General features: G+C 72.0%; 52 protein-coding genes (1 of these 52 cut by a window edge). 24 read left to right on the top strand and 28 right to left on the bottom strand.

Annotated features, from left to right (window positions below):
• Positions 1-141: 141 nt before the first annotated feature.
• Complete coding sequence (locus ACY0PA_RS19565; protein ID WP_473085832.1) at positions 142-798, top strand: hypothetical protein; 657 nt, start codon at positions 142-144, stop codon at positions 796-798.
• A 6-nt stretch (positions 799-804) separates the two neighbouring features.
• Here ACY0PA_RS19565 and afsK read toward each other — a convergent pair whose 3' ends face one another.
• Together afsK and kbpA are read right to left on the bottom strand one after the other, a co-directional pair.
• Positions 805-3,204 (bottom strand): protein serine/threonine kinase AfsK, encoded by a 2,400-nt coding sequence (gene afsK, locus ACY0PA_RS19570; RefSeq protein ID WP_473085833.1) that lies wholly within the window; start codon positions 3,202-3,204, stop codon positions 805-807.
• A gap of 225 nt (positions 3,205-3,429) precedes the next feature.
• Positions 3,430-4,128 carry an AfsK-binding protein KbpA gene (gene kbpA, locus ACY0PA_RS19575; RefSeq protein WP_473085834.1) on the bottom strand — a complete coding sequence of 233 codons (699 nt, stop codon included), beginning with the start codon at positions 4,126-4,128 and terminating at the stop codon, positions 3,430-3,432.
• Between the two features lie 299 nt (positions 4,129-4,427).
• On the opposite strand from kbpA, the gene ACY0PA_RS19580 reads away from it, so the two are divergent.
• Positions 4,428-5,075 (top strand): TetR family transcriptional regulator, encoded by a 648-nt coding sequence (locus ACY0PA_RS19580; protein ID WP_473085835.1) that lies wholly within the window; start codon positions 4,428-4,430, stop codon positions 5,073-5,075.
• Positions 5,076-5,191: 116 nt separating this feature from the next.
• Here the strand turns inward: ACY0PA_RS19580 and ACY0PA_RS19585 are convergent, their stop codons facing one another.
• Together ACY0PA_RS19585 and ACY0PA_RS19590 are read right to left on the bottom strand one after the other, a co-directional pair.
• On the bottom strand, positions 5,192-5,668 hold the full coding sequence (locus ACY0PA_RS19585; RefSeq protein WP_473085836.1) for a nitroreductase family deazaflavin-dependent oxidoreductase: 477 nt from the start codon (positions 5,666-5,668) through the stop codon (positions 5,192-5,194).
• Positions 5,668-6,876 carry an acyl-CoA dehydrogenase family protein gene (locus tag ACY0PA_RS19590; protein WP_473085837.1) on the bottom strand — a complete coding sequence of 403 codons (1,209 nt, stop codon included), beginning with the start codon at positions 6,874-6,876 and terminating at the stop codon, positions 5,668-5,670. The genes ACY0PA_RS19585 and ACY0PA_RS19590 overlap by 1 nt, the downstream gene beginning before the upstream one ends.
• Positions 6,877-7,101: 225 nt before the next feature.
• Here ACY0PA_RS19590 and ACY0PA_RS19595 point away from each other — a divergent pair, with 225 nt between their 5' ends.
• The 4 genes from ACY0PA_RS19595 to ACY0PA_RS19610 all read left to right on the top strand — a co-directional run bounded on the left by ACY0PA_RS19595 (position 7,102) and on the right by ACY0PA_RS19610 (position 11,859).
• Positions 7,102-8,280, top strand: a complete 1,179-nt coding sequence (locus ACY0PA_RS19595; RefSeq protein WP_473085838.1) for a thiolase C-terminal domain-containing protein — start codon at positions 7,102-7,104, stop codon at positions 8,278-8,280.
• 251 nt (positions 8,281-8,531) lie between these two features.
• Complete coding sequence (locus tag ACY0PA_RS19600) at positions 8,532-9,488, top strand: hypothetical protein (protein WP_473085839.1); 957 nt, start codon at positions 8,532-8,534, stop codon at positions 9,486-9,488.
• Between the two features lie 153 nt (positions 9,489-9,641).
• Positions 9,642-11,093, top strand: a complete 1,452-nt coding sequence (locus tag ACY0PA_RS19605; RefSeq protein WP_473086367.1) for an amino acid permease — start codon at positions 9,642-9,644, stop codon at positions 11,091-11,093.
• A 112-nt stretch (positions 11,094-11,205) separates the two neighbouring features.
• Positions 11,206-11,859, top strand: a complete 654-nt coding sequence (locus tag ACY0PA_RS19610) for a pyridoxine/pyridoxamine 5'-phosphate oxidase (protein WP_473085840.1) — start codon at positions 11,206-11,208, stop codon at positions 11,857-11,859.
• Between the two features lie 10 nt (positions 11,860-11,869).
• Here the strand turns inward: ACY0PA_RS19610 and ACY0PA_RS19615 are convergent, their stop codons facing one another.
• The 4 genes from ACY0PA_RS19615 to ACY0PA_RS19630 form a co-directional block, all read right to left on the bottom strand.
• Positions 11,870-12,445 carry a GNAT family N-acetyltransferase gene (locus tag ACY0PA_RS19615; protein WP_473085841.1) on the bottom strand — a complete coding sequence of 192 codons (576 nt, stop codon included), beginning with the start codon at positions 12,443-12,445 and terminating at the stop codon, positions 11,870-11,872.
• A gap of 6 nt (positions 12,446-12,451) precedes the next feature.
• Positions 12,452-13,333: a GNAT family N-acetyltransferase gene (locus ACY0PA_RS19620; RefSeq protein ID WP_473085842.1), complete on the bottom strand. Its 882-nt coding sequence runs from the start codon at positions 13,331-13,333 to the stop codon at positions 12,452-12,454.
• Between the two features lie 24 nt (positions 13,334-13,357).
• Complete coding sequence (locus ACY0PA_RS19625; protein ID WP_473085843.1) at positions 13,358-13,762, bottom strand: Zn-ribbon domain-containing OB-fold protein; 405 nt, start codon at positions 13,760-13,762, stop codon at positions 13,358-13,360.
• Positions 13,763-13,844: 82 nt separating this feature from the next.
• On the bottom strand, positions 13,845-14,003 hold the full coding sequence (locus ACY0PA_RS19630) for a ribbon-helix-helix domain-containing protein (protein WP_473085844.1): 159 nt from the start codon (positions 14,001-14,003) through the stop codon (positions 13,845-13,847).
• A 50-nt stretch (positions 14,004-14,053) separates the two neighbouring features.
• Here ACY0PA_RS19630 and ACY0PA_RS19635 point away from each other — a divergent pair, with 50 nt between their 5' ends.
• Positions 14,054-15,280: an RNA-guided endonuclease InsQ/TnpB family protein gene (locus ACY0PA_RS19635; protein ID WP_473085845.1), complete on the top strand. Its 1,227-nt coding sequence runs from the start codon at positions 14,054-14,056 to the stop codon at positions 15,278-15,280.
• Positions 15,281-15,292: 12 nt separating this feature from the next.
• Here the strand turns inward: ACY0PA_RS19635 and ACY0PA_RS19640 are convergent, their stop codons facing one another.
• A complete protein-coding gene (locus ACY0PA_RS19640; protein WP_473085846.1) occupies positions 15,293-15,745 on the bottom strand; it encodes a DoxX family protein in 453 nt (150 codons plus the stop codon).
• A 149-nt stretch (positions 15,746-15,894) separates the two neighbouring features.
• On the opposite strand from ACY0PA_RS19640, the gene ACY0PA_RS19645 reads away from it, so the two are divergent.
• The 4 genes from ACY0PA_RS19645 to ACY0PA_RS19660 all read left to right on the top strand — a co-directional run bounded on the left by ACY0PA_RS19645 (position 15,895) and on the right by ACY0PA_RS19660 (position 21,296).
• Positions 15,895-17,046 carry a flavin-containing monooxygenase gene (locus tag ACY0PA_RS19645; RefSeq protein WP_473086368.1) on the top strand — a complete coding sequence of 384 codons (1,152 nt, stop codon included), beginning with the start codon at positions 15,895-15,897 and terminating at the stop codon, positions 17,044-17,046.
• 222 nt (positions 17,047-17,268) lie between these two features.
• Entirely contained in the window at positions 17,269-19,485 is a 2,217-nt protein-coding gene (locus ACY0PA_RS19650) for an acetate--CoA ligase family protein (RefSeq protein WP_473085847.1), read from the top strand.
• 77 nt (positions 19,486-19,562) lie between these two features.
• Complete coding sequence (locus ACY0PA_RS19655) at positions 19,563-20,351, top strand: enoyl-CoA hydratase/isomerase family protein (protein WP_473085848.1); 789 nt, start codon at positions 19,563-19,565, stop codon at positions 20,349-20,351.
• A gap of 327 nt (positions 20,352-20,678) precedes the next feature.
• Positions 20,679-21,296 carry a flavin reductase family protein gene (locus tag ACY0PA_RS19660; protein ID WP_473085849.1) on the top strand — a complete coding sequence of 206 codons (618 nt, stop codon included), beginning with the start codon at positions 20,679-20,681 and terminating at the stop codon, positions 21,294-21,296.
• Here ACY0PA_RS19660 and ACY0PA_RS19665 read toward each other — a convergent pair whose 3' ends face one another.
• On the bottom strand, positions 21,297-22,625 hold the full coding sequence (locus ACY0PA_RS19665; protein ID WP_473085850.1) for an MFS transporter: 1,329 nt from the start codon (positions 22,623-22,625) through the stop codon (positions 21,297-21,299).
• A gap of 104 nt (positions 22,626-22,729) precedes the next feature.
• Here ACY0PA_RS19665 and ACY0PA_RS19670 point away from each other — a divergent pair, with 104 nt between their 5' ends.
• A complete protein-coding gene (locus tag ACY0PA_RS19670) occupies positions 22,730-23,752 on the top strand; it encodes a GlxA family transcriptional regulator (RefSeq protein WP_473085851.1) in 1,023 nt (340 codons plus the stop codon).
• Positions 23,753-23,759: 7 nt separating this feature from the next.
• On the opposite strand, the gene ACY0PA_RS19675 is transcribed toward ACY0PA_RS19670, so the two are convergent.
• Genes ACY0PA_RS19675 through ACY0PA_RS19685 form a run of 3 tightly spaced genes read right to left on the bottom strand, consistent with a single transcriptional unit; the run spans position 23,760 to position 26,950 of the window.
• On the bottom strand, positions 23,760-24,809 hold the full coding sequence (locus ACY0PA_RS19675) for a Zn-dependent alcohol dehydrogenase (RefSeq protein ID WP_473085852.1): 1,050 nt from the start codon (positions 24,807-24,809) through the stop codon (positions 23,760-23,762).
• Positions 24,806-26,005: an acyl-CoA dehydrogenase family protein gene (locus tag ACY0PA_RS19680; RefSeq protein WP_473086369.1), complete on the bottom strand. Its 1,200-nt coding sequence runs from the start codon at positions 26,003-26,005 to the stop codon at positions 24,806-24,808. The genes ACY0PA_RS19675 and ACY0PA_RS19680 overlap by 4 nt, the downstream gene beginning before the upstream one ends.
• Before the next feature lie 33 nt (positions 26,006-26,038).
• Positions 26,039-26,950, bottom strand: a complete 912-nt coding sequence (locus ACY0PA_RS19685; RefSeq protein WP_473085853.1) for an SDR family NAD(P)-dependent oxidoreductase — start codon at positions 26,948-26,950, stop codon at positions 26,039-26,041.
• An 84-nt stretch (positions 26,951-27,034) separates the two neighbouring features.
• Here ACY0PA_RS19685 and ACY0PA_RS19690 point away from each other — a divergent pair, with 84 nt between their 5' ends.
• A complete protein-coding gene (locus ACY0PA_RS19690; RefSeq protein WP_473085854.1) occupies positions 27,035-27,961 on the top strand; it encodes a cyclase family protein in 927 nt (308 codons plus the stop codon).
• 381 nt (positions 27,962-28,342) lie between these two features.
• Here ACY0PA_RS19690 and ACY0PA_RS19695 read toward each other — a convergent pair whose 3' ends face one another.
• The 4 genes from ACY0PA_RS19695 to ACY0PA_RS19710 form a co-directional block, all read right to left on the bottom strand.
• Complete coding sequence (locus tag ACY0PA_RS19695) at positions 28,343-28,804, bottom strand: ATP-binding protein (RefSeq protein ID WP_473085855.1); 462 nt, start codon at positions 28,802-28,804, stop codon at positions 28,343-28,345.
• Between the two features lie 428 nt (positions 28,805-29,232).
• Positions 29,233-30,096, bottom strand: coding sequence for an acyl-CoA dehydrogenase family protein (locus tag ACY0PA_RS19700; protein ID WP_473085856.1), 864 nt, complete (start codon positions 30,094-30,096; stop codon positions 29,233-29,235).
• Between the two features lie 2 nt (positions 30,097-30,098).
• Positions 30,099-31,307, bottom strand: coding sequence for an acyl-CoA dehydrogenase (locus ACY0PA_RS19705; protein ID WP_473085857.1), 1,209 nt, complete (start codon positions 31,305-31,307; stop codon positions 30,099-30,101).
• An 11-nt stretch (positions 31,308-31,318) separates the two neighbouring features.
• Positions 31,319-32,518 carry an amidohydrolase family protein gene (locus ACY0PA_RS19710; RefSeq protein WP_473085858.1) on the bottom strand — a complete coding sequence of 400 codons (1,200 nt, stop codon included), beginning with the start codon at positions 32,516-32,518 and terminating at the stop codon, positions 31,319-31,321.
• 156 nt (positions 32,519-32,674) lie between these two features.
• Here ACY0PA_RS19710 and ACY0PA_RS19715 point away from each other — a divergent pair, with 156 nt between their 5' ends.
• Positions 32,675-34,255 carry a class I adenylate-forming enzyme family protein gene (locus tag ACY0PA_RS19715; RefSeq protein WP_473085859.1) on the top strand — a complete coding sequence of 527 codons (1,581 nt, stop codon included), beginning with the start codon at positions 32,675-32,677 and terminating at the stop codon, positions 34,253-34,255.
• On the opposite strand, the gene ACY0PA_RS19720 is transcribed toward ACY0PA_RS19715, so the two are convergent.
• Positions 34,239-34,766: an EF-hand domain-containing protein gene (locus ACY0PA_RS19720; protein ID WP_473085860.1), complete on the bottom strand. Its 528-nt coding sequence runs from the start codon at positions 34,764-34,766 to the stop codon at positions 34,239-34,241. The genes ACY0PA_RS19715 and ACY0PA_RS19720 overlap by 17 nt on opposite strands.
• 189 nt (positions 34,767-34,955) lie before the next feature.
• The gene (locus ACY0PA_RS19725) at positions 34,956-35,330 is read right to left on the bottom strand and encodes an STAS domain-containing protein (RefSeq protein ID WP_100596019.1); all 375 of its coding nucleotides are present in this window, start codon (positions 35,328-35,330) and stop codon (positions 34,956-34,958) included.
• 279 nt (positions 35,331-35,609) lie between these two features.
• Here ACY0PA_RS19725 and ACY0PA_RS19730 point away from each other — a divergent pair, with 279 nt between their 5' ends.
• Positions 35,610-36,197 (top strand): sigma-70 family RNA polymerase sigma factor, encoded by a 588-nt coding sequence (locus tag ACY0PA_RS19730; protein WP_473085861.1) that lies wholly within the window; start codon positions 35,610-35,612, stop codon positions 36,195-36,197.
• Positions 36,194-37,537: a maleylpyruvate isomerase mycothiol-dependent enzyme family protein gene (locus ACY0PA_RS19735; protein ID WP_473085862.1), complete on the top strand. Its 1,344-nt coding sequence runs from the start codon at positions 36,194-36,196 to the stop codon at positions 37,535-37,537. The genes ACY0PA_RS19730 and ACY0PA_RS19735 overlap by 4 nt, the downstream gene beginning before the upstream one ends.
• Before the next feature lie 42 nt (positions 37,538-37,579).
• On the opposite strand, the gene ACY0PA_RS19740 is transcribed toward ACY0PA_RS19735, so the two are convergent.
• The 3 genes from ACY0PA_RS19740 to ACY0PA_RS19750 all read right to left on the bottom strand — a co-directional run bounded on the left by ACY0PA_RS19740 (position 37,580) and on the right by ACY0PA_RS19750 (position 40,711).
• Positions 37,580-39,163, bottom strand: a complete 1,584-nt coding sequence (locus ACY0PA_RS19740; protein ID WP_473085863.1) for a transporter — start codon at positions 39,161-39,163, stop codon at positions 37,580-37,582.
• Complete coding sequence (locus ACY0PA_RS19745; RefSeq protein ID WP_473085864.1) at positions 39,160-39,951, bottom strand: ABC transporter ATP-binding protein; 792 nt, start codon at positions 39,949-39,951, stop codon at positions 39,160-39,162. Before ACY0PA_RS19745 ends, ACY0PA_RS19740 begins: the two co-directional genes overlap by 4 nt.
• Before the next feature lie 76 nt (positions 39,952-40,027).
• Entirely contained in the window at positions 40,028-40,711 is a 684-nt protein-coding gene (locus ACY0PA_RS19750; RefSeq protein WP_473085865.1) for a bifunctional DNA primase/polymerase, read from the bottom strand.
• A gap of 312 nt (positions 40,712-41,023) precedes the next feature.
• Between ACY0PA_RS19750 and ACY0PA_RS19755 the strand changes: the two genes are divergently transcribed.
• Positions 41,024-42,406 carry a transcriptional regulator gene (locus ACY0PA_RS19755; RefSeq protein ID WP_473085866.1) on the top strand — a complete coding sequence of 461 codons (1,383 nt, stop codon included), beginning with the start codon at positions 41,024-41,026 and terminating at the stop codon, positions 42,404-42,406.
• A gap of 214 nt (positions 42,407-42,620) precedes the next feature.
• Positions 42,621-44,153: a hypothetical protein gene (locus ACY0PA_RS19760; protein WP_473085867.1), complete on the top strand. Its 1,533-nt coding sequence runs from the start codon at positions 42,621-42,623 to the stop codon at positions 44,151-44,153.
• A gap of 45 nt (positions 44,154-44,198) precedes the next feature.
• Here the strand turns inward: ACY0PA_RS19760 and ACY0PA_RS19765 are convergent, their stop codons facing one another.
• The gene (locus ACY0PA_RS19765; RefSeq protein ID WP_473085868.1) at positions 44,199-45,494 is read right to left on the bottom strand and encodes an ABC transporter substrate-binding protein; all 1,296 of its coding nucleotides are present in this window, start codon (positions 45,492-45,494) and stop codon (positions 44,199-44,201) included.
• Between the two features lie 117 nt (positions 45,495-45,611).
• On the opposite strand from ACY0PA_RS19765, the gene ACY0PA_RS19770 reads away from it, so the two are divergent.
• From ACY0PA_RS19770 to ACY0PA_RS19780, 3 genes are all read left to right on the top strand, one after another.
• Positions 45,612-46,112 carry an SCO4402 family protein gene (locus ACY0PA_RS19770; RefSeq protein WP_473085869.1) on the top strand — a complete coding sequence of 167 codons (501 nt, stop codon included), beginning with the start codon at positions 45,612-45,614 and terminating at the stop codon, positions 46,110-46,112.
• A 70-nt stretch (positions 46,113-46,182) separates the two neighbouring features.
• Positions 46,183-47,067 carry a formyltetrahydrofolate deformylase gene (gene purU / locus ACY0PA_RS19775; protein WP_473085870.1) on the top strand — a complete coding sequence of 295 codons (885 nt, stop codon included), beginning with the start codon at positions 46,183-46,185 and terminating at the stop codon, positions 47,065-47,067.
• A 515-nt stretch (positions 47,068-47,582) separates the two neighbouring features.
• Positions 47,583-48,980, top strand: coding sequence for a PAS domain-containing protein (locus ACY0PA_RS19780; RefSeq protein ID WP_473085871.1), 1,398 nt, complete (start codon positions 47,583-47,585; stop codon positions 48,978-48,980).
• Positions 48,981-48,994: 14 nt separating this feature from the next.
• Here ACY0PA_RS19780 and ACY0PA_RS19785 read toward each other — a convergent pair whose 3' ends face one another.
• Entirely contained in the window at positions 48,995-49,747 is a 753-nt protein-coding gene (locus tag ACY0PA_RS19785) for an SIS domain-containing protein (RefSeq protein ID WP_473085872.1), read from the bottom strand.
• Positions 49,748-49,962: 215 nt separating this feature from the next.
• On the opposite strand from ACY0PA_RS19785, the gene ACY0PA_RS19790 reads away from it, so the two are divergent.
• Together ACY0PA_RS19790 and ACY0PA_RS19795 are read left to right on the top strand one after the other, a co-directional pair.
• Positions 49,963-50,655, top strand: a complete 693-nt coding sequence (locus tag ACY0PA_RS19790) for an iron-dependent transcriptional repressor DtxR (protein WP_473085873.1) — start codon at positions 49,963-49,965, stop codon at positions 50,653-50,655.
• A 601-nt stretch (positions 50,656-51,256) separates the two neighbouring features.
• Positions 51,257-52,117 (top strand): alpha/beta fold hydrolase, encoded by an 861-nt coding sequence (locus ACY0PA_RS19795; RefSeq protein WP_454401941.1) that lies wholly within the window; start codon positions 51,257-51,259, stop codon positions 52,115-52,117.
• Positions 52,118-52,179: 62 nt separating this feature from the next.
• Here ACY0PA_RS19795 and pdxH read toward each other — a convergent pair whose 3' ends face one another.
• On the bottom strand, positions 52,180-52,818 hold the full coding sequence (gene pdxH / locus ACY0PA_RS19800; protein WP_473086370.1) for a pyridoxamine 5'-phosphate oxidase: 639 nt from the start codon (positions 52,816-52,818) through the stop codon (positions 52,180-52,182).
• A gap of 358 nt (positions 52,819-53,176) precedes the next feature.
• On the opposite strand from pdxH, the gene ACY0PA_RS19805 reads away from it, so the two are divergent.
• Positions 53,177-54,307: a citrate synthase 2 gene (locus tag ACY0PA_RS19805; protein ID WP_473085874.1), complete on the top strand. Its 1,131-nt coding sequence runs from the start codon at positions 53,177-53,179 to the stop codon at positions 54,305-54,307.
• A 76-nt stretch (positions 54,308-54,383) separates the two neighbouring features.
• On the opposite strand, the gene ACY0PA_RS19810 is transcribed toward ACY0PA_RS19805, so the two are convergent.
• The 3 genes from ACY0PA_RS19810 to ACY0PA_RS19820 form a co-directional block, all read right to left on the bottom strand.
• Positions 54,384-54,986 (bottom strand): TetR/AcrR family transcriptional regulator, encoded by a 603-nt coding sequence (locus ACY0PA_RS19810; protein WP_473085875.1) that lies wholly within the window; start codon positions 54,984-54,986, stop codon positions 54,384-54,386.
• On the bottom strand, positions 54,974-55,675 hold the full coding sequence (locus ACY0PA_RS19815) for an enoyl-CoA hydratase family protein (RefSeq protein ID WP_473086371.1): 702 nt from the start codon (positions 55,673-55,675) through the stop codon (positions 54,974-54,976). Before ACY0PA_RS19815 ends, ACY0PA_RS19810 begins: the two co-directional genes overlap by 13 nt.
• 101 nt (positions 55,676-55,776) lie before the next feature.
• Positions 55,777-56,269, bottom strand: partial view of an acyl-CoA dehydrogenase family protein gene (locus ACY0PA_RS19820; protein ID WP_473085876.1) — the final stretch only. The gene runs 677 nt beyond the window's last position; 493 of the gene's 1,170 nt are visible here — the last part of the coding sequence; its start codon lies beyond the right edge, outside the window; its stop codon occupies positions 55,777-55,779.

Genomic DNA, 56,269 nt, shown 5'->3' on the forward strand with positions numbered 1-56,269 from the left:
CTTCTGCTCCCCCGAAAATATGGTGATCCGTGCGTTCCTTTTGGCGACCCGACACCGTAGCAGCGCCGCGTGGCGACGGGTGTGCCAGCGGCGTAGCGTCAGGACCGAGAGCCGAACCAGGCCGGATTCAGGAGGCGGCGCATGGTCCGCAACGTCCTTGGGTCGATCTTCGCTCTCCTCGGAGCGGCGGCCGCCGTTTCCAGCCCCTTCCGTGCGTGGTACGGCGGCCGTCACGGGCGCTATTACCGCCTCGGTGACCTGTTCACGGGTGCCGGAGTGACTGACGCGCGCGCGGGGCTGTTCGGTTCCCTCTTCCTGCCGTTCGTGGTGGCCGCCGCGGCGACGCTGATCGGGGTCGTGCTGCGGTCGCGGCTGCTCGTCGCGTTCGCGGGCGTGGTGGTGCTCGCGTTCACTGTGCTGTGGATGGTGCGGGTGGGGCAGGCCGAGGGGCGGATGGTGGTGGCCGGTGACGGTTCCGGGCTCGGTCTGGGGGTGGCCGGCGCCGTCGTCGGAGGCGTACTGCTGCTGCTCGGTGCGGCCGTGATGAGCGGGCGGCACAAGCGGCAGCCGCGGCTCCCCGAGTACGCGGACCAGGGGTACGCCGGTGACAACGGCCCGGAGCCCACGCACTTCACCGACCCCGTCCCGCCGCCGGCGCCCACGCTCGACGGGCCCCAGCACACGCTGGAGGGCCCGATGCAGCCGTACGCCGACCAGCCCCCCTACCCGGATCCCCCTTACGAGGAGCCCCCGTACGAGGAGGGGCAGCAGGGGCACCCGGGTGGGCAGCCCCGGTGACAAGCCTTAGCGCGCCGAGGCCGTCCCGGTGCCCTTTTCCGCGTCCAGTGCGTACACGCAGCGGTCCTTGCTGCACGCGTACACCACGCCGTCCTCGACCACGGGGGCGCCGGTGATCTCGCCGCCCGTGGCGAGCTTCCAGCGGAGGCGGCCGTCGTCGGCCTTGAGGGTGTAGAGGAGATGGTCGGTGGCGCCGAAGTGGATGCGGTTGTCGGCGACGACGGGTGAGCCGACGACCTCGCCGCCCGCCTGGAAGCGCCACTTGGGCGTGCCGGTGACGGCGTCGAGGGTGTAGAGGCCCTGTCCGCTGCCGACGTGGACGTGGCCGTGCGAGACGAGGACCGGTTCGATGGAGGAGGGGCGGGGTTCCGTCGCGATGCGCCAGCGGTCGCGGCCGTCGGTGGCGTCGAGGGCGTAGACGGTGCCGAGGTGGTCGGCGAGGTAGACGCCGCCGCCGGTGACGGCCGGGCCGGGCGCGAAGGCGGGCGGGCACAGGAACACGGCGGGCGCCTCGAAGTGCCAGCGGACGTGGCCGCTCGCGACGTCGACGGCCAGGACGCGGGTGCCGGCGGCCACGTAGACGTAGCCGTCAAAGGCCTGGGTGAGGCGGACGGGGACGCCGCCGCAGGAGGCCGCGTCGCCGATCGGGTACGACCAGCGCTCCTCGCCGGTACGGGCCTCCAGTGCGCGCAGCCGGGCGTCCTTCCAGACGTAGACGGTGCCGTCGTGGATGACGGGTCCGGCCTCGGGGGACTCGAAGTCGCTCTGGGCGCCGGTGATCTCCCACAGCTTGTCGCCGTTGACGGCTTCCCAGGCCTGTACGCCGCCGCCGCGGGTGCCGGTGACGACGGTGCCGCGGTCGGCCTTGAGGGAGTACACCCAGGCGTCGGTCTGCAGCCGCCACAGGTCGTGTCCCTCGCGGGCGTCGAGCGCGTAGAGGGTGGGGCCGTCGGAGGCGTGGATACGGCCGTCGGCCACGGCCATGGACCAGGCGACGTCACGCGTCTTGAAGCGGCGGCGGCCGGTGGACACATCGAGTGCGTGCACCTCGAAAGAGGTCACGTAGACGAGGTCGCCGGCCACGGACGGGGTGCCCCACACGTCGTTCGACATGCGGAAGCGCCAGGGCCGCCAGGCGGCGCCCGCCTCGGGGGCCGGGGCAGGGATGACGGGATCGGGGGCGCCGTTGACGCCGGGTTTGGGGCGGGCCCAGGACGCGGCGAGGCCCGCGTCGGCGGGCGGTGCCTTCACCGCGGCGGCGCGGGCGTCGGCGACGCGCGGGCCGGGGCCGATCGGAACCTGCGCCCCGGCCAGGCGCACGGGCCCGGCGTCGGGTGCGAGGCCCGAGGTGCCGACGGGCGCGGGGCGCCTGCCGCCGGCGGCGGGGACGTGGGACGGGGGCGGGCCGGGGGGCTGGGCAGGCATGGCCGGCATGGGGCCGGGGGCGGCGCCGTGCACGCCCCGTCCGCCGCTGCCGCCGCGGCCGGGACCGCTGCTCTTGACCGGGGGCCGTCCGCCCCTGCGTTCCTCGATGAGCGCGACGGAGCGCTCGGGGAGCCAGGCGGACGCGGTGCCGCTGTCGTCGCTGCCGGAGCCGAAGAGGTGCGGGGCGAGCTGGGCCTGGAGGTCCGCGGGCGAGGGCCGCAGCGGTGCCTCCATCTTCATGCAGGACTCGATGAGCGGCAGCAGCTCGGCGGGCAGTCCTTCGATGTCGGGGCCTTCGCGCAGCAGCATGAAGACGGTCTCGACGGGGTTGGCGCCGTGGAAGGGGGCGTGTCCGGTGGCGGCGAAGACGAGGGTGGAGCCGAGGGAGAAGACGTCGGAGGCCCCGGTGACGCTCCGGGAGTCCTTGGCCTGCTCGGGCGACATGTAGGCGGGGGTGCCGACGGCGACGTTCGTCATGGTCAGGCGGGTGTTGGAGACGCCGGACGCGATGCCGAAGTCGATGACGCGGGGGCCGTCCTCCACGACGAGCACGTTCGACGGCTTCAGGTCGCGGTGGACGAGGCCCGCGCCGTGGATGGACTGGAGGGCCTCGGCGATTCCGGCGGCGAGCCAGCGCACCGCCTGGGCGGGCAGCGGCCCGCACTCGTTCACTATTTCTTCGAGGGAGGGCGCGGGGACGTAGGCGGTGGCGAGCCACGGCACGGCGGCGCGCGGGTCGGCGTCGACGACGGCTGCCGTGTAGAAGCCGGATACGGCGCGGGCCGCCTCGACCTCGCGGGTGAAACGGACGCGGAAGAGCTGGTCCTCGGCGAGTTCGGTCCGCACGGTCTTGATCGCCACGCGCCGGCCGGATGCCGAGCGCGCGAGATAGACGAGTCCCATGCCGCCGGCGCCGAGCCGTCCCAGGACCTCGAACGGGCCGATCCGCCTCGGATCGTGCTGCGTCAGCTGATCCACCACTTGCCTGCCTCCCCGTACGGGACCGGGTCGCTGTGCACAGTCCCCGGTCAGCGTCTCACCACCGAAGCGCTACGGCGGCACGCACCCCGATTCTTCCTGTACGGGGCTCCGGTTGCGAACCCGGGGGCAAATCGGGGTGTCACGGGAGAGGTGCCGCATTACGGGTGGGTTCCGCGGGGGAGGAAGAGGAGCGGGAGGGAGTGGGAGGCGCGCGCAGGGAGCCCTTCAGCCCTGGTGGAGGGCGAAGGCGGCGCCCTGGTTGTCGGTGAGGACGGCCACGCGTCCGTATGCGGTGTCGAACGGTTCTTCCTTTACGCGGCCGCCGAGGCGGGTGGCGGCGTCGGCCGTGGCCTCGCAGTCGGTGACGGCGAAGTGGACGAGGAAGTGGGCGGGGAAGCGGGCGGGGGCGTCGCCGGTGGCGATGGACAAGCCGAGGTCAGTGGCGCCGTGGCCCAGGACCGACGTGTAGAAGGGGGCGACGGTCGCCCTGTCGCGCGCGTGGAGCTCGGTCCGGCGGAACGTGCCGGGCTCCCCCTGTACCTCGAAGCCGATGTGGGTGCCGGGCTGCCAGAGGCCGAAGACGGTTCCTTCGGGGTCGGCGGCGAGCGCCATCGTGCCGAAGGGGCCGATGGAGAGGGGTTCGACGAGCAGCCGCCCGCCGGCGTCCCGCACGGCACAGGCGCGCGTCTCGGCGTCGCGGGCCTTGAAGTAGACGGTCCAGCCGGTCGGCGTGCGGCCGTCGCGGTCCGGGGCGAGGGCGGCGACGCTCCTGCCGTCGCTGTAGGCCTGCGTGTAGTAGCCGTACTCCGCGCCCGCGCCCTCGTCGAAGGTCCAGCCGAAGAGGTCGCCGTAGAAGCGCTTGCCCGACTCCACGTCGGGGAGCGCGGCGTCGGCCCAGCAGGGGGCGCCCTCGGCGAACTCCATCGGCGTGCGTCCTTCCTGTTCACCTGTCGTACGCGGGTGTGCCGTACGTCACTGTGGGGATGGGTGTCCCCTGGGTGGCAGGGTGCCGCGTCCGCGGGCCGGCGACCCGCTTAATTCGAACACTTGGCCAATTTTATCCACGGGGTTTTCCACAGGCTGTTGATAACGTGCGCGATCCCACCGGCCCCCACATGCGCAAAAGCCCCGGGCGGCCCCTCATCAACCCATGTGCCGGAGCCCCCAACCCCATTTGCAGTCGGCCGAATCGCGCTCCGATCACCCCTCGGTAAGCTGACGGCATGACAGGACAAGTACGTACCGTCGACGGCCGAGTGGCCGGACGGCGTGGTCAGGCGACGCGTCAGAAGCTCCTTGAGTGCCTCGGCGAGATGCTCAGCTCCTCGCCCTACCGGGACGTCAAAGTCATTGATGTGGCCCGGAAGGCAGGCACCTCACCGGCGACCTTCTACCAGTACTTCCCGGACGTCGAGGGCGCCGTCCTGGAGATTGCCGAGCAAATGGCCACGGAGGGCGCCGGGTTGACCCAGCTCCTCGAGGGCCGCTCGTGGGTCGGCAAGGCCGGCTGGCAGACCGCGCAGGAACTCGTGGACGGATTCCTCGAGTTCTGGCGGAAGAACGATGCGATCCTGCGCGTCGTCGACCTCGGCGCGGCCGAGGGCGACAAGCGCTTCTACAAGATCCGTATGAAGATCCTGAACTCCGTGAACAACTCCCTTACGGATACGGTCAAGGAGCTCCAGGCCAAGGGCAAGGTCGACAAGGACGTGAGCCCCGCCGCGATGGCCGGTTCGCTCGTCGCGATGCTCGCGGCGGTGGCCTCGCATCAGAAGGGCTTCCAGACCTGGGGCGTCAAGCAGGCCGAACTCAAGCCCAATCTGGCTCTGTTGGTGCATCTGGGCGTCACCGGCAAGAAGCCGACGAAGTAGCCCTGAAGCGGTCCTTCGGGTGTCCCGGTCCTGTCGCACAGCGGCGGTTCGCGTCTCACGTGAGCCGCCGCTGTTGCAGTTTCAGTCGCCGGTCCGCGTTATCGGCGTTATCGGCGTTATCGGCGCACCAGCCGGAAGAGCCTGATCTCCCGCTCCACCCTCGCCTGGTATGTCGCGTACGGCGGCCAGAACGTGAGCGCCGCCGCCCAGGCCTCCGCCCGCTCGCCGGAGTCGAGCAGCCGCGCGGTGACCGGGATGTCCTCGCCCTTCCAGTTGATGTCGGCGTCCGGGTGGGCCATCAGGTTCGCCGTCCACGCGGGGTGTCCCGGGCGGCCGAAATTGGACCCGATCAGCAGCCAGGTGCCCGCCTCGTCCTCAGGCATGCAGGCGAGTGGCGTACGCCGTGGCAGTCCGCTCTTCGCGCCGCGCGCACTCAGGATGACCCCCGGCAGCATCTGGGCGCTGAGCAGCACCTTTCCCCGGGTGAGCCGGTGCACGGTGCGGTCCATCGCGGGGATGAAACGGGGGGCGACGCGGGCGAAGGCGCGGGTCGACGAGACCTTCTGCAGCAGTCTTGTTCCGGGTGGTGCCATCAGGCAGTCGCCTCCTGGCGGGTGAAGAGTCCGGCGGATTCCGCGGCGCGTGCGCGCAGCAGGTGGACGGGGCCGAAGAGGAGTTCGTCGCCGGTCGCGCGCTTGAGGTAGAGGTGGGCGTCATGTTCCCAGGTGAAGCCGATGCCGCCGTGCAGCTGGACGGCCTCGGACGCCGCGGTGCGCAGCGCTTCCAGGGCCTGGGCGAGAGCGAGAGGGCCCGTCCGTTCGCCGCTCCCGGAGCCCGCCGCCCAGGCCGCGTAGTACGCCGCGGAGCGCGCCGCCTGCACCTGGACGTAGACGTCCGCGAGGCGGTGCTTGACCGCTTGGAAGGAGCCGATGGGCCGCCCGAACTGCTCGCGCTGGCGCACATGCTCGACGGTCCGTTCCAGGGCGCGCTCGGCGGCGCCGACGGCTTCCGCGGCGAGTACGGTCGCGGCCGCGTCGCCCATGGCGGCGAGGGCGCCGGCCACCTCGCCGCCCTCGCCCTCTCCTGAGCCGAGCAACTCGGCTGGCACGTCCCGCAGTTCGAGCCGGGCGCGGGGGCGTGTCTCGTCGAGGGACGTCCGGCGGGTCCTGACGACTCCCTCCGCGTCGCCGTCCACGAGGAAGAGCAGGGTGCGTGAACGGGCGAAGCCGCCGGTGTGCGCGGCGACGACCAAGAGGCCGGCGCTGTGTCCGTCGAGGACCTGGTCGGCCTGCCCGTACAGCCTCCAGCCACCGTCCTGGCGGTCGTCCCGCCTGGCCTGGACGCCGCCCGCGCGGCCGCCGCCGGACCAGTCGCCGCAGTTGTCGCCGGTCAGGCCGAGCGCGGTGGCGAGGCCCTCGCCGGGTACGGCGAGCGTGGCGGTCAGGGTGCCTGAGGCGATGCGGGGCAGCAGTTCGGCGCGCTGGGCCTCGGTGCCGAGGGCGAGGACGAGCGGGGCGGCGAGCGCCGCGGTGGCCAGAAGCGGGGTGGGGGCCAGTGCGCGGCCCGACTCCTCGCAGGCCAGGGCCAGTTCGGTGATCCCGCAGCCGACTCCGCCGTATTGCTCGGGGAGGGCCAGGCCGGGCAGGCCCAGTTCGCCGCCGAGGGCCGACCACAGGGCCGGGTCGTAGCCGGCGGGGGTGCCGACGGCGGCCTTGACGTCCTCGGGGCCGCAGCGCTTGTTCATGAGTTCGTGCAGGGTGCGGCGGATCTCGTCCTGTTCCGCGGTGAAGGCGGCGTCCATACGGGCTCCTCCCCGGGATCCGGCGACCCCGGACCCCCTGTTCTGACGGGGCGTCATGTTAGGGCGGCGGAGACGGGATGCACAGAGATATGCGCACAGGCATGTGCAGCGGTATGCGCAGACGTAAGCGCAGAGGGCACGCGGACGTAAGCGCAGAGGTGCGCACGGACGTACGCGCAGAGACATCCTCTGGCGGATCAGCCGATCTGATGTACCGTCAGATTCATGACTGCCGCACTTCACGGTTCCCGCCGGGTCGCCATCGCCGGCATCGCCCTCTCCGACTGCGGCCGCGTGGACGAGGCCACTCCCTATGCCTTGCACGCCCAGGCCGCCCGCCGCGCCGTGTCCGACGCCGGACTCACCCCCGACGTCGTCGACGGGTTCGCCAGCGCGGGCCTCGGCATCCTCGCGCCGGTCGAGGTGGCCGAGTATCTGGGACTCAGGCCCCGCTGGGTGGACTCGACTTCGGTCGGCGGCTCCACCTGGGAGGTGATGGCGGCGCACGCGGCGGACGCCATCGCCCAGGGCCGTGCCCGCGCGGTCCTGCTCGTCTACGGGTCGACGGCCCGCGCCGACATCAAGGCCGGACGGCGCACGTCGAACCTGAGCTTCGGCGCCCGCGGCCCCCTCCAGTTCGAGGTGCCGTACGGGCACTCGCTGATCGCCAAGTACGCGATGGCGGCGCGGCGCCACATGCACGAGTACGGCACGACCCTTGAGCAGCTCGCCGAGGTCGCCGTGCAGGCGCGGGCGAACGCCGCGCTGAACCCGGAGGCCATGTTCCGCGACCCGGTCACCGTGGACGACGTGCTCGACGGGCCGGTGATCGCGGACCCGTTCACGAAACTGCATTGCTGCATACGCTCGGACGGCGGCGCCGCCGTGCTGCTCGTCGCCGAGGACCTGCTCCCCGACTGCGCCAAGTCCCCGGTGTGGGTGCTCGGTTCGGGTGAGTACGTGTCGCACACGACGATGTCCGAGTGGGACGACTTCACCGTGTCCCCGGCGGCCGTCAGCGGGAAGCTCGCCTTCGAGCGGGCGGGCGTCACGCCCGGCGAGATCGACCTAGCGGAGATCTACGACGCCTTCACCTACATGACGCTGGTGACGCTGGAGGATCTGGGGTTCTGCGCGAAGGGCGAGGGCGGACCGTTCGTGGAGAAGGGACGGCTGCTGCGGGACGGCGGGCTCCCCACGAACACGGACGGCGGTGGCCTGTCGGCCCAACACCCGGGAATGCGAGGCCTGTTCCTGCTGGTGGAAGCGGTACGACAGCTGCGGGGCGAGGCCGGGGAGCGCCAGGTGCGCAAGGGGGGCGGGCGGCTGCCGCGGCTCGCGGTGGCGTCCGGCACGGGCGGATGGTTCTGCTCGTCGGGAACGGTGGTGCTCGGCACGTCCTGAGGCCTCGCCCATGAGGCCTCGCCCATGAGGCCGCGTCCCTGAGGCCGCGTCCATAAGAAACCGGGAACCGGCACAATAAATTTGCAATTTCAATAAACCGCTCGCGAACCCGAAATCCGATCGCGAGACGAGCGCCGCGTCATAAATAACCCGGAACCTGTTATTTCGGATGCACAGTTTCCGTAGGGCATGATCCTGAGTAGGGTGCTCCCCGTCGTCCGTACGGAAAAGCAGAACAGTGGCAGGGGAGCATGACCGCCGGCTCGTTCGAAGGACAGTACGTCTGGCATCCCGCCGCCGACGACCGAGAGCTGGCCAGCGCCTGCACGGACTTAAAGGCGGGCCGCTACTTCGGCGCGCACTCGGTCCTCAACGAGACACACGGCGACTTCGGACTGCGCGCCCACCGCTCCCTCGTCCTGGCCTCCGTCGCCGCCGACTCCGACCTCGCGGAACGCTGGCTGGAGGAGGAGCCCGGCCCCGACGCCGCCCTGCTGTGGGCGCGCGTCGCCGTGTTCCGGACCCTGCGCGCCGCCCAGTCGCACGACCGGCGCATCGGGGCGCTCGGCCGGATAGCGCTCGCCGCCTGCGACCGGGCCGCGGACCTCGCGCCCAAAGACCCCACCCCGTGGGCCGCCCGGCTCTCCATGGCCCGCCTCCAGCGGCCCCGCGACCGCGCGCCGCAGGGCCTGCTCACCGAACCCCGCGGCCCCTGGGCCCAGTTCGAGCACGTCACGCGCCTCGACCCCTGGCACCGCGAGGCCCACCACCAGTTCCTGGCGTTCTTCTTCACCCGGCACGGCGGCACCGCGAACGCGGCCTGGGACGTGGCCGCGTATCTGAGCCAGCGCGCCCCGGCCTCGTCGCCGCTGCGCCTGCTGCCCCTGGTCACCCTCGTCGAGGGCCACAACCCGGCGCACCTCCTCGCCGAGCACACCTGGGACCAGCCGCAGTGGAAGGCGACGGCGCTCGGCGCGTACCGGAACTGGCTGCCGCAGGTGGCCGGATACCGCTTCACGCCGGTCCTCGACCTGGCGTATCTGGCGCACGCGCTGCACATGGCGCAGTGCGTCTTCGAGGCGCGGGCGGTGCTCACGGCCATGGGCCCGTACGCGTCCCGCATGCCGTGGAGCGTCTTCGGTGACCCCGGGGAACAGCTCAGCAGGGCGCGGCGCGCGTGCGGCCTGCCGGTCCCCCACGGCACCTGACCCCCACCCGCCCCACAGGTTTCGGAAATTCCCCCACACCGGAAGGCCGAGGTTGTGTCCGACCCCCTGACCAGCGCACCCACTCCCCCCACGCCCCCCACCACATCCGGGCGGCCCGCCGCCGCGCTCGACGACGACGCGACGCTGCACGCGATGGGCTACCCGCGGAAGCTGACCCGGCGCTTCAAGGCGTTCGACAATTTCGCGATTTCCTTCACGATCATCAACATCATCTCCGGCATCTTCTCCTCCTTCGGGTTCGGAATGAACGCCGGCGGGCCGCGCATTCTCGTGTTCGGCTGGATAGCCGTCGCGGCCATGGTGCTTTTCGTCGGGGCGTCCATGGCCGAAATCGCATCGGCGTATCCGACGAGCGGGGCGCTCTATTTCTCGGCGGGAAAGCTGGCGAAACGGCACAAGGGCGCCTGGTCCTGGTACACGGGCTGGCTGAATTTCGTGGGGCAGGTCGGCGGCACGGCGGCGACGGGCTACGCGGCGGCGACGTTCATCCAGGCGTTCGTCGTCATGCAGTGGCCGTCGTACCACGCGACGGCGCAGCAGACGGTTCTGATCACGGCGGTGATCCTGCTGCTCCAGGCGCTCGCCAACACGTACACGGTGCAGCTGGTGGCACTGGTGAACCGGATCTCCGTGTGGTGGCTCCTCGTCGGCATGGTGGTCATCGTGGTCGCGCTGATCGCCGTACCCGACCACCACCAGTCGGCGTCGGTCGTCACGCAGTTCACCAACAACACCGGTTTCTCCAACGGCATTTACGCGGCCCTGCTCGGCCTCCTCGTGACCAGCTGGACGTTCACCGGCTTCGACGGCAGCTTCCACATGTCGGAGGAGACGGTCCAGGCGACGGTCAACGCGCCCAAGGGCATCATGCGGTCGATCGGCTACTCCGCCGTCACCGGCCTGATCCTGATGCTGGCCCTCGTCTTCGCGATCGGCGACTACGCGGCACAGGCGAGCGCGCCGGCGCCGCCCGTGCAGATCCTCATCGACGCGCTCGGCATGACGACGGCGAAGCTCCTGCTGCTGATCGTGATCGGCTCGATGCTGTTCTGCGGCCTGGCCAACATGACGAGCAACACCCGTCAGATCTTCGCCTTCTCGCGTGACGGCGCCATGCCGGGCTCCCGCTGGTGGCACTCGGTCTCGTCGCGCACGCGCACGCCCGTGAAGGCCGTGTGGCTCGCGGCGGCCTGCTCGCTGGTCCTCGTGGTGCCGGGCTGGTGGTCGCACACGGCGTTCACCGCGATCGTGAGCGTCAACGTCGTGGGTCTCTATCTCGCGTACGCCGTCCCGATCTATCTGCGCCTGCGTCACGACGACTTCCAGCAGGGGCCGTGGAACCTGGGCCGCTGGGGCAAGCCCGTCGCCGCGATCGCGGTGGTCTGGATCGTGGCGAGCAGCGTCCTGTTCATGCTGCCGCAGGCGTCCCCGATCAACGCGACGTCGTTCAACTACGCGCCGATCGCCCTGGTCGCCGTACTCGTGATCGCGACGGTGTGGTGGTTCGCGACGGCCCGCCGCCGCTTCCAGGGCCCGGTCAGCTACGGCAGCCCGGACGAGGTCGCGGCGATGGACCTCATCTGACCCGGCTCATCTGACGCAGCTCATCTGACGGGACTCGCCTGTCGTACGCATCGCCCCGCCTTCCGGACGGACCGGTCGGCGGGGCGCTCGCGTCCACCGCGAGAATCGGTGCATGCCCGAACTGCAAGAGATCCTGAAGTCCCTGCGCGTCTGGGACACCGAACTGCCCGCGTTCGACCCGTCCGCGGCCCCGTCCGCCCCGCTGCCGCTCTTCGTCGAGTGGTTCGCCGAGGCGGTAGCCGCCGGCCAGACCGAGCCGCACACCATGTCGCTCGCCACAGTGGACGGGGACGGCCTGCCCGACGTCCGTACGGTGATGCTGCACGGCGCCGGCGAGGACGGCTTCCACTTCGCCTCCCACGCGGGCAGCGCCAAGGGCCGCCAGCTCACGGCGCACCCGCAGGCCGCGCTCGGCTTCTACTGGCCGTCGCAGGGCCGCCAGATCCGCGTACGCGGTGATGTCACCACTCAGCCGCCCGAGGTGAGCCAGGCCGACCTGCACGTCCGCTCGACGGGAGCGCTGGCCGCAGCCCTGGTCGGCCACCAGAGCGAAGTCCTGGGCTCACAGGAGGAGCTGGAGCGGGCGTCGGTCGCGGCCTGGGAGCGCGCGCAAGCCGACCCGAAGGCCGCCGCCCCCACGTGGACGGCGTACGCGCTGGCGCCGCGCGAGGTGGAGTTCTTCCAGGGCGACGCCCGCCGCCGGCACATCCGCCTCAGGTACCGCGCCACGGGGGCGGGCTGGGTACGGGAGCTGCTCTGGCCGTGACGCGGCCGGCTCACGCCACCGACGGCTCGGGGTCCGAGGCGAGGCGGGCGTGCAGATGGGCGTCACGAAAGGCGTCCTGCCGCCCCGCCTCGAACATCGCGCCCCGCAGCGTGCCCTCGTACCGGTACCCGCCGCGCTCGGCGACCCGGCAGGACACCTCGTGCCCGAGGGCGTGGCCAAGTTCGAGCCGGTGGAGGCCGAGTTCATCGAAGGCCAGGCGCGACGCGAGGCTCAGCGCGCGCGTCGCGACCCGGCGCCCACGGGCCTCGGGCAGCACCCAGTAGCCGACGATGGCGCTGCGGAAGGCGGGCATGATGGCGTTGATGCCGACGTGCCCGAGCACCTCCCCCGTGTCCTCGTCGGTGACGCAGCACGACACGGCTTCGCCGCTCTCCAGCAACTCCTTGCGTGTACGCAGGAATTCGTGGGCGTCGGCAAGGTCGTCGATGGCGGTGAGCGGGGTGTTCCAGCGGCGGAACTCGGGGTCGGTGTGACCACGCAGCACGGCGGCGGCGTCGCCCTCGTCACCGACCCGCCAGGCGCGCAGGAGCAGCCCGTGGCCGCGTATCTCAGGGGCGTCGGTCATGAGCTCTCAATCGTTCATGGGGCCGGTGAAGGTGTAGACGGCGAAGTCGCGGACGGGCCGGTAGCCGATGCGCCGGTAGAGGCCGTTGCTGGTCGGGTTGGCGAGGTCGGTGAAGAGGAGCACCTCGCTCGCTCCCGCCGCCCGGGCGGTGCGGCTGATCTCGGCGGTGACCGCGCCCGCGTAGCCGCGTCCGCGCAGCTCCTTGGGGGTGTAGACGGGTGCGACCCGGACGGCTCCGGCGGCCTCGCGGGTCGCCCCGGCCATGGAGACGGGCACACCGTCCGGTGTCTCCCAGAGGGTGACGCCGCCGTACGAGATCCGCCCGTCGGCCCATTCCTCGGAGCCCGACACGCCACCCGGAGTGCGGGCGTCCGCGGCGAACTCGCCGCGCCACCGGATCAGCAGCTCGCGGTCGCCCCCGGTGGCGACGCGGGGCCGCCCGGCGGGGGCGGGGAGCGGCGGGGTGAGGTCACCGAGCCGGTAGAGGCGCTGCTCGATCGCACGGTGCGGCTCCGCGCCCGTACGGGACTGCCAGGCGTCGGCGAAGGCGGCCGCGGCGGCGCCGACGCCGAACACGCTGGTCACCGCCCGCCCTTGGAGCGCGTCGGCGAGCGCGTCGGCCTGCTCCCTGTCCAGGGGGCTGATGCTGAGCCGGAAGGGCTTCGTCCACAGGAACGTCCCGCTCACTCGGCCATCCGGCCCGTACAGCACCCCGAAGAGCTGCCCCCGCGCCCCGTACACCGCCGGCCCCCGCTCCCGCAGGCTCGCGGTGACGCTGAGGGCGACCGTGTGCAGGGCGGGCTCGGCGCTCAGGTAGCCGCCCGCGCGGGCGAGGAAGTCGTCGACGTCAGCGGTGAGGTGCCAGCCGGGCCTGGAGGTCCCTGTCATGCCCGCATGATGCCGCCCTGCTCCTCACGCCCGCGACCGGAATACCGGCACGGAGAACCCCTCGGCCTTCCGGAAGGCGACCTCCAGCGCCATCCCCACCCGCAGTTCGTCGCCGTCGGCGTCCACGATTTCCGTCATCATCCGCGGGCCCTCCGCGAGGTCGACGACGGCCGCGATGTACGGGGTGCGGGTGCCGAAGGGGGGCAGGTCGTTGCGGTGGACGACGGACCATGTGTAGAGGACGGCCGCCCCGGACGCCCGTTCCCACGCCACGTCCTCGCTCCAGCAGTGCGGGCAGAACTCGCGCGGATAGTGATGGGCCCGGCCGCACGCCCCGCAGCAGCGGAGCAGGAGCACCCCGTCGGCGGCCGCGTCCCAGTAAGGACGGGTGAAGGCATCGGGCTCGGGAAGATCGAACCGTACGGTCACAGGAAATGTCCTCCGAGGATGGCCCGGCCTTCAGACCGGGAAGGAGTCGGACCCCTGCAGGGCAGGGGTAGACCAGTCACTGTCAGTGTGAATCGCTTGCCATAGGCGGATCGGTAAGGGCTGCCTCCAGGAGGTGCACAACCTCGCCGTTTACCGACCTGCGGTCCCGCTTCGCCTGAGCGGCGAGGCGTTCATGGAGTTCGGCAGGGAGTCGGACGGTGATGCGCTTCTCTTCATCCATGACGTCATTGTAGTTGCCTGAAGACGGAGAGTTACCGTATATTTGACGTCATGAAGACGGCAAAAGGACAGACTGGGAGCGTCGGGCACGCCCGGTACACGTACCGGCTGCGTGTGTCGTCGACCGCCCGGACCGCCCTTGAAGCGGAGTGGGTGCGGTGCCGTTGGATCTGGAACGAGTGCTGCGCCCGCTCGAAGAAGGCATACGCCGACGAGGAGAAGTGCGGCCCGGCCCGCCTCGACAAGATGCTGACCGAGGCCCGCACCGCGAACGCGTGGCTGCGGGAGGGCAGTTCGGTGCCGCAGCAGCAGATGATCCGCGACTTCGCCAATTCCCGCGCGAAAGCCCTGAAGGACATCAAGGCCCGCCTGCCGCAACGACAGCGGGCGGGGATGCCGAAGTACAAAAAGAAGCACGCCGCCGACCCCTCGCTTAACTACACACAGCGGGGGTTCCGGATCAAGGGCGGGCGCCTGCACCTCGCAGGCGGGATCACGCTGAGCGTGGTGTGGTCCCGCGATCTGCCCAAGCCGCCGTCGTCCGTCCGCGTCTACCGCGACAGCCTCGGCCACTGGTACGCCTCGTTCGTCGTAGTGACCACCACCGAGGCCCTGCCCGCCACTGGACGGGACATCGGTATCGACTGGGGCGTCAAGGAAACCGCCACCACTACGAGCAACGCCCACGACCTCCCGCATGCACAGCACGGCAAGAACGCCGCACAGCGCCTCGCCCGCCACCAGCGGATGATGGCCCGCCGCAGGCCTGCCAGGGGGCGGCGCGCCTCGAGGGGCTATCGCGAGGCGCAGAAGCGGACTGCGAAGCTCCACAAGAAGGTCGCCCGGCAGCGTGAGGACGCCGGCCGCAAATGGGCGAAGAGGGTCGTGACCGACCACGACCGCCTGGCCGTCGAGGACTTCCGCCCGAAGTTCCTCGCCAAGTCCACCATGGCTCGCAAGGCCGCCGACGCCGCGATCGGCGCGACGAAGCAGGCCCTCATCCACATGGCACGCAAGCACGGCCGTGAACTCCACCTCATACATCCTGCGCATACCACCATGGACTGCGCACAGTGCGGAGCGAGAACCAAGCACGCACTGCCCCTCTCGGAACGAACCTACGCCTGCACCGCGTGCGGAGCCGCGTCCCCCAGGGACAAGAACTCCGCCCGCGTGATGCTCGTCCGGGCTGGTCTCAACCCGGCTGGTGTTGATCGTGTAAGAGCTGCCGGACCGCCGGTCCGCAGCCAACGTGAGCCAGGAATCCCCTCCCTATAGGGAGGGGAGGATTCAAAGGAAGAGTCCGATCGCCGCGTCGAGAGACCAGGCCTGCCAGGACATGGTGAAGAGCGCCACGAGCGAGATGAGGGCCATCATCGCGTTCTGTCCCTGCTCGGCCCAGTCGTGGATCATCAGGACCAGGTACAGGAGATTCAGGAGCAGCCCGCCGACGAGGGCCACGGGTGTCAGCAGGCCCGCCACGAGCCCGAGGCCCAGGGCCAGTTCGGCGTAGACGACGATGTACGCCATCACTTTCGGCCGGGGGGTGACGACCGCGCCGAAGCCGCTGCGCACGGCGTTCCAGCGGTGCTTCGCGGCGACGTCGGCGGCCCAGGCGATGCCGGTGCCCCGTTCGAACCAGCCCTTCTTGTCCTTGTGCCGCCAGCTCTCCAGCCACCACAGTCCGAGGCCTATGCGCAGCACGGCCAGCCATTCGACGCCGTCGAGCCAGATCGAGTCCACGACCGGGGCCCTCCTCTCCGTTTCTGACGGAACGTCAGTTCAGCGCACGCCGGGGGGCTACCGCAAGGGGCATACGCCGTGATGAATTCGCAATCGATTCCGGTCTTGACCGAGACCCATCAAATCGATCCGTGATTACGCTCGCACTCATGGTCACCGAGCCCGCGCCCGCCGCACGCATCCAGGACCGCCCCGTGTACGTCATCGGGGGCGGCCCGGGCGGCCTCGCCGCGGCCGCGGCGCTGCGGGAGCGGGGCGTACGGGCCGTGATCCTGGAGAAGTCGGAGCACGTCGGTGCGTCCTGGCGCCGCCACTACGACCGCCTCCGCCTGCACACCACCCGCAAACTCTCCGGGCTTCCGGGCCTCGCGATCCCGCGCCGCTTCGGCCGCTGGGTGTCCCGCGACGACGTCGTGCGCTATTTGGAGAAGTACGCCGAGTTCCACCAGTTGGAGATCGTCACCGGTGTGGCGGTCTCCCGCGTGGAGCGCACGGAGGACGGCTGGCTCGTACGCGCCTCGGGCGGCCGTGAACTGGCCGCGAGCGCCGTCGTGGTCGCCACGGGCTACAACCACACGCCGCGCCTGCCCGACTGGCCAGGCCGCTCCTCGTACACGGGCGAGCTCCTCCACGCGGGCGACTACCGCATCGCGAAGCCGTACGCGGGCCGTGACGTGCTGGTCGTCGGCGTCGGCAACACCGGCGCCGAGATCGCCGTGGACCTCGCCGAGGGCGGCGCGTCCCGCGTCCGGCTCGCGGTCCGCACGGCGCCCCACATCGTGCGCCGGTCCACTGCGGGCTGGCCCGCGCAGCGGACCGGCATCCTGTGCCGCAGGCTGCCGGTGGCGCTCGTGGACCGCCTGGCCCGCCCGATGGCGAAGCTCAGCGTGCCCGACCTGGCGGAACAGGGCCTGCCCAGACCCACGACCGGCCTCTACTCGCGGGTGCGCGAGGGCGCGATCCCCGTGCAGGACGTCGGCCTGATCGACGCCGTACGCACGGGCCAGGTCGAACCGGTCGCGGCCGTCGAGTCGTTCGAGGACGGCAAGGTGGTCCTGGCGGACGGCACGCGCATCGGCCCCGACGCGGTCATCGCGGCGACGGGATACCGGCGCGCGCTGGAGGACCTCGTGGGCCACCTCGGTGTCCTGGACGCCCGGGGCCGCCCGACCACGCACGGCCGGCGGACGGACCCCGCCGCGCCCGGCCTCTACTTCACGGGTTACACGAACCCGATCAGCGGCATGTTCCGCGAACTGGCCCTGGACGCACGGAAGATCGCGAAGGCGATCGCGGGCTGATCCCGTCCGGCGCCGCCGCCCAGCCTCTGACCGGCACGCAGGGTGCCATGCGCTCGCGACGCCACCCCTTGCACAGTGGCCACATCCCGCGTTCCAACCCGCGCGCCCGCGGGAACACCCGTAACAGCCTTTGCGTGCAGCCCTGTTCCTGACACAGCGTCAGTTCAGTAATCTGACACTACGTCAGTTACGTGAGCACCAGTCGAGGAGCGGGCGGACCCGATGCTTGGATCGACATACGGCACCCTGACCACCGACCCCCGCCGGGCCCGCACGATCGCCTGCGGAGAGCAGCCGGCACCCGCCGTGCACAGCAGGGCGGACGACCTGGACGTGAGCGGCAGGCCACTGCACCGCGAGGTGCCCGACCTGGACCGCTTCTTCCGGCCCGAATCGATCGCGGTCATCGGCGCGTCCGACGCCGAGGGCCGCCCGAACACGGGCATCACGCGGCAGCTGATCGCGTGGGCGGAGCGCGGGGGCGCCCGCCTCCACCCCGTGCACCCCACCCGCGAGACCGTCTTCGGCATCCCGTGCTCGCCGGGCGTCTCCGCGCTGCCCGAACCCGTCGACCTCGCCGTACTCCTCATCTCGGACCCGCTGCCGGTCATCGAGGAACTGGCCGAGGCCAAGGTGAAGTTCGCGGTGGTCTTCGCGTCGGGCTTCGCCGAGACCGGCGAGGAGGGAGCGGCCGCGCAGTCGTCCCTGGCCGCGGCGGTCGGCCGCTCGGGTATGCGGCTTCTGGGCCCGAACACCAACCTGAACGCGTTCTCAGAGTTCCGCGAGGACCTCGAAGGGCCGGCCATCGCCCTGATCACGCAGTCCGGCCACCAGGGCCGCCCCCTCTACACGATGCAGGAGCTGGGCGTACGGCTCTCGCACTGGGCGCCCACGGGCAACGAGGCGGACCTGGAGACGGCGGACTTCATCTCGTACTTCGCCGAGCAGCCGGAGGTCGGGGCGATCGCGTGTTACGTGGAGGGCCTGAAAGACGGCCGCGGGTTCCTCCTCGCGGCGGACCGCGCGGCCCGGGGCGGCGTACCCGTCGTGGCCGTCAAGGTCGGCCGCACCGAGACGGGCGCCCGCATGGCGGCCTCGCACACGGGCAAGCTGACCGGCGCGGACACGGTGGTGGACGCGGCGATGCGCCAGTTCGGCGTGATCAGGGTCGACGGACTCGACGAACTCCAGGACACGGCGGCCCTGTTGGCGCGGGCGCGGCCCCCGCGCGCCGACGGCGTGGCGGTCTACTCGATATCCGGCGGCACCGGCGCCCACTTCGCCGACCTCGCCACGCGCGCGGGCCTGACCCTGCCGGCGCTGTCCGAGGCGAAGCAGCAGGAACTGCACCAGTGGATCCCGGAGTACCTCAACGTCGCGAACCCGATCGACAACGGCGGCCACCCCGTGGGTGACTGGCGCGGCCCCAAAATCATCGAGTCGATCCTCCAGGACCCGTCCATAGGCGTCCTGATCTGCCCGATCACCGGCCCGTTCCCGCCGATGAGCGACAAGCTGGCCCGGGACCTGGCAGAGGCGGCGGAGCGCACGGACAAGCTGATCTGTGTCGTCTGGGGCTCGCCCCTGGGCACGGAGGACGCCTACTGCGAGACGCTTCTCGGCTCCTCGCGCCTCGCGACGTTCCGCACGTTCGGGAACTGCATCACGGCTGTGCGCGCCTATCTGGACCACCACCGCTTCACGGCCGCCTACCGCTCCCCGTTCACCGAGGCGCCCCGCACGCCCTCCCCCTCCTTCCGCAAGGCGCAGGCCCTGATGCGCCCGGGCCGCCAGCTCAGCGAGCACGCCGCGAAGCAGCTTCTGCGGGCGTACGGCATCCGCGTACCGCGCGAGCAGCTCGTCACCAGCGCCGCGGCGGCCGTACGGGCGGCCGGGCAGGTCGGCTACCCCGTCGTCATGAAGGCGTCCGGGGCGCGGCTGGCCCACAAGTCGGACCTCGGCCTGGTCAAGGTCGGGCTGACCTCGGCCAGCCAGGTCAGGGACGCCTACCGGGAACTCACCGACATCGCCCGCTACGAGGGCCTCGACCTGGACGGCGTCCTGGTCTGCCAGATGGTCGAGCGGGGCGTCGAGATGGTCGTCGGGGTCACGCAGGACGACTTGTTCGGCCCGACGGTGACGGTGGGCCTGGGCGGCGTACTCGTGGAGGTGCTGCGGGACACGGCGGTGAGGGTGCCGCCGTTCGCGGAGGACCAGGCGCGGGCGATGCTCGACGAACTGCGGGGCAGGCCGCTTCTGGACGGGATGCGGGGGGCGCCGCCCGTGGACATGGACGCGCTGGTGGAGGTCGTCCTGCGGGTCCAGCGGATGGCCCTCGAACTGGGCGGCGAACTCGCGGAGCTGGACATCAACCCGCTGATGGTGCTCCCCCGGGGCCAGGGTGCGGTGGCGCTCGACGCGCTCGCCGTCTGCCACTGAGCCCGGCCGGTACCGCACACACGCCCGCCGCCCGCCACCCCCGCCCGCGCCCGCCTCCGTACAGGGAAGAAGAGGTCATGTCCGCCACCATCGAGTGCACCACGGCCGACGCCGTCGCCTGGATCACGCTCAACCGTCCCGAGGCCATGAACGCGCTGACCTGGGACCAGCGTGAGGAGATCATCGGCATCCTGGACAGCGCCTCCGCCGACCCTGACGTGCGCGCCGTCGTCCTCACGGCGACCGGCAGGGGTTTCTGCGCCGGGGCGGACCTGCGGGGCGCGCCGGCCGCCGGGCCGCGCGTGCCCGGCGATGTGGCCCGCACGATCCGCCTGGGCGCGCAGCGCCTGATCGCGGCGGTCATGGACTGCGAGAAGCCGGTCGTGGCGGCGGTCAACGGGACGGCGGCCGGGATCGGGGCGCATCTGGCGTTCGCGTGTGATCTGGTGCTCGCGGCTCAGTCGGCCAGGTTCATCGAGGTGTTCGTGCGCCGGGGCCTGGTCCCGGACGGCGGCGGCGCCTATCTGCTCCCGCGCCTGATCGGCCCGCAGCGGGCAAAGGAGCTCATGTTCTTCGGCGACGCGCTCTCCGCGCCGGACGCGGAACGCCTGGGCCTGGTCAACCGCACGGTCCCGGACGGGGAGCTGCGCAAGACGGCCGAGGAATGGGCGAGGCGCCTGGCGAACGGCCCGACCCGAGCCATCGCCATGACCAAGCAACTCGTCAATGCCTCACTGGAGTCGGACCGGACGACCGCCTTCACGGCGGAGGCGTCGGCACAGGAGATCAACATGACGACGGAGGACGCGCAAGAGGGCATAGCGAGCTTCCGGGAACGACGCGACGCGGCGTACAAGGGCCGCTGAGACGAGAGCCGCGGCCGCGGGACGGCGCGAGGGGACGTGGCGGGATGTGCGCGCGGAGCCACCAGCACCACACTCCGTGGCATGGGACCGGGAACGAGCACCCGTAGAACAGCGAGCACGTACATCCCGCCGCGGCCCCGCCCGACGAACTACCCAGCGCCACGCCACGAGCCCGCGAGCCCACAGCCGTACAGCCGCACAGCCGCACAGCCGCACAGCCGCACAGCCGCACAGCGAACGACAACACCCGCCAGACCCCGGGCCCGAACATCAACCCCTCCCACCCACTTCCCATCTGACGCTCCGTCAGCTTCAATCGTAGGTGTGATGGGACACGCAGGAATGGCAGCGACGGTGGTCAGGTATCTCCGGTCGGTCGGTGCGCCCACGTCGGCCGAGCCGGTGGACGCACTGCCGCGTCCGGAGCTACGGGCCGTGGGCGAGGACGAGCGGGCGCCGCTGGACCCCGGCGAGTTCCGCCGCGTCCTCGGCCACTTCGCCACCGGCGTCACGGTCGTCACGGCGCCGCCCCCGCACCCCGGCGCTCCCCCGGCCGGCTTCGCCTGCCAGTCCTTCTCCTCGCTCTCCCTGGACCCGCCACTGGTGGCGTTCATGGTGGCCCGTACGTCCACGACCTGGCCGCGCATCGCGAGCGCCGGCGTCTTCTGCGTGAACGTCCTGGGCGCGGACCAGGGCGCGTTGTGCAGGTCGTTCGCGGTGAGCGGAGCGGACAAGTTCGCCGGCGTCGAGCATGACGCGGCGCCGGTCACGGGCTCGCCCCGCCTGGCGGGTGCGCCCGCGTGGGTCGACTGCACGATCCACGCGGTCCACACGGGCGGGGACCACCTCATCGTGGTGGGCCGGGTGGAGGCGCTCGGGACGGCGGAGGGCGAGGCGCCCCCGCTGCTGTTCCACAAGGGCGCGTTCGGCCGCTTCGAGCACTGATCAGGCGAGGTCGGCCACCAGGAGGCCATCGGCATCGGCGTTCCGGCGCCGGATGACCAGCGCCATCAGGGCCGCCGTCGCGCACAGCGCCCCGGACGCGTACCAGACGACGTCGTACGAGCCGAACGTGTCACGGGCGACGCCGCCGAGGAAGGCGACGAGCGCGGCGCCCACCTGGTGCGAGGCGAGCACCCAGCCGAACACGATCGCGCTGTCCTCGCCGTAGTACTCACGGCACAGGGCCAGGGTGGGCGGCACGGTGGCGACCCAGTCGAGCCCGTAGAAGACGATGAAGAAGACCATCGGCGGGTGGACGGACGGGGCGAGGAGCATCGGCAGGAACAGCAGGGAGACCCCGCGCAGCGCGTAGTACACCGCGAGCAGCCGCCGCGGGTCGAAGCGGTCGGTGAACCAGCCCGACGCCACGGTCCCGACGACGTCGAAGACCCCCACCACGGCGAGCAGCGAGGCCGCCGCGGTGATCGGCATCCCGTGGTCGTGCGCGGCCGGTACGAAGTGCGTCTGGACGAGCCCGTTCGTGGAGGCGCCGCAGATCGCGAACGTCCCGGCGAGCAGCCAGAAGGGACCCGTACGGGCGGCCTTGAAGAGCACGGCCACGGTGCGGCGGGCGGCGCCGGTGACGGGCGGCGGCTTCTCGACGAACTCCTCGGAGCCGTACGGGGTGGTCCCCACGTCGGCCGGGTGGTCGCGCAGCAGCAGCCACACGAACGGCACGACGGCGAGGGCCGCGAGCGCCACCGTCACGGCCGCGGGCCGCCAGTCGTGCTTCTCCACGATCCACGAGAGCAGCGGCAGGAAGATGAGCTGTCCCGACGCGGACGCGGCCGTGAGGATGCCGGTCACGAGCCCGCGCCGGGCGGTGAACCAGCGGTTGGTGACGGTGGCGGCGAAGGCCAGGGCCATCGAGCCGGAGCCGAGTCCGACGAGCAGGCCCCAGCACAGCAGGAGCTGCCACGCCGAGTCCATCCACACGGTCAGGCCGGAGCCGGCCGCGATGACGACCAGGGCGACGGCGACCACGCGCCGGATGCCGAACCGGTCCATGAGGGCGGCGGCGAAGGGCGCGGTCAGCCCGTACAGCGCGAGGTTGATGGAGACGGCGAGCCCGATGGTGCCGCGGGACCAGTCGAATTCCCGGTGAAGGGGGTCGATCAGGAGCCCCGGCAGGGACCGGAAGGCGGCGGCTCCGATGATCGTCACAAAGGTGACGGCGGCCACGAACCAGGCGCGGTGGATACGGGGACGGGGGCGGGGCGGACGGGATGCGCCCGCGCCGGGCGAGCCCTTGGCCGCGGTGGTCGGTGTCATGTCCGATGTGTGCGTCACAGCAGACAGCATCGGATCACGGGCCCGCCCCGGACGAGTGGCCCGAAAGACAGCCTTCGCTAGGATCGGGCCATACACTCGGAGTCATGCCCGAGACTCCCGCAGCCCGCACCCGGCGCCCCCACCGTGTGGTCGTCCTGGCCCTCGACGGCGTGCTCCCCTTCGAACTCGGCATCACCCAGCGCATCTTCACCCGCGCCAAGGACGCCGAGGGCCGCCCGCTGTACGAGGTCGTGACCTGCTCGGTCAGGGAACCCGGCCCCGTGGAGACGGACGCCGACTTCGCCGTCCTGATCAGAAACGGCCCGGAGGCGCTCGCGACCGCGGACACGGTGGTCGTGCCCGCGTCGTACGAGCACGGCCCCGTCCTCGACGAGGGCGTACTCACCGACGAGCTGGCGGCGGCCTTCGCGCAGGTCAGGCCCGGTACACGGATGGTGTCGATCTGCACCGGCAGCTACGTCCTCGCGGCGGCCGGCTATCTGGACGGGCGCCCGGCGACCACGCACTGGGCGTCGGCGGAGCACTTCCAGCGGCTCTTCCCCAAGATCAAGGTCGACGCGGACGTCCTGTACATCGACGACGGGGACGTCCTGACGTCGGCCGGCGTCGCCGCGGGCATCGACCTCTGCCTGCACCTGGTCCGCCGCGACCACGGCACGGCGGTGGCCAACGAGGTGGCCCGCCATACCGTCGTCCCGCCGCACCGCGACGGCGGGCAGGCCCAGTACATCCACCGCCCCGTCCCCGAACCTCAGCTCGCGACGACGACGAAGGCGCGCGCCTGGGCCCTCGCCCGACTCCACGAACCGCTCCAGCTGCGCGACCTGGCCGCCCAGGAGGCGATGTCGGTCCGCACCTTCACGCGCCGCTTCCGCGAGGAGGCCGGCGTCAGCCCGGGCCAGTGGCTCACCCAGCAGCGAGTGGAGCGGGCCCGGCACCTCCTGGAGTCGAGCGACCTGTCGATGGACCAGGTGGCGCGCGAGTCGGGCTTCGGCACGGCGCAGTCGATGCGTCAGCACCTCCAGACGGCACTGGGCGTGACGCCGACGGCGTACCGCCGCACGTTCCACGCCACGACCATGCAGGGCGCGGTTCCACACACGTAGGCCCGGCTCAGAACACCAGCACCCCCCGCGCCACCCTCCCCTGCCGCGCGTCCTGAGCCGCCTTCGCGAAGTCCTCGACCGGGTACGTCTGTGTGACCAGCTCGTCGAGCAGCAGCCGGCCCTGGCGGTACAGGTCGGCGTAGAGCCTGATGTCGCGCTGGGGCCGCGAAGAGCCGTAGCGGCAGCCCAGGACGGACTTGTCGAGGAAGAGCTGGGCGGGCACGAAGGACGCCTCCGCGTCGGCGGCCGGCATGCCGAGGATGATGGCCTGGCCGTGCCGGTCGAGGAGGTCGATGGCCGTCCGGATCAGCTCGACGCGGCCGACGCACTCGAAGACGTGGTCGGCGCCGTGCGGCAGGACGTCCCTGACCCCGGCGGCCGAGGTCAGGAAGTCCGTCGCGCCGAACTGCCGCGCCACCGCCTCCTTGTCGGGGTTCGCGTCGACGGCGACGATCCTGGACGCGCCCGCGATCCGGGCGCCCTGGAGCACATTGAGGCCGATCCCGCCGGTCCCGATGACGACGACGGTGTCGCCCTGGCCGACGCGCGCCCGGTTGAGGACGGCGCCGACGCCGGTCAGCACCCCGCACCCCATGAGCGCGGCCGACGTCAGCGGGATCTCGGCGGGGATCGGCACGGCCTGGACGGCCTTCACGACGGTCCGCTCGGCGAACGAGGAGTTCGCGGCGAACTGGTAGAGCGCTGTGCCGCCCCGCGAGAACGGCTGCGTGGGCATCCCGATCGCCTTGCGGCACATGGTCGGCCGTCCCCGGTCGCAGTCCGCGCAGGCGCCGCAGTTGGCGAGCGTGGACAGCGCCACATGGTCCCCGGGCGCCACATGCGTGACGCCCGCGCCGACGGCCTCCACGACGCCCGCACCCTCGTGTCCGAGCACGACCGGCGCCGGGAACGGGATGGTCCCGTCGATCACCGACAGATCGCTGTGGCACAGTCCGGCGGCGGCGACGTCGACGAGCACCTCGCCCGGTCCCGGATCGCGTATGTCGAGATCGTCGACCACGTCGGCCCGGACCCCGTCGAACACGACACCCCTCATGACGACTCCCTCGTCTCCCTGGGCAGCCCGAGCACGCGCTCGGCGATGATGTTGCGCTGGATCTCGTCCGAGCCGCCGTAGATCGTGTCGGCCCGGCTGAAGAGGAACAGCCGCTGTGCGGCGTCGAGTTCGTAACGACTGTCAGGCGTCCAGTCCCCGGGCCCGGCGGCGGCGAGCGCGCCCCGCGCCTGGAGGGCGAGTTCGCCCAGACGCTGATGCCAGCGGCCCCACAGGAGCTTGGCGACGCTCGGGGCGCCCTGGTCCTGCGCGCCGCCGAGCGTGCGCAGCGCGTGGAACCGCATGACGCGCAGCTCGGCCCACTGCCGTACGAGACGGTCCCTGAACAGCGGGTCCCCGGCCGCGCCCGTACGCACCGCGGTCCGTACGACCTCGGCGAGTTCGGCGGCGAACCCGATCTGCTGGGCGAGCGTCGAGACGCCGCGCTCCAGGGCGAGCAGCCCCATGGCGACCCGCCAGCCCTGCCCCTCGCCGCCGACGACGTGCTCCACGCGCGCGTGCGCGCAGTCGAAGAACACCTCGTTGAACTCGCTCGTGCCGGTCAGCTGCCGGATGGGCCGCACCTCGATCCGGCCCGGCTGGTCCATCGGCACGAGGAGGAACGACAGGCCGTGATGGCGCCGCGACCCGGCCTCGGTGCGCGCGAGCACGAAGCACCAGTCGGCCTCGTGCGCGAGCGACGTCCACACCTTCTGCCCGGTGACGCGGTACGTGTCCCCGTCGCGCACGGCGGTCGTACGCAGGTTCGCGAGGTCGGAACCGGCGCCGGGTTCGCTGTAGCCCTGGCACCACAGTTCCTCGCCGGAGGCGACCGGCGGCAGGAAGCGCCGCTGCTGCTCCTCGTCGCCGTACGCGATCAGGGTCGGGGCGAGCAGGTTCTCGCCGATGTGCCCGTGGCGTGCGGGCGCGCGGGCCCGCGCGTACTCCTCGGCCCAGACGACCTGCTGGGTCGGTGAGGCGACCCGATTGCCGTACCCGCCGCGCCGCCAGCCGAGCCCGATCCACCCGGACGCGCCCAACTCCCGCTCCCAGGAGCGCCGTACGTCGGCGTCCTCGTGCTCGCTCCCGGGGCCGCCGCGCCCCCGGGCGACGGCGTACTCGCCGGTGAGGTGCTCCGCGAGCCACGCGCGGGCCTCCCGCCGGAACGCCTCGTCCTCATCACCGAACCCGAACTCCACCACGCGCCTCCGCCCCCGGCCTCGACCTCGACGTCACTGGTTGGGCCGCGCTTTCGCGGCGGCCGCCTCGGCCATCGCCTCCAGCTGCGCGAGCATCGGCATCGGATCGACGCCCACGGTGCCCGGCAGGAAGTCCGCGATCTTGTCCGGCGTCCAGCCGCCCTCCGCGTAGCCCGAGCGCAGCTCCCTCGGCTGGGCCCAGACCGCGATCTTGGGCCCGGCGATCGTGTACACCTGCCCGGTGATCTTCTCGGCGCGGGCGCGCTCGCTGAGCAGATAGACGACGAGTGCGGCGACGTCCTCCGGCTCCCCGATCTCCTTGAGCTCCATGGGCACGTTCGCCGACATCCGCGTACGGGCGACGGGCGCGACCGCGTTCGCCGTGACGCCGTACTTGTGCAGCCCGAGCGCGGCACTGCGCACGAGCGAGATGATCCCGCCCTTGGCGGCGCTGTAGTTGGCCTGCGCCACGGATCCCTGGTGGTTGCCGCTGGTGAAGCCGACGAGCGTGCCCGCCCCCTGCTTGCGCATGACGGCGGACGCCGCCCGGAACACGGTGAACGTGCCCTTCAGGTGCGTGGCGACCACCGGGTCCCACTCCTGCTCGGACATGTTGAACAGCATCCGCTCGCGCAGGATCCCGGCGACGCACACGACGCCGTCGATCCGTCCGTACCGGGCGAGCGCCACGTCGACGATCCGCTGACCGCCCGCCATGGTCGAGATGTCGTCGGCGACGGCGACGGCCTCGCCGCCGGCCGCCTCGATCTCCTTGACGACGGACTCGGCGATCTCGCTCGCCGGTTCGCCGCCCTCGATGGACACCCCGTAGTCGTTGACCACGACCCGTGCGCCCTCGGCGGCGCAGGCGAGCGCGACGGCCCTGCCGATGCCGCGCCCGGCCCCGGTGACGGCCACCACCTTGCCTGCCAAGAAGTTCCCCACGTCCGGCCCCTTCCCGCGGTTTCTGACGGACCGTTAGATTCTATGACTCGTCAGATACTGGAAGACAAGCCCCGGGGAGCACTCATGTCGTTGCCTGCCGAGTTCCACGAAATGGCCAAGCGCGTCAACAACTGGGGCCGTTGGGGCGCCGACGACGAGATCGGCACGCTCAATCTGGTCACCGACGAGGTCGTGCGCGAGGCCGCGTCGACCGTCCGCACAGGCCGCCGGGTACCGCTCGCGCTGCCCCTCAAGGAGGACGGGGTGCAGACCGGACTGATCCCGGGCCGCGTCAACCCGCTCCACACCATGGTCCAGATCAACCACGAGCTGTTCGGCCCCGGCACCGTCGCCACCAGCGACGACGCGGTGACCATGGGACTCCAGGCGGCCACACACTGGGACGCCCTCACGCACATCTCGCACTCGGGCCGGATCTACAACGGCCGCCCCGCCGACACGATCACGGCGCACGGCGGGGCACTGTTCAGCGGCATCGACAAGGCCCCGTACATCGTCTCGCGCGGCGTCCTGCTCGACGTCGCGGCGGCGAAGGGCGTGGACCGGCTGCCCGGCGACCACGCCGTGACGCCCGAAGACCTCTCCGAGGCCGAGGAGTTCGGCCATGTCACCGTCCGCGCCGGCGACATCGCCCTCGTCCGCACCGGCCAGATCCAGACGTATCTCGCGGGCGACAAGCACGCGTACGGCTATCCGTCCCCCGGCCTGTCCGTGCGCACGCCCGAGTGGTTCCACGCACGCGACGTGGCCGCCGTCGCCAACGACACCCTCACCTTCGAGATCTTCCCGCCGGAGCACGAGAACCTCTGGCTGCCGGTGCACGCCCTCGACCTGGTCGAAATGGGCATGATCCAGGGCCAGAACTGGAATCTGGAGAACTTGTCCACAGCCTGTGCACAAGATGCGCGCTACGCGTTCCTGCTGTCGGCGATGCCCGAGCCCTTCGTGGGCGGCACGGGCACACCCGTGGCCCCGGTCGCGATCCTTTAGGCATCAAGCAGGCATCAAGCAGGCATCAAGAGGCTTGTTCCGTACGGGAGTTCAGGGCAGGCCGGTCGGCGATGCGCTCGCACCGCCGTCCGGCCCCCGGCGCCCGGGCGCTGCTCCCCCGGCCCCTGGGAGAGCCGCCCGCCGCGGCGCGACCCGTACTCACCGAGGGCTCCCGTCACCGGAACCCTTGGCGTCCCCTCGCCACGAATCGCTGACCACAAGCGTGATCAAACGGACACCCGTCGTCAACACCCGCAAGGAGATCTGCTAGTTATGTGACCTTTGTGACGGCGCACGCCCGGCGCGAACCGACGCACACCGAGGAACGGCGAGGCACGCCGGGCGCGCGGGGACGCGGAACTGACGCCCCGGGAGGCGGAACTACACGGCCTCGTACGCCATCCCCTGATACGTCCCCGCCCCCGCGCCCTGCGTGGCGCAGCGGTCGATCTCGCACCAGATGGCCTTGCCCGTACCCTCGGGCCGCCAGCCCCAGCGGTCCGCCAGGCCGTCGACGAGTTCCAGTCCGCGGCCGTTGGTCTCTTCCCCGTCGGCGTGCCGCGGCGCGGGGGGCCGGTCGCTGGCGTCGGCCACCTCCACGCGGACCGTGCCGGCGCTGGCCTCCGCCGGGACGCCCGGCAGCAGAATGCGCAGGACGGCCGGACAGCCGGTGTGCACCACGGCGTTCGTGACGAGCTCGGAGACGATCAGGATGAGCGTCTCCGCCAGTGGCTCATCGGCCTCTATCCCGGACCCTGCGAGGCGCGAGCGCGCCCACCTGCGGGCTCGCCCCACCTCCGCGGGATCCGCCCCGACCTCCAGCTGAACTTGAAGCACCTGCACCGCTCACACCATCCGAACCGGCGGACACAACGCCTCGGGACTGTGACAAGTCAAGGAGCTCACGGACCGTGATCCCCTTGGAAGACAGCATGGTTGACGTACAGTCACCCCAACAAGCGCTTCGGGCATATTCCAGCGCGAAGGAGTACGCGTGCGCCATACTGTGCGACGCGTCCTGCGGGGAGTCGAACGGGCGGGCGCGTGGCCCTCCCGTGCGCTGCGAACGGCGCGCATCGCCGGATCCGGAGCCGCCTCAGGGGCAACACCGGGATGGCTCGGACTCGGAACCACTCGCATCCCACACAAGGTACCCGAGCGGGACCCCGACTCCGTGCCGTGACGAGTCCCGCGCAGGACACAACCCGATATCGACGTTCCGTGACCGTCCGTACATGGGTTCGCCCCGCGCTGAGCGCGGGCCCCGGACGTCACAGCGCCGCCGCCAGCTCCTCCTCCGTCTCGCGCGCCGCACGGCCCGTCCCGGCGCGCACCCAGGCCCGCTTGAGATGCAGATGCACGTCCGCCTCCCAGGTGAAGCCCATGCCGCCGTGCACCTGGACGCAGTCGCGCGCGTTGCGCACGGCCGCCTCGTCGGCGAGCAGTTCGGCGGCGGCGGTCTCGACCGGGTCGCCCGTGACAGCCGCCGCGTACACGGCCGCACGGGCCAGCTCGGCCCGTACGAGCATCTGGGCGCACAGGTGCTTCACGGCCTGGAACGCGCCGATGGGCTGCCCGAACTGCTCGCGCTCGCGGGCGTATTGGACCGCCAGCTCGCAGGTGCGCGTGGCGGAGCCGAGCTGTTCGGCGGCGGTGAGGAGTACGGCCTCGGGGCTGCGGGGTGCGTGCGGGCCCGGCAGTTTGTGCAGAGGCGTGAGCGGGTCGACGGAGGCCAGGGGCACGGCGTCGGCGGCGTCGCCCTGCACGACGTCCGATGCGTCCCGCCACGGGAGGAGTTCCCCGGCGGGCGCCGTCACGACGGCCTCACCGGTCGCGGCGCCCGGCACGGTGCCCGCGGCGAGATGCGTGGCGACGAGCGGTCCCGGCAGCAGGACCCGGCCCGCCTCCTCGAAGACGAGGACGGCCTCGGGCAGCCCCAGGCCCACGCCGCCCTCCGCCTCCGGGAGGCACAGGGCGAAGAAGCCCGCGTCACCCAGGGCCCGCCACAGCGCCCGGTCCAGGTGCCCGGGCGTGTCCACGGCGGTGCGCAGGGCGTCGCGGTCGAAGCGTCCGGCGAGCAGGTCCCGTACGCCGTCGCGCAGGGCGCGCTGGTCGTCGGTGAGCTGGAAGCGCATGCTCACCGCCCTCCCTTCTGAAGATCCCTCTGAAGATCCCTCTGAAGGTCCTTCGGCCGGTCCTTCGGCAGGCCGAGGATGCGTTCGGCGACGATGTTGTGCTGGATCTGGGAGGTGCCGGCGGCGATCGTGTACGAGAGGGACGACAGGCGGTCGAGGGTCCACTCCTGGTCCGTGTCGAGCGCGCCCGCGACGCCGAGCACCTCGGCTGCGGCGTCGAACAGCTCCTGGCGGGCGTGCGAGTAGCGCAGCTTGAAGACCGAGCCGCCGGTGCCGGGGACACCGTCCGCCTGCTCCGCCTCGCTGACGTTCCACTGGGTGAGCCGCCACAGGGCGCGGAACTCGGCGTTGAGGCGGCCGAGCCTGCGGCGCAGCACGGCGTCGTCCCAGCGGCCGTTCTTGCGGGCCTGCGCGGCCAGTTCGCCGAGGACGCGGCGGCAGGCGACGACCTCGCCCACGAACGCGGTGCCGCGTTCGAAGGACAGCGTCACCATCGTCACGCGCCAGCCGTCGTTCTCCTCACCGACCCGGTTGGCGATGGGGACGCGTACGTCGTCGAGGAACATCTCGGCGAACTCGGCGGACCCGGCGAGCGTGCGCAGCGGCCGTACGGTGATGCCGGGCGCGTCCATCGGCATGGCGAGCCAGGAGATGCCGCGGTGTTTCGGGGCGGACGGGTCGGTGCGCACGAGGAGTTCGCACCAGTCGGCGACCTCCGCGTGCGAGGTCCAGATCTTGGACCCGCTGACCACGTAGTGGTCGCCGTCCCGCGTCGCGCGCGTGCGCAGCGCCGCGAGGTCGGAGCCGGCGTCGGGCTCGCTGAACCCCTGGCACCACACCTCGTCGCCGCGCAGGACCGGCGGCAGCCAGCGCGCCCGCTGCTCCGGTGTCCCCTCGGCCGCGATGGTCGGCCCGGCGTGCAGCAGCCCGACGAAGTTGGCCCCCACGTAGGGTGCGCCCGCCTTCTCGGTCTCCTCCAGGAATATGAGGTGCTGCGTGGGCGTGGCACCGCGGCCGCCCGCGTCGGCGGGCCAGTGCAGGCCCGCGTACCCGGCGTCGTACAGCCTGCGCTGCCAGCCGAGGTCGTAGGCGCGCCTGCCCGGCCAGTCGTCGGGGGACGGCTTCGGGGGGAGCCCCGGAAGCACGGACGCGAGCCACTCCCGCAGCCGCGCCCGGAACTCCTCTTCCTCGTCCGTGTACGTGAGATCCACGGCGCGGCCCGCTACCTGTCGAGGTCCAGGTCGAGCATGCGGATCGCGTTGCCCCGCATGAGCTTGTAGACCGTCTCGGAGTCGAGGTCCTTCACATGGTCGAGGGCGACGTCCTTGGTGTGCGGGAAGGTCGAGTCGACGTGCGGGTAGTCCGTCTCGAAGGTCGCGTTGTCCCGGCCGACGACGTCGAGGGACGCCACCCCGTGCTTGTCGCGGAAGAAGCAGCAGAACATCTGGCGGTAGTAGTACGTCGACGGCGGCTCGGGGATGAGGTCGCGCACCCCGCCCCAGGCCCGGTGCTCCTCCCAGACGTCGTCCGCGCGCTCCAGGGCGTACGGGATCCAGCCCATCTGGCCCTCGGAATAGGCGAGTTTGAGCGTCGGGAACTTCACCAGGACCCCGGAGAAGAGGAAGTCCATCATCGACGCCATCGCGTTGTTGAAACTGAGCGAGGCCTGCACGGCGGGCGGGGCGTCGGGGGACGCGGCGGGCATCTGCGAGCTGGAGCCGATGTGCATGTTGACGACCGTCCCGGTCTCCTGGCACGCGGCGAAGAACGGGTCCCAGTAGCCGGAGTGGATCGACGGGAGCCCCAGGTGGGTGGGGATCTCGGAGAACGTCACGGCCTTGACGCCGCGCGCGGCGTTGCGCCGGATCTCGGCGACGGCGAGGTCGATGTCCCACAGGGGGATGATGCAGAGCGGGATGAGGCGGCCCCCGCTGTCGCCGCACCACTCCTCGACCATCCAGTCGTTGTAGGCGCGCACGCAGGCGAGTGCCACGTCCTTGTCCTTGGCCTCCGCGAACGTCTGGCCGCAGAAGCGCGGGAAGGTGGGGAAGCAGAGGCTGGCCTCGACATGGTTGAGGTCCATGTCCGCGAGGCGGGCCTTCGGATCCCAGCAGCCGCGCCGCATCTCCGCGCGCGTGATGCCTTCGAGGGTCATGTCGTCGCGGTCGAAGCCGACGGCGGCGATGTTGCGCTTGTACGGGAACTTCAGGTCCTCGTAGATCCACCAGTCCGTCGGGGGCCCGTCCGGGTCCATGGTGATCTGGTACTTGCCCGCCACGTAGGCGAGCTCGCCGATCCCGGCCGTGAGCGGCTGCGGCCCCCGGTCCCGGTACTTCGCCGGCAGCCAGGTCGAGAAGAGGTGCGCGGGCTCGATCACATGGTCGTCGACGCTGATGATCCGGGGCAGTTCCATCGGGTCCATCGTGTCCCCTCACCTGACAGTTTCTGATGGCTTTTCTGATGGGTCGTCAGATAGCAGGCTAGCCCCGCACCCCTGGACCGACAAGGCGCAGCGCTCTACGCTCTGCGCACGATCTGACTCACCGTCAGGTACGGTCTGCCGTTTCGAGGGGGAGCAGTGAACGACACCGCACACGCCCTGGGCGCCGCCGGGACGCTCTGGGAGCTGATCGAGCGCCGCGCCGCCCTCACCCCCGACGCCCCCGTACTGATCCAGTGCGCCCCCGACGCCAAGGACGACCGGCGCCTGACCTTCGGCGAGCTGTGCGAGCGCGGCGAGCGGGTCGCCGCCGGCCTGTACGACATGGGCGTACGCCCCGGCATGGTCGTCGCCTGGCAGCTCCCGACCCGCATCGAGACCGCGCTGCTCTCCTTCGCGCTCGCCCGTATCGGCGCCGTCCAGTCCCCCGTCATCCCCTTCTACCGGGACCGCGAGGTCGGCTTCGCGCTGCGCGAGTCGAAGGCCGAGTTCTTCGCGACCCCGGGCGTGTGGCGGGGCTTCGACCACACGGAGATGGCCCGGCGCCTCGGCGCCCGCGGGATCTTCGAGGCGTACGACACGCTGCCCGACGGCGATCCCTCCGTACTGCCGCCCCCGCCCTCCGACGGCACGGCCGTGCGCTGGATCTACTGGACCTCCGGCACGACCTCCGACCCCAAGGGCGTCCTCCACACGGACCGCTCACTGATCGCCGGCGGGTCCTGCCTCGCCCACGCCCTGCACCTGTCGGCGTCCGACGTCGGCTCGATGGCGTTCCCCTTCGCGCACATAGCCGGCCCCGACTACACGGTCATGCTGCTCCTGTACGGGTTCCCCGCGGTGATGTTCGAGCAGTTCGCGCTGCCGGACGCGCTCGACGGCTACCGGCGGCACGGAGTGACCGTCGCGGGCGGCTCCACGGCCTTCTACTCCATGTTCCTGACCGAGCAGCGCAAGTCCCCTGCGGACCGGCTCATCCCGACGCTGCGCCTCCTCGCGGGCGGCGGCGCGCCCAAGCCGCCCGAGATCTACCACGCGGTCGTACGGGAGATGGGCTGTCAGCTCACCCACGGGTACGGCATGACCGAGGTCCCCATGATCACGATGGGCGCCCCCGACGACACCGCCGAGAACCTCGCGGCGACGGAGGGAAAACCCCCCGAGGGCATGGAGATCCGGGTCACGGACGCGGACGGCAAGCAGGTCCCGTACGGCGTGGACGGCGAGGTCAGGCTGCGCGGGGAGGCCGTCTGCCAGGGCTATCTGGACCCCGCGCAGTCGGCTGCCGCGTTCGACGGCGACGGGTTCCTCGTCACCGGCGACCTCGGGCATGTGAGGGACACGGGGCATCTGGTGCTCACCGGGCGGGCCAAGGACATCATCATCCGCAAGGGCGAGAACATCTCCGCGAAGGAGATCGAGGACCTGCTGCACGCGCACCCCGCGGTGGGCGACGCGGCGGTCGTGGGGCTCCCGGACGCCGAGCGCGGCGAGCGGGTGTGCGCGGTCGTCGTCCAGCGCGACGGCACCGAGCCGCTGACCCTGGAGGCGATGGCGTCCCATCTGCGGTCGGAAGGGCTGTCCACGCACAAGCTGCCCGAGCAGCTGGAACTGGTGGACGCCCTTCCGCGCAACGACACCCTGCGCAAGGTGCTCAAGTACAAGCTGCGCGAGCGCTATGCGGGCACAAGCCCGGTGAACGCTATTCCGAGACGGTGAAGTAGCGGGCGAAGGCGGTGACGATCTCCTCCTCGGAGATCCGCCCGTCGCCGTCCGCGTCCAGCGCGGCGGCGACCGGGCCCACCAGGGACGGGGCGACGCCGAGGACGCGCAGGACGCGCTCCGCGGCCGCCGGGGTGAGGCCCGAGCCGCTCTGGTCCGCGACGGCGATGACGGCACGCAGGAAGGGGCGGGCGATCTCCGCGAACCGCTGCGGGTTGTCCCGCAGCCGCTTCACCGCGCCCGTCACGAACTCCTCGCGGTTGACGCGCTGGTCGCCGTCCACATCCGCTATGCCGGCCATGCCCTGCCAGAAGGCCTCGGCACCCGCGTAGAGCGCCTGGCCCTTGTCGCAGCGCGCCGTCGTGGTGAACTCGGCCAGCAGCCCCTTGGCCGCGGCCACGAAGTCCTCGCGGTCGATGTAGCCGTTGCCGTCCTGGTCGAAGCCGGCGAAGCGGGCAGCGATCCTGCGCTCGTACTCGGCGTGATCGGTGCTCTCGGCGTGGTCCATGTCCCCTCGGCCGCCTCTCGCATCGGTGGTGGTACGGGTCCTGCCCGTCCCCTCGCCACGGAGCGTACGTCGTGGAGCGGCGCCGGGGGTCCTCACAGCGACGCTTGTGCCAAGACCGGAAAAATTCCGCACCAACTTCCGCGCCCGGCCGCCCCGACGCACAGGTCCGCGCCGGTCGGATCCGCGCGGTCAGGCCGAGAGGGGCGACGCCTCGTCGTTCACGGCGCTCAGCACGTCCGGGTACACCTCGAAGAGGCGGCGCACGCCGAGCGCCGACAGGACGCGGTTGACGTGCGAGCCGTCCTCGGCCCCCTTGGCGGGCAGGATCAGCCGGAGTTCGCCCCGGCAGGAACGCATCAGCCGGCGGGCCGCGATCAGTACGCCGACCCCGCTCGAATCGCAGAAGAGGACCTGCGAGAGATCGAGGACGAGGCTGTGCCGGCCGTCCGCGACCGCGTCGTGCACCTGCTGGCGCAGCGCGGGAGAGGTGGCGAGATCCATCTCGCCCGACACCCGCACGACGGCCCAGCCACCCTGCTGTCCCTCGGTCACCCTGAGCGTCACGCGCCACTCCTCCCGTTGATCCGGAACCCCTGCTTACGCTTGTCTTCTTTCGCGGCTGCCCGACCGCGAGGCGCTGAAACACCACCGCAGACGTATCACGTATGGCCCGATTTAGACCCAAGTGATCGGATTTTGCACTGCTTTCGGTGCCAAAGGTCCGCGCAACGTGACCACCTCCTTACCATCCGCGTCCGGCCAGGTCGACCTTTGCCGCAAAGGCAGGTGCGTTGTCGGTGCGTCCGACTACATTCGAGAGGACGCACACGGTGAGGGGGCCGCATGGCCAGGGAGACTCCGACCCGGTGGGACCGGAGGATGCAGCAGCGGCTCGCGCACGGGGAGGCCGCGGCACTCGGTGAGCTGTACGACCGCTTCGCGTCACTCGTGCACGGGCTCGCGCACCGCGTGCTCGGTGACGAGGACGCGGCCGACCGCATCACGCGCGACGTCTTCACCCACGTCTGGGAGAACCCCGACGCGTACGACCCCAAGCAGGGACCCCTGCGCTCCTGGATCGCCACCCTCACCCACCGGCGCGCGGTCCACCGCCTGCGCCAGACCGAGTCCGCCGCCCTCGTCCGCAGCGGCGAGGGCACCACGGAGGACCTGGAGCGCAGAGTGCGGCACGCCTCCGCCGCCGCCCGCGCCGACTACATCGTCACCTCGATGCCCGCCCCGCTGCGCGCCGCGCTGGAGCTGGCCTACTTCCAGCGCAGGGACTACCGCCAGACAGCGGTCGACCTCGGCGTCACCGAGGACGAGGCGCGCCGCCGCCTGCGCCTCGGCCTCCAGCTCCTGTCCACGGCCCACGACAACGGCACGTCCGGCACCCCGCCGGGATCTCCCGGACACGGGAGGGCGCTGTGAGCGGGCCCCACCCCTTCGACAACGCCGACAACGCCGACAACGCCGACCAGCCCCACAACCCCGACCACGGCGACGGCTCCGGGCAGCCCGAAGGCTTCGAGGGCGCCGGGCGTCCCGACGCCGCCGCGAGCGCCCGGATACCGACGCCGCGCTCCTCCGTGGAGGACACCCGGCGCCCGCTGCCGGACCACGTCCCCGAGCCGCTCGTCCTGGAGCACCGCGTCCTCAAGTCCCTCCTCGGCGCGTGGGCGCTCGCCGCGTGCTCGGCCGCGGAGAGCGTCGCCGTGGAGGAGCACCTCGGCGCCTGCGGCCCGTGTGCCGAGGAGGCGCTGCGGCTGCGGGACGCCGTGGGCCTGCTGCACTCCGAGGAGAGCCTCGACCTCGACCCGATGCTGCGCTCCCGCGTCCTGGAGGGCTGCCTCACCCGCCGCCCGCCCCGCATCCCGGTCCCCGAGTGGGCCGCCCCGTACGACGCTGAGACCGCCCGCCTCGACGCCCTGCTCCAGGACATCGGCGACTCCGAGTGGCACGCGCCCGTACGGCTTCGCTGGTACGAGGGGGACGACCGGGTCAGCCGCAAGACGACCGTCGCCGGCGTCCTCACCCACCTGATGAGCGTGGACGGCCTGGTCGCCGTCGCGCTCGGCCTCGACGACCCGCTGTTCGGCGTCGCACCCGAGGAGCGCCGCACACCGGAGAGCCGCACGGAGACGTTCTGGAAGGCTTCGCACTTCCCGCCGACCCGTGCCGTCCGCGGCCCCTGGCGCGAGCAGTCGCACGCCGTGACCCGCACGGTGTCGTTCGCGGCCGACCCGAGCGGCTCCTCGGACCGCACCCGCTCGTCGGGGCAACTGGCGGTCCCGTACGGGGACTTCACTCTGCCGCTGCGCGACTCGATGCTGGACCGCGCCTTCGAGTGCTGGGTGCACGCCGAGGACATCGCCGAGGCGGTGGACTACCCGTACGAGCCGCCGTCGGCCCGCCATCTGAACCGCATGATCGATCTGGCGGCCCGGCTGCTGCCCGACTCCCTCGCCGGGCGCCGCCGCGCGGGCCTCGCCGCACCGGCCCGCGGCCTGGTCGCCGCGGGCGCGCCGGGCCGCACGCTGCGCCTCGAGGTCGAGGGGGCGGGCGGCGGCGAGTGGCTCATCGCCCTGGACTCGCCCGGCGCGGTCGGCTCGGCGGAGCGCGAGGTTGCCCATGTCGCCCTGGACGGCGCCGAGTTCTGCCGCCTGGCGGCCGGTCACGTCACCCCGGAGGAGGCGGCCGCCGGACAGGACGGCGACCGCGAGGCCATCCACGACGTCCTGTACGCGACGGCGGCGCTCAGCAGGATGTGACGCGCTCCAGGGGGATACGCGGGATCCGCCCTGCGGCACGCGTCATCCCTTGCTGACCGCCGCGAGGATCTCCGGCAGGCGGGCCGCCGTGCGCGGGGCGGCCAGGCGCAGGCCCGCCAGGGTGATCCCCGCCGCGTACGCGGCGCCGATCGGCAGCAGCAGCCAGGTCGCGGACTCGGCGCCCGACACGTGCAGCCAGATCGCGAGGGCGATGACGGGCGCGCACAGCAGGGCCGCCGCGACCATCCCGCCGAAGATCGATATCCAGGCGAGGCCCGCCTGCCCCGGGGCGACGTTCTTGTAGCCCTCCTGCGGGATCGAGTACGGGAAGCGGGCCGACGACCAGGCGCCGGTGGCGAGCATCGCGCCGAGAAGCGCGAAGGAGAGGCCGAGCACCTCGGGCAGGGCCCGCCAGTCGCCGAGCATCGCGGTCGTGACGACGGTGACCAGCGTCGCGTACGGCAGGGTGATCGTCAGGAGGGCGAGGGCGCGGCCGCGCAGTTCGACGTAGGCGTCACGCGGCGAGGAGATGGTCATGGCGACGATCCAGAACGCCGAGGTGTCCTGCCCGAACTGGTTGTACATCTGGATGCCGAGCATTCCGGCGGCGAAGCACGCGAAGTAGAGGGAGCCGGTGCCCTGGAGGGCGTTGAAGACCGGCACGATCAGGCCGATGGCGAGGGACGTCACCCAGGCCGCCTTGGTCTTCGGGTCGCGCCACACATAGCGCAGGGCGCGCTCCATGACCGTGCCCGTGCGGCCGTCGGGCAGAAGGCGGGGGCCGCGGGACGTGCGCCTGCGGCGGGTGGGTTCGGCGGCCTGGAGCGTGGAGCCGTCGGGGGACGTCATGAGACGCGTCAGGGCGCGCTGCCACGCGTACAGGAGTCCGGCGAGTGCGGCCGCGCACAGGACGAGGCGGGCCGCCGCGACGCCGTACGAGCCGTGGCTGACGGCGTCGACGGCGCCGATCGCGGACGCGGGCGGGATCCAGGCCAGTACGTCCCCCGCCGGGTCGAGCGCCCGGAGGCCGCCCGACGAACCGAGCCGCTGCGCACCGAAGTTGACGACCTGCGCGCCGACGGCGACGACGAGCCCGCTGAGGACGGCGAGGTCGCGTCCCTTGCGGCTGCTGAGCAGCCGGATGTTGGCGGCGGCCACGGCGCGGGCGAGGGCGACGCAGGTGAGCAGGGTGAGGATGACGGCCAGGACCGCGACGGCGGACGCGGCGGCCCCGTGCGCCAGGGCGATCACCGAGCCGACCGTGAGACAGAGCGTGAACAGGGGGCCGATCCCGACGAGGGACGCGATGAGCAGACCCCGTACGAGGGGGTGTGGCCGCAGCGGGAGCATGACGAGGCGGGTCGGGTCGAGGGTCTCGTCGCCGGAGGGGAAGAACAGCGGCATCACCGCCCAGCCGAGGGCGAGTACGGCGGTGAGAATGACGCAGAGGGTCGCCGCGTGGGTGCTGCCGCGCAGGGCGATCAGGCCGATGAGCTGGAGCGCGGCGACGAGCAGCACGACGACGAGCGTGGCGATGTAGGCGGCGCGGCGGCCCGTGGAGCCGCGCAGGCCGTTGCGCAGGAGTGACAGCTTGAGGCGGACCAGCGTGACGGTCGTCGTGGTCACCGGGCCCCTCCCAGCCAGTCCAGGTCGGAGGTGGTGTCACGGCTGTTCGCGCCGACGAGTTCGAGGAACGCCTGCTGGAGGGAGGGCGCGTCGCCGCGTACTTCGGCGAGGGGCCCCTGTGCGCGGATGCGGCCGGCGGCCATGACGGCGACCCAGTCGCAGAGCGACTCGACGAGCTCCATGACGTGGGAGGAGAAGACGACGGTCGCCCCGGAGCCGGTGTAGCGCTCCAGGACGCCGCGGATGGTCTGCGCGGAGACCGGGTCGACGCCCTCGAACGGCTCGTCCAGGAAGAGGACTTCGGGGTTGTGGAGGAGCGCGGCGGCGAGCCCGATCTTCTTGCGCATGCCGGTCGAGTAGTCGACGACGAGTTTGTGCTGGGCCCCGGTGAGGTCGAGCACGTCGAGGAGCTGGGCGGCGCGCTTGTCGACCTCGGCGCCGGGCAGGCCGCGCAACCTGCCCGTGTACGCGAGGAGTTCGAGTCCCGAGAGCCGCTCGAACAGGCGCAGGCCCTCGGGGAGAACCCCGATGCGGGCCTTCACCTCGACGGGGTCGCGCCACACGTCGTGGCCGACGACTTCGACGGTGCCCCGGTCGGGCCGGAGCAGGCCGGTGACCATGGAAAGGGTGGTCGTCTTGCCCGCGCCGTTCGGCCCGACGAGGCCGATGAACTTGCCCGCGGGAAGGGCGAGATCGATCCCCGCGACGGCGACGCTCTGGCCGAACGCCTTCCAGAGGTCCTGTACGCGTACGGCCGGCGCCCCGGCCTCGGTCCCCGCCTCGGTCACTGTGCCGCCCGCCAGCCCTTCGTCGCCGTCATCCGTTCCAGCACGATACGTGGCCGCGCGGGTCGCTGCCGGGGTTCTACCGGCGGCCCTCCCGCCCGCACGCGTACGCCAGTGGGGAGATGAGCTCTTCGGCGTCCGGCAGCCAGCGGTTCGCGGCGGTGGGGCGGCAGGCCCACTGGACGGCGCCCCGGCCGCCGAAGCGGGTGGGCGGCGCGGCGACGTAGGCGCCCTCGCCGAGCGCGTCCAGGTCGAGGGAGGCGGGCGGCCAGCCCAGCTTGCGGACCAGGTCGGGGACCTTCGCGGCGGCGCCCGGCAGGACGAAGAACTGCATCCGGCGGTCGGGGGTGCAGGTGACCGGGCCGAGAGTGAGTTCCATGCGCTTCATGCGGGCCAGGGCCAGGAACCCGGCGGTCTCGGGCACGTCGATCGCGTCGAACGTGCGGCCCGTCGGCAGCAGGATCGAGGCAGTGGGGTGCTTGGACCACAGCCGGCGGGCGGCGGTCGCACTCCCGGTCGCCTGGTTCGCCCAGTCCTCGCGGCCGTGGTGGGCACCGGGGGCCGCGCACCTGGCGTCGCCGCACGAGCAGTGCTGCCTGCCCTCGTCGACCTCCAGCCAGGTGCCGGGAAACACGTCCCAGTGGCGTTCCTCCGCGTAGCGCACGGCGGAGTCGAGGAGGGTCTCCCCGCGCTGCTTGGGGATCTGGGGAGGCGAGGTGACGGACGAGGTGACTGCCGAGGTGACTGCGATGGTCTCTTCCACGACGTCCTCAACTCCCGCCGCCACCCGGGGTTACGGGCGCACGCGCGCGGGTGCCTGCAGCACCGATCCTGCACGTGGGGCGCATGGATGCATGGGCGGGGGCGCGCGGGAGGAATGGCCCCGGCAGGGGGGTAGCCAGCCCGGAGGACCAGACGAGGGTGTTGTCCACCGACCGGCTACCAGTTGGGGCTCTTGCTTGTTTTTGCCCTTCTTTGTGGCGCATCTTCCGTTTGATCTCAGGGCATTGATCACCTCAAGGCGGGCTCTGCCCGAGCCGGCCCGATGGTCCACGGTGCACACAGGGGGTACGCCATGGCCGCAAGGCCTCTCGTAGCGCGACAGCCCAACGAACGGCTGCAGGCGCTCATCCAGGAAGCAGGCTGCTCGAACGCCGGGCTGGCACGCCGGGTCAACATGTGCGGATCGGAGCACGGCCTCGACCTGCGCTACGACAAGACATCGGTGGCCCGCTGGCTGCGCGGGCAGCAGCCGCGCGGCCGGGCGCCCGGCATCATCGCCGAGGCCATCGGCCGCAAGCTCGGCCGCACGGTCACGATCGACGAGATCGGCATGGCCAACGGCAAGAACCTCGCCTCGGGCGTCGGCCTCCAGTTCTCGCCGACCGTCCTCGGCGCCATTGAGCAGGTGTGCGAGCTGTGGCGCAGCGACGTGGGGCGCAGGGACTTCCTGTCCGGGTCGTCGGTGGCCTCGTCCGCGCTGGTCGAGCCGAGCCGCGACTGGCTGATCTCCGTACCCGACTCGCAGGTCGCGCGGTCGGCGGGGCCGCGGGTCGGGACGTCGGACGTGGCGGCCGTGCGGGCGATGACCCAGGCGCTGACGGACCTCGACCACCAGTACGGCAGCGGGCATGTGCGGCCGGTGGTCGTCCACTATCTGAACAGCGTGGTGTCGGGGCTGCTCGCGGGCTCGTACCGGGAGGCCGTGGGGCGTGAACTCTTCGCGGCGGTCGCCCGGTTGACGGAGCTGGCCGGGTACATGGCCGTCGACACCGGACAGCCGGGCCTCGCCCAGCGGTACTACATCCAGTCGCTGCGCCTCGCCCAGGCCGCCGGGGACCGCGGGTACGGCGGATACGTACTGGCCGCGTCCATGAGCCACCTCGCGGCGCAGCTCGGAAACCCGCGCGAGATCGCCCAGTTGGCGCGCGCGGCGCAGGAGGGGGCGCGCGGGCGGGTGACCCCGCGCGCGGAGGCGATGTTCTACGCGGCCGAGGCCCGGGGCCACGCCCTGCTCGGGGACGCGCGGGCCACGCAGGCGGTGGCGGGCAGCGCGCTGGCCGCGCTGGAGCGGGCCGAGCCGGGCTCGGGCGACGACCCGGCCTGGATCGCGCACTTCGACGCGGCATATCTCGCGGACGAACTGGCGCACTGCTACCGGGACTTGGGGCAGGCGGAGGCGGCGCGGCGGCAGGCCGAGGCGTCCCTGGCCGGGCATCCTCAGTCGCGGGCGCGGCGCCGGGCGATCGGTCTGGTGCTGCTCGCCACGGCGCAGGTGCAGCAGCGCGAGGTCGAGCAGGCCTGCCAGACGGGGACGCGCGCCGTGGAACTCCTCGGCACACTGCGCTCGAACCGGGGCGCCGAGTACCTGGACGACTTCAGGCAGCGCCTCGAGCCGTACCGGGACGAACCCGTGGTGCGGGAGTTCGGTGCGCGCCTCGATCTTCAGGCAGCGTGAAGTTCGGTGAGCGGCGCGCAGGAGACGTACGGGTGAAGCTTGTGTGACGGACGCCTCAACCCGCTTGGGGGGCGCTAATCAGCGTTCCGCGGGCCTGTTTTGTTACTTGAGGGCGTGGGGAGACTGTGGGGTTCTGAGCTGCGTGGCACGTGTGTGCGGGGACCCGGTAGCGTGAGCCGACGATTCCGAAGGTCCCCCAGTCGTAGGAGTCCCGGTGACGCAGCAGAGCGGACAGGGCGAGGATCCGCACCTTCCCTCGGTGCGGCAGGCGCACGAAGGCGTCGTGCTGCCCGCCGACGGCAGCGAGCCCTTGCTGCCGGGTACCTTCGGCGACCAGTCGCACGTCGCCCCCTCGGGCGGCAGCCCCTGGGGCCAGCCGTGGGGCCCCGAGTCCGCTCAGGCGGCCTCCGGCGGCCCGATGCCCACGTACGAGTGGGGCGCGCCGTCCGCGTCGCCCGCGCTGCCGGGTGAGGACGCGCCGCACGCCGCGGCCCCGCTGCCCCCGGCCGCACCGCAGCAGCAGTACTCGGCGCAGCTGCCGCCCGCCGGAGCCCCGGCCGCCCCGCTGCCGGCGGGCGCCGCCCCGTACGGCTCGGCGCCACTGCCGCCCGCCTCCGCCTCGGACGCGACGCAGTACATGGCCCCCACCGCGCCCTCCGACGCGGACGCCACGCAGTACATCGCGCCGGTCGCTCCGGGGGCCCTGCCGCCCGAGGTGCCCGCCGACGCCACCCAGTACCTGGGCCGCGCGAACGCACCCGGCCAGATGCCGCCCCAGCAGCAACAGCAGCAGCCGTACGGCTCCATGCCCATGCCGCCCGCGGGCACCGACAGCGATGCCACGCAGTACATCGCGCCCGTGCCCTCTCCGCCGCCGAGCGCGCCCTACGGCATCCGCCCCGGCGCCCCCGGCGACCGGCAGCCCCCGGCCGAGTTCGACAGCCTCTTCCGCACCGAGCCGGAGCCGGACGCGCCCGCCTCGACGCAGCAGATGCCCCGCTTCGACCCGCGTGCCGGCGGACCCTCGGGACCGGGCGGACCGGGAAGACCCAGCCCGGCCACGCAGCCGCAGGGCCCGTACGAGCCCACCGGGCGGGCCGCGGCTCGCAAGGGCCAAAGCCGCACCGGCTCGAAGGTGCCGCTCATCGCCGCCATCGGCGTCGGCATCCTCGTCGTCGGCATCGGCGCGGGCGCCCTCATCAGCGGCGGGGGCGACGAGAACAAGGGCGACGACGCCAAGCCGGCCGCCGCTACCGGAGAGCCGGGCAGCTCGTCCCCGACGCCCGCCGACCCCGCCAAGGCGCAGGCCGTCGCGCTCGACAAGCTCCTCGCCGACTCGAACAACAGCCGCGACACGGTCATCAGGGCCGTCGCGAACATCGGCGCCTGCAAAGACCTCGGCAAGGCCGCCGGCGACCTGCGCGGCGCCGCCACCCAGCGCACCGGGCTCGTCACCCGGCTCGCCGCGCTCGAAGTGGACAAGCTGCCCAGCAACGCGGCGCTCACGCAGTCCCTCACCAAGGCGTGGCAGGCGTCCGCCTCCGCGGACAGCCACTACGCGGCGTGGGCCGACCAGGTCGCGGGCAAGGGCGGCTGCCACAAGGGCCGCGCCAAGCCCACCCCGCAGCGCCGCGCGGGCGACCAGGCGAGCGGCACGGCCTCCACGCAGAAGACCCAGGCGTCGAAGCTGTGGAACACCATCGCGACGCAGTGGAACCTTCCGCAGCGCAAGCCGTTCCAGCTCTAGTTCCGGCTCTGGTTCCAGCTGTTACGGGGGCGGGCCCGAGCGGGCTCAGCCCATCGGGGTCGCCTCCAGCGTCCTCGACACGTCGACGAGTCCGCGGCGCGCGGCCACGAGCCGCCCGTCGCGCACCACCTGGAAGGTGACGTCGGCGTTGACGAGCCGCGGGAAGCCGCGGGCCGCGATCATGTCCTCGAAGCGCCAGCTCAGCGTCGGCGTCAGCCCGCCCGTACGCACCTTCAGGCCGCCGTCGAGCGCCTCACGCACCGTGTGCGACGTCACGTCACCGTTGCCGAGTGACGCGATGACCTGCTTCAGGACGGTGTACGCGATCCAGGTCGTCTGCACGCCGGCGTCCGCCGGGTCGATCCGGTTGTCGCCGAACGCCTGCTCGCTGATGACCTTGCGCATCGTCGCCCACCTCCGGTCGGTCGCCACCGGGTACCAGCCGGTGACGTACGCCCCTTCGTAGACGCCCGACTTGCCGCCCGAGCGGTCGATGACCGTCTGGTCGACGCTGCCGAGGACGGTCGATATCCGCACCTTCGGATACGAGTCGCGGGTGCGGCGGAACGAGTCGAAGAACGTGTCCGTGCGGTCGCCGAGGACGGCCGTCACGCAGCCCTTCCCGGCCGGGTCGGCACCGGCCCGCAGGAGCGCCTGGCGGGCCTGCTCCGTGTAGTCGGTGGCGTCCTCGGCGGCGCGCACGTCGGCCGCGCGGTTGCGGCCCGCGGACAGGCCCGTGTCGAGGAGCAGCGGCAGCTGGTCACCGGCGACGGTGTCGGGGCGCACGAGCGAGGTGCGGTCGCAGCCCGCGGCGGCCAGCTGCCGTCCGTTTCCGGCCATCAGGGCGGGCTGGCCGCCGTTGACCGGATACGACAGGGGGCTGGTGAACTCCTCGTCGGTGACCCCGTAGCCGCCGATGTACGGGATGCCGGCGGACTCCAGCGGGGCGAGGAAGGAGCGGGCGTGCTGGCTGTAGGAGCCGACGACCGCGACAGCCTGCTGGTCGACGGCGTCCCTGGCGCAGCGGGCGGCGCCCACGGTGTCGTTGTTGTCGTTGCAGGTGATGACCCTGAGGTCGCGGCCGCCGATGCCGCCGTGGGCGTTGACCCAGCGCGCGTAGGCGCGCGCCATGGCGGGCATGCCGGGCATGTTGGTCGCCTGGGTCTTCTCGGGCGCCCACGTCATCACCGTGATGGGGTCCTTGGAGCTCCCGGTGACGTCGGAGACGAGTCCGCACCCGGCGACGAGCGACGCGCAAACCGCCCACACCGCCGCCGAAAGCGCGGTGGAACGCAGGGAGCGCGAGGTGCGCGGGGCGGTGGTGCGGCGCCGAACAGTCATGAACCTGCACGATTCCGCCGCATCCCTAACCCGCGAGTGACCTGCGGTCAACGTACGGTGACGTGAAGGTGAATTACGGGGGTCGGGACGGGTCGGCGGGGACGGCACGTACGATCGATGACCGTGCAAACCTCGGAGAAGTCTTCCCGTCGCGGCCGTCGCTCCTCCACCATGGGCGGCATGCCACTCAACGACATGCCGTGGTGGCGCTGGCGCAGCAATGTGCGCTCCGCGCTGCACATGCTCTCCGACCCCGCGTTCCAGCGGGACGTCTGGCTCGCGGGCGTGGACGGGTTCGGGGACGTCACCGACGCCGTGTACCGCCTCGTCGAGGACACCTGGCTCGACAACTGGTCCGCCGAGAAATACGTCGGCACGATCTTCCGGGACTCCCAGGAGGCGCAGCTCGTCGACACCGCGGTGCTGCGCGTGCTGCGGATCATGCACCAGGTGGGCCCGGACGCCCCCGTCTCCGCCTATCTCGACCACCACGCGTGGCCGGAAGCGGTGCACTCCGCGCGGGACGCGCATGTCGTGCTCGCCACGAGCGACGGCGACGACCCCGACGCGGCGCCCCGCACGCTCGAGGTCCTGCGGATCATGACGCGGGCGGCCTGAGCGCCGCGAGCCCGTCCGACCAGCGGGACGGCGGCCCGGCGCGGGTTACGTGTATGGGACCCTTGCCTGCATGAATGAGCAGTCCTCCGCGTCCGGCGTCGCCGGCGGCGAGCAGTACGTCCTGACTCTCTCCTGCCCCGACAAGCGGGGCATCGTGCACGCCGTGTCGAGCTATCTCTTCATGACCGGCTGCAACATCGAGGACAGCCAGCAGTTCGGCGACCACGACACGGGCCTGTTCTTCATGCGGGTCCACTTCTCGGCGGACGCGCCCGTCACGGCGGAGAAGCTGCGGGCCAGCTTCACCGCGGTCGGCGACTCCTTCCACATGGACTGGCAGATCCACCGCTCCTCGGAGCGGATGCGCGTCGTCCTGATGGTGTCGAAGTTCGGCCACTGCCTCAACGACCTGCTGTTCCGCACCCGGATCGGCGCCCTGCCGGTCGACATCGCGGCGGTCGTCTCGAACCACACGGACTTCGCCGAGCTCGTGAAGTCGTACGACATCCCCTTCCACCACATCCCGGTGACGAAGGACAACAAGCCCGAGGCCGAGGCGCAGATCCTCGACGTGGTGCGCGCGGAGGGTGTCGAACTGGTCGTCCTGGCCCGCTACATGCAGGTCCTCTCGGACGACCTGTGCAAGGAACTGAGCGGCCGGATCATCAACATCCACCACTCGTTCCTGCCGAGCTTCAAGGGCGCCAAGCCGTACCACCAGGCACACGCGCGGGGCGTGAAGCTGATCGGCGCGACCGCGCACTATGTGACGGCCGACCTCGACGAGGGCCCGATCATCGAGCAGGAGGTCGAGCGCGTCGGGCACGACGTGACACCGGACCAGCTCGTGGCGATCGGCCGCGACGTGGAGTGCCAGGCACTCGCCCGCGCCGTGAAGTGGCACGCCGAGCACCGGATCCTGCTGAACGGGCGCCGGACGGTCGTCTTCACCTGATCCACCGCGCGCGGGTCGTCGGCTCGCGGGTGGTGCGCCTGCGGGTTGTGTGCCCGCGGGTTGTGCTCACACGCAGACGACCCGCGAGCCAGGTTTCCTCCCGTACGAGACGGGCGGAAGCCGGCCGGACGTACCGGCGGCTCGCGGGTCGGGTGACTGCTTGGGATTGGGGCCGGCTGCACGCAGCTCTCACGTGCCGGTCCGGCGCCGAAATCGAGATGCGACGCCGGGCTGCTAGCCCGCAGTCACCTCACGCGTCCGGTATTCATACATCTGCCGAACCACCTCCCTTCCTGTGTACCCCCACTCTAAGAAGGGTCGGGGGAGCCTTCAAGCGAATTAACGGACCCACCACTGGGCCCGTCCGCGAGGTCGTACGCTGTGATCAAGGACGGAACGTTTCCCCGGAACTCCGGGGCGCAACGATTTCCCCGAACTCCGTGTGTGCTGCGTCACGTTCGAGTTGAATGATCTGAAGTGCGGAACACGCGGACACAGCCTGCAGGGGGTGCCAGGTGAGTGCTTCCCGGCGTAGTGGGGCCACCGACGAGCTCGGGCCCGACGAGCCCGAGCGGGACGGGGCCGATCTTCTTGCCGCGTTGCTCGACGGGATGGACGCCGCGCTCTGCGCGTTCGACGCCGACGGGATCGTGACCCATTGGAACCGTGAGGCCGAGCGGATCCTCGGCTGGTCCGCGGCCGAGGCCGTGGGACGGCGCGGGTTCTCCGGATGGGCGGTGCGCAGCGCCGACGCCGACGACGTCGAGGCCCGGCTGATGGCCGCGATGCGGGCGCCGGGCCGGCAGGTCCACGAATTCGCCCTGCTCACCAAGGACGGCGGTCGCGTCCTCGTACGGACACAGTCCTCCGCCGTGCGCGGGCCCGACGGCAAGCCGGCCGGGCTGTACTGCGCGTTCAGCGAGGTGCACACACAGATCGACCTGGAGCGGTCGATCGCCCTGAGCGAGGCCCTCTTCGAGGACGCCGCCTGGGGAGTCGTCCTCGTCGACGCCGACCTGCGGCCCGCCGTCGTGAACGTGCACGCCGCCCGGGCCCTCGGTTCCGGCCGTACCGCGCTGCTCGGACGGCCCCTCGGCGACCTGCTCTCACAAGGCGTCGAGGAGCTGGAGAGCGCGCTCGCCCATGTGCTCGCGGAGGGCGCGCCGCCGGCCCCCGCCGAGCTGTGGGTGACGGTGCGGCTCCCGGAGGGCGACGCGCGCAGATGCTGGCGCAGCGGCTTCGTGCGGCTCGCCTCACCGCTGACCGAGGAACCCGTACCGCTCGGCGTCGGATGGCTGTTCCAGGACGTCACCGAGGCCAAGCAGACGGAGCAGGAGGCGGCGCAGCTGCGGTTCCGGGCCAACCAGCTGCACCGGGCCTCGCGGGCCGCCGCCGAGTGCGAGGACCCGGCGGAGGCGGCGACCATCCATCTGGACTTCGCGCTGGCCGGGTTCGCCGACCACGCGCTGATCGATCTGGTGGTCGGGGACGAGCAGCCCGATGGGAGTGCCGACGGGGACCGTACGGGTCCGGTGCGCCTAGCGCGGGCCGCCGCGACGCCTTCGGGGGCGCCGGGGCCGAGCCTGCTGGTGTCCCGTACGACGCTGCCCGTGCGCTATCTGGAGGGCCACCCGGCGCTGCAGTGCGTGGAGCGCACGGGTTCGGTGCGGGCCAGCGTGAGCGGGCGCGACGCCACGCGGGCGCGCGAGTGGGCCGAGGCGAGACAGTGGCCCGAAGGCACGGTGCACGCCCTGTGCGCGGTGCTGCGCAGCCGGGCGCGGACGCTGGGCGTGGTGACGTTCCTGCGCGGGTCCAGCCGTACACAGTTCGAGCGGGCCGACGCCACGTACGCGGAGAGCGTCGCAGCCCGGATCGCCGGGACGCTCGACCTGGCGAGGGTGCTCGACCGGTAACGGCGCGCCACGCGTCAGTGCCGGTAGAAGATCCGGTCGCCGTACTCGGTGAAAATGCGGCCGTTCCACTCGTGGCCGCCGTCCACGTTCCCGGAGCGCAGGAGCGGCGGCTGGATGCCGCGGTCGGCGAGCTCGGCCGCGGCCGTCGCCATGGTGGCCTGCATCAGCGCGCTGGCCACCATCGTGGAGGCCGGCCCGAAGGGGGCGTCGACGGTGTCGTACGTGAGCTCCGCGTCGCCGACCTCGATCTTCGAGTCGAGGACGATGTCGCAGTGGTCCTTGAGGAACGTCCCCGACACATGGCGGGACTTCGTCTCCTCGGCGTACGCCACGGACGTCACGCCGATCACGTGCAGGCCCAGTGCGCGCGCGTTCATGGCCATCTCCACAGGCAGAGAGTTGCGGCCGGACAGCGAGATGATCACCAGGGTGTCGCCCGCGCGGACCGGGCTGGTGTCGAGGACGGCGCCCGCGAGCCCGTCGACACGTTCCAGGGCGGAGCCCAGCGTGGCGGGCATGACGTCGACGCCGGCCCCCGGCACGGAGAGCAGGTTCATCAGGGCGAGACCGCCCGCGCGGTAGACGACGTCCTGCGCGGCGAGCGAGGAGTGCCCCGCGCCGAACGCGAAGAGCCGGCCCCCCTGCGCGACCGTGTCGGCGATGAGCGTGCCGGCGGCCGCGATGTTGCGGTCCTCCTCGTCGCGCACCCGCCTCAGCAGGCCGATCGCGGCGTCGAGGTACTGACCGGCCAGCTTGCTGTCGCTCATCGGCGGAGCCCCTTCGTGATCCCTGAGTGCGTCCGTTACTGCCCGCGTGCCGCGCATCACGTTGCGGTCCGGACCAGTGACCTGTCAATACGTTCCTGCCGTACGGAGACCGGTTGCCCCGGCGCGGCACGGTTGTCGGTGCTATGCGTCAGAATTGGGTTCAGGGCCAGCGCACGAGCTAGCGGTGAGCTAGCGGAGCTAATCGAGGGGCACGTATGTCCGGACTGATCGACACCACGGAGATGTATCTCCGCACCATCCTCGAGCTCGAAGAGGAAGGTGTGGTCCCCATGCGCGCCCGGATCGCCGAGCGGCTGGACCAGAGCGGCCCGACGGTGAGCCAGACCGTGGCCCGTATGGAGCGCGACGGCCTCGTGGCCGTCGCCACGGACCGCCACCTGGAGCTGACGGACGAGGGCCGCCGGCTCGCCACGCGCGTCATGCGCAAGCACCGCCTCGCGGAGTGCCTGCTCGTCGACGTGATCGGCCTGGAGTGGGAGCAGGTGCACGCCGAGGCCTGCCGCTGGGAGCACGTGATGAGCGAGGCGGTCGAGCGCCGCGTCCTCGAGCTGCTGCGGCACCCGACCGAGTCGCCGTACGGGAACCCGATCCCGGGGCTCGAGGAGCTGGGCGAGAAGGACGGCGCGGACCCGTTCCTCGACGCGGGCATGGTGTCCCTCGCCGACCTCGACCCGGGCACGGACGGCAAGACGGTCGTGGTGCGCCGGATCGGTGAGCCGATCCAGACGGACGCGCAGCTGATGTACACGCTGCGGCGTGCGGGCATCCAGCCGGGCTCCGTGGTCAGCGTGACGGCGTCGCCGGGCGGGGTCCTGGTGGGCAGCAGCGGTGAGGCCGCGGAGCTGGTGGCGGATGTCGCCTCGCACGTGTTCGTAGCCAAGCGCTGATCTCACGTGTTCGTCGCCAAGCGCTGAGTCGGGCGCCGGGCGCGGCACAAGGCATCCGGGCAACTTACCGACGCGTCAACCCCTGTTCCCACAGGGACAGTTGAGACGTCACCGCATCCTCTGAGAACTCTCGCAGAAAGCAAGATTCACTGCGTGGAATCGCAGCGCGCGGACGTTTTGCGTGCAAGGCTGTCGCGAGAGGCATATGACCTGAGGACTCCTGACCGTCTCGGTTTCGGGTCCGCACCGGTCCGGCCGCGCGGGCAGGGAGGGGGGCAGGACGATGTGCCGACATACCCAGGCGAGGCGTACCCGGGCGGGGCGCACGCAGACAGAGGGCCCCGGCGCCTTGCGGCGCCGGGGCCTGTCCTCCCCTGTGCTGACCCGGAGCCCCGAGCTCCCAGGGTCATCCCCTTCGGACCGATTTCCCCGAGCGGTCCGCCTCCCGCTGAAGATCTCCCCTCGGCGGCGGCGGTCAACCCTTGCGCGAGGTCACTCGAACGAGGGGTGTTGCCGAGAACGACCGCGTTTTCGAAAAAGAGTTCGATAGCGTGCGCGGGTACGCGACTGCAGGCGCGACCACAAGGGGGTGCCAGGGCCTATGGTGCGGCGCATCGACGTGACCGGGGCGGGCGGCGTGAGCCTCGCCGCGTGGGAGTTCGCCGACCCTCCCAAGACGGGTGAGGTCGACCAGTCCCCCGGCGTGCTGCTACTGCATGGCCTCATGGGCCGCGCCTCGCACTGGGCGGGTACCGCCCGCTGGCTCTCGGAGCGCCACCGTGCCGTCGCGCTCGACCAGCGCGGCCACGGCCAGAGCCAGAAACCCCCCGAGGGTCCCTACGACCGCGAGGCGTACATCCAGGACGCCGAGGCCGCCCTCGTGCAGCTCGGCCTCGCGCCCGCCGTCGTCATCGGCCACTCCATGGGCGCGCTCACCGCCTGGCAGCTCGCCGCGCGCCGCCCCGACCTCGTACGGGCCGTGATCATCTGCGATATGCGGGCCTCGGCGCTCGGGGCGGCGTCCCAGCGGGAGTGGGAGGACTGGTTCGACGCCTGGCCCCTGCCCTTCGCCACGCTCGGCGACGTACGGAAGTGGTTCGGCGAGGACGACCCGTGGGTGGAGCGGCCCCAGCCCTCGCGCGGCGAGTTCTACGCCGAGGTCATGGCGGAGAGCCCCGACGGCTGGCGGCCCGTGTTCGACCACCGGCAGATGCTCGTCTCCCGCGCCACGTGGGTCTACGACGCGCACTGGGAGGAGCTGGCCCAGGTCCGCTGCCCCGCCCTCGTCGTCCGCGGACTCGACGGGGAGCTGGGCCGCGCCGAGTCGCAGGAAATGGTCCGCGTCCTGCCCAGGGGCGAGTACGCGGAGATCGCGGACGCCGGGCATCTCGTGCACTACGACCGGCCGGAGGCGTTGCGCTCCGCGATCGAGCCCTTCCTGGACGGCGTGCTCACCTCGTAGTGGCGGAATCTCGTTGCGGCGGAAACCTCGCAGCGGCGGAGTCCGCACGAGCGGACCCGGGCTCAGGGGCCCAGGCGTTCGACGCGCCAGGAGCCGGACGGCTCGTGGACGTACCGGAGCCGGTCGTGGAGGCGGTTCTCGCGGCCCTGCCAGAACTCGACCGTGCGCGGGGTGACGCGGAAGCCGCCCCAGTGGTCGGGCACCGGGATGTTCTCGCCCTCCGGGTAGCGCTCGGCGAGTGCGGCGTACGCGGCGTCGAGTTCGGCGCGCGTGGCCAGGACCTGCGACTGGGCGCTGGCCCACGCGCCGAGCTGGGAGCCGCGCGGACGCGAGCGGAAGTACGCGGCCGTCTCCGCGCGGCTCGTATGGGCGACGGTGCCGGAGACGATGACCTGGCGGGCCATCGGGTGCCAGGGGAAGAGCAGCGCGATCTCGTGGTTCGCCGCCAGGTCGCGGGCCTTGCGGGAGCCGTAGTTCGTGTAGAAGACGAAGCCCCGGTCGTCGTAGGCCTTGAGCAGCACGGTGCGCGCGCTCGGCCGGCCGGCCGCGTCCGCCGTGGAGACCACCATCGCGTTCGGCTCGTACAGCACGCCGCGCGCCCGCGTCGCCTCGTTGAACCAGAGCTCGAACAGTTCCATCGGGCGAGCGGGGACGTCCTCCTCCAGGAGCCCCTCACCCGGCGGGCGATACTGCGCACGCATGACGGCGGGGTTCGGGGGCGCGTGGTGGTCGTGGTGGTCGTGGTGGTCGTGGTGGTCGCTCACGCGGTCATCCTGCCGTACGCATGGGACAGTCGGGCGCGTGGAGTTCATCACTGAGTGGCACTGAGTGCCGCGACCTCTCCCCAAGGGTGGCACCAGCGGATATCGTCATCGGTCCCGCCGCCCCTTCGGTTGGGTGACCGCCTGCCGAACGGGGCATCACCGGGGTGACCGATCCGGCCCGCGAGCCCCCGGAGCCGCGCCACCACGCGGTCCACCGTCGTACAGATAGATCGTCGTACAGATAGATGCAGAGTCGTACAGACGCAGAGCCGTACACATGCAGAGGAGCCGCCTGATGTCCGACCCCGGCCTTGACCCCGGCCCTGTCCCCGGCTTCGTGCCCGGCCTCGAGGGAGTCGTCGCGTTCGAGACGGAGATCGCCGAACCGGATAAGGAGGGCGGCGCTCTCCGGTACCGGGGCGTCGACATCGAGGATCTGGTCGGCCATGTCTCGTTCGGCAACGTCTGGGGCCTGCTCGTCGACGGGGCCTTCAACCCGGGCCTGCCGCCTGCCGAGCCGTTCCCCATCCCCGTCCACTCCGGCGACATCCGCGTCGACGTGCAGTCCGCGCTCGCCATGCTCGCGCCCGTGTGGGGCCTGAAACCGCTGCTCGACATCGACGAGGCGCAGGCCCGCGAGGACCTCGCCCGCGCCGCCGTCATGGCCCTCTCGTACGTCGCCCAGTCGGCCCGTGGACAGGGCCGGCCGATGGTGCCGCAGCGCGAGATCGACAAGGCGGACACCGTCGCCGAGCGGTTCATGAAGCGCTGGCGCGGCGAGCCCGACCCGAAGCATGTCGCCGCCGTCGACGCGTACTGGACGAGCGCCGCCGAGCACGGCATGAACGCCTCCACGTTCACCGCGCGCGTCATCGCCTCCACGGGCGCCGATGTCGCGGCCGCGCTCTCGGGCGCCGTCGGCGCCATGTCAGGCCCCCTGCACGGCGGCGCGCCCTCCCGCGTCCTCGGCATGATCGAGGAGATCGAGCGCACCGGCGACGCGGACGCGTACGTCCGCCGTGCCCTCGACAAGGGCGAGCGCCTCATGGGCTTCGGGCACCGCGTCTACCGCGCCGAGGACCCCCGCGCGCGCGTGCTGCGGCGCACGGCCCGCGAGCTGGGCGCCCCGCGCTTCGAGGTCGCCGAGGCGCTGGAGAAGGCGGCCCTCGCGGAGCTGCACGCCCGCAGGCCCGACCGGGTCCTGGCGACGAACGTGGAGTTCTGGGCGGCGATCATGCTGGACTTCGCGGAGGTCCCGGCGCACATGTTCACGTCGATGTTCACGTGCGCCCGCACGGCCGGCTGGTCGGCGCACATCCTGGAGCAGAAGCGCACGGGCCGCCTCGTCCGCCCCTCGGCCCGCTACATCGGCCCGGGCACCCGCGACCCGCGCGACATCGAGGGGTACGGGGACATCTCGGGCTGAGTACCGCCCTCGGCACAGCGAGCGGCGCCGCGCGGTTCTCCGTGCGGCGCCGTTCGCGTACGTCATCTGCCCCGCGTCACCGAAGCGCCCCGTCCAGGACCGCCGCCCACTGCGCGACGACCCGCTCGCGGCGGGGCCCGTCGTCGGTGAGGAGGTTCGCGAGGCCGAGGCCGCGCGCCATGTCGAGGAGCCCCTGCACCGTCTCGCGGACGCCGGGGCGCGACTCGTCGGCGGCCAGGAGTTCCACGGCGATGCGGTGGGTCTCGCGGCCGACGCGGGCCTCGAGTTCGGTGACGCGGCCGCCCAGCTGCGGCTCGTTCGACGCCGCCACCCACAGGTGCAGGGCGGCCCGGAACAACGGGCCCGTGTACAGGTCGACGAGGGCGGCGACGACCTCGGTGCGGCCCCGGGGACGCAGGGCACGCAGCGCGGTCGAGCGCTCCTCGGCGACGTACTCGACGGCGGCGGTGAACAGGTCCTCGCGGGTCGGGAAGTGGTGCTGGGCGGCGCCGCGCGAGACCCCGGCCCGCTCCGCGACGACGGAGACCGTGGAGCCCGACCAGCCGCGCTCGGCGAGGCAGGACACGGCCGCTTCGAGGAGGCGCCGGCGGGTGGCGCGGCTGCGGTCCTGTTTGGGGGCGCGCTCCACCGCCGTACCGGATGAGGTCACAGCGCCCATGCGGGATCCCGTCGTTCGAGGAAGGCCGTCATCCCTTCGCTTGCCTGTGCGGAGGAGAACAGCCGGGCCGAGAGCGCGCTCAGGTCGGCCGCGTCCCGGTCGAAGGCCTCCAGCACCTTAGCCGTGAGCAGCCGTTTCGTCTCGGCCAGGCCCTGCGGGGACGACCTGCGCAGCCCGTCGAGGACGGGGGCGAGGGCCGCGTCGACGTCGTCGCCCGCCGCCGTCAGGAGCCCGATGCGGACCGCTTCCGCCGCGTCGAAGCGCTCTCCCGTCAGGTAGTAGCGGGCGACGGCGCGCGGGTCGGTGCGCGGGAGCAGGGGCAGCGAGATGACGGCGGGCGCGACCCCGATGCGGACCTCGGTGAACGCGAACGAGGCGGCGTGCGAGGCGGCCGAGATGTCGCACGCCCCGAGCAGGCCGAGCCCGCCCGCCCGCACATGCCCGGCGATCCGCGCGACGACGGGCCGGTCGAGCGCGACGATCTGCCGCAGGAGCGCGACCAGGGCATCGGGCGGGGGCGGGGACTTCAGGTCGGCGCCGGCGCTGAACGTGTTGCCGGTGTGGGTGAGGACGACGGCCCGTACGGCGTCGTCCTCGCCGCACGCCGTGAGCGCGTCCGCCAGCTCGGCGACGAGCCCGGCGGACAGGGCGTTGCGGTTGGCCGGGGAGTCGAGGGTGAGAGTGGTGATCCCACGGTCGTGCGAGGAGTGGACAGAGGTGTGGACAGCGGTATGGACACAGGTGTGGACAGGGGGCTTGGCAACGCTCACGACGTCTCCCTGAGCTGGGGTCAGTACGACTTCGGCAGTCCCAGGGTCTGGTGGGACACGTAGTTGAGGATCATTTCCCGGCTCACGGGAGCGATGCGGGCCACGCGGGACGCCGTGATGAGCGAGGCGAGGCCGAACTCGCGGGTGAGGCCGTTGCCGCCGAGCGTGTGCACCGCCTGGTCGACGGCCCGCACACAGGCCTCCGCCGCCGCGTACTTGGCCATGTTCGCGGCCTCCCCCGCCCCGACGTCGTCGCCCGCGTCGTACAGACGGGCCGCCTTCTGCATCATCAGCCGGGCCGTCTCCAGCTCGATGTGGGCCTGCGCGAGCGGGTGCGCGATGGCCTGGTGCGCGCCGATGGGCGACTTCCAGACGGTGCGCTCCTTCGCGTACCCGACGGCCCTGGCCAGCGCGAAACGGCCCATGCCGATCGCGAACGCCGCCGTCATGATGCGCTCGGGGTTGAGGCCCGCGAACAGCTGGAGCAGGCCGGCGTCCTCGTCGCCGACGAGC

It is taken from the genome of Streptomyces sp. DS1-CR2, assembly GCF_055760475.1.

Coding starts and splice junctions, on each gene's coding strand:
- ACY0PA_RS19600 (WP_473085839.1), top strand. CDS start 8,532: ATGACCGCCGGCTCGTTCGAAGGACAGTACGTCTGGCATCCCGCCGCC.
- ACY0PA_RS19565 (WP_473085832.1), top strand. CDS start 142: ATGGTCCGCAACGTCCTTGGGTCGATCTTCGCTCTCCTCGGAGCGGCG.
- ACY0PA_RS19605 (WP_473086367.1), top strand. CDS start 9,642: ATGGGCTACCCGCGGAAGCTGACCCGGCGCTTCAAGGCGTTCGACAAT.
- ACY0PA_RS19810 (WP_473085875.1), bottom strand. CDS start 54,986: ATGGGCGCTGTGACCTCATCCGGTACGGCGGTGGAGCGCGCCCCCAAA.
- ACY0PA_RS19635 (WP_473085845.1), top strand. CDS start 14,054: ATGAAGACGGCAAAAGGACAGACTGGGAGCGTCGGGCACGCCCGGTAC.
- ACY0PA_RS19700 (WP_473085856.1), bottom strand. CDS start 30,096: ATGCGCTTCCAGCTCACCGACGACCAGCGCGCCCTGCGCGACGGCGTA.
- ACY0PA_RS19665 (WP_473085850.1), bottom strand. CDS start 22,625: ATGACACCGACCACCGCGGCCAAGGGCTCGCCCGGCGCGGGCGCATCC.
- ACY0PA_RS19710 (WP_473085858.1), bottom strand. CDS start 32,518: ATGGACCCGATGGAACTGCCCCGGATCATCAGCGTCGACGACCATGTG.
- ACY0PA_RS19720 (WP_473085860.1), bottom strand. CDS start 34,766: ATGGACCACGCCGAGAGCACCGATCACGCCGAGTACGAGCGCAGGATC.
- ACY0PA_RS19645 (WP_473086368.1), top strand. CDS start 15,895: ATGGTCACCGAGCCCGCGCCCGCCGCACGCATCCAGGACCGCCCCGTG.
- ACY0PA_RS19755 (WP_473085866.1), top strand. CDS start 41,024: ATGGCCGCAAGGCCTCTCGTAGCGCGACAGCCCAACGAACGGCTGCAG.
- ACY0PA_RS19795 (WP_454401941.1), top strand. CDS start 51,257: ATGGTGCGGCGCATCGACGTGACCGGGGCGGGCGGCGTGAGCCTCGCC.
- ACY0PA_RS19660 (WP_473085849.1), top strand. CDS start 20,679: ATGGGACACGCAGGAATGGCAGCGACGGTGGTCAGGTATCTCCGGTCG.
- ACY0PA_RS19785 (WP_473085872.1), bottom strand. CDS start 49,747: ATGAGCGACAGCAAGCTGGCCGGTCAGTACCTCGACGCCGCGATCGGC.
- ACY0PA_RS19620 (WP_473085842.1), bottom strand. CDS start 13,333: ATGACAGGGACCTCCAGGCCCGGCTGGCACCTCACCGCTGACGTCGAC.
- pdxH (WP_473086370.1), bottom strand. CDS start 52,818: ATGCGTGCGCAGTATCGCCCGCCGGGTGAGGGGCTCCTGGAGGAGGAC.
- ACY0PA_RS19595 (WP_473085838.1), top strand. CDS start 7,102: ATGACTGCCGCACTTCACGGTTCCCGCCGGGTCGCCATCGCCGGCATC.
- ACY0PA_RS19630 (WP_473085844.1), bottom strand. CDS start 14,003: ATGGATGAAGAGAAGCGCATCACCGTCCGACTCCCTGCCGAACTCCAT.
- ACY0PA_RS19730 (WP_473085861.1), top strand. CDS start 35,610: ATGGCCAGGGAGACTCCGACCCGGTGGGACCGGAGGATGCAGCAGCGG.
- kbpA (WP_473085834.1), bottom strand. CDS start 4,128: ATGGAGTTCGCCGAGGGCGCCCCCTGCTGGGCCGACGCCGCGCTCCCC.
- ACY0PA_RS19610 (WP_473085840.1), top strand. CDS start 11,206: ATGCCCGAACTGCAAGAGATCCTGAAGTCCCTGCGCGTCTGGGACACC.
- ACY0PA_RS19580 (WP_473085835.1), top strand. CDS start 4,428: ATGACAGGACAAGTACGTACCGTCGACGGCCGAGTGGCCGGACGGCGT.
- ACY0PA_RS19585 (WP_473085836.1), bottom strand. CDS start 5,668: ATGGCACCACCCGGAACAAGACTGCTGCAGAAGGTCTCGTCGACCCGC.
- ACY0PA_RS19675 (WP_473085852.1), bottom strand. CDS start 24,809: ATGAGGGGTGTCGTGTTCGACGGGGTCCGGGCCGACGTGGTCGACGAT.
- ACY0PA_RS19655 (WP_473085848.1), top strand. CDS start 19,563: ATGTCCGCCACCATCGAGTGCACCACGGCCGACGCCGTCGCCTGGATC.
- ACY0PA_RS19690 (WP_473085854.1), top strand. CDS start 27,035: ATGTCGTTGCCTGCCGAGTTCCACGAAATGGCCAAGCGCGTCAACAAC.
- ACY0PA_RS19615 (WP_473085841.1), bottom strand. CDS start 12,445: ATGACCGACGCCCCTGAGATACGCGGCCACGGGCTGCTCCTGCGCGCC.
- ACY0PA_RS19670 (WP_473085851.1), top strand. CDS start 22,730: ATGCCCGAGACTCCCGCAGCCCGCACCCGGCGCCCCCACCGTGTGGTC.
- ACY0PA_RS19790 (WP_473085873.1), top strand. CDS start 49,963: ATGTCCGGACTGATCGACACCACGGAGATGTATCTCCGCACCATCCTC.
- ACY0PA_RS19770 (WP_473085869.1), top strand. CDS start 45,612: ATGACCGTGCAAACCTCGGAGAAGTCTTCCCGTCGCGGCCGTCGCTCC.
- ACY0PA_RS19805 (WP_473085874.1), top strand. CDS start 53,177: ATGTCCGACCCCGGCCTTGACCCCGGCCCTGTCCCCGGCTTCGTGCCC.
- ACY0PA_RS19650 (WP_473085847.1), top strand. CDS start 17,269: ATGCTTGGATCGACATACGGCACCCTGACCACCGACCCCCGCCGGGCC.
- ACY0PA_RS19765 (WP_473085868.1), bottom strand. CDS start 45,494: ATGACTGTTCGGCGCCGCACCACCGCCCCGCGCACCTCGCGCTCCCTG.
- ACY0PA_RS19590 (WP_473085837.1), bottom strand. CDS start 6,876: ATGGACGCCGCCTTCACCGCGGAACAGGACGAGATCCGCCGCACCCTG.
- purU (WP_473085870.1), top strand. CDS start 46,183: ATGAATGAGCAGTCCTCCGCGTCCGGCGTCGCCGGCGGCGAGCAGTAC.